This window comes from Shewanella cutis (assembly GCF_022410515.1).
GTDB classification, from domain to species: Bacteria; Pseudomonadota; Gammaproteobacteria; order Enterobacterales; family Shewanellaceae; genus Shewanella; species Shewanella cutis.
Window position 1 is genome coordinate 1 of sequence record NZ_JACSDI010000020.1, and the last position, 57,671, is coordinate 57,671.

The 57,671-nt window shown below is 45.3% G+C and carries 52 protein-coding genes (1 of these 52 running past the window's edge); 31 read left to right on the forward strand and 21 right to left on the reverse strand.

All coding sequences use genetic code 11. The annotated features are described in order from the left end of the window. The 3 genes from H9J30_RS18165 to dbpA form a co-directional block, all read left to right on the forward strand. A partial coding sequence (locus H9J30_RS18165) for a hypothetical protein (RefSeq protein ID WP_240132292.1) occupies positions 1-963 on the forward strand: 963 nt, incomplete at its 5' end. A 473-nt stretch (positions 964-1,436) separates the two neighbouring features. Continuing rightward, positions 1,437-2,294: a pirin family protein gene (locus tag H9J30_RS18170; RefSeq protein ID WP_240132293.1), complete on the forward strand. Its 858-nt coding sequence runs from the start codon at positions 1,437-1,439 to the stop codon at positions 2,292-2,294. Positions 2,295-2,578: 284 nt separating this feature from the next. Continuing rightward, entirely contained in the window at positions 2,579-3,988 is a 1,410-nt protein-coding gene (gene dbpA, locus H9J30_RS18175) for an ATP-dependent RNA helicase DbpA (protein WP_240132294.1), read from the forward strand. A gap of 93 nt (positions 3,989-4,081) precedes the next feature. Here the strand turns inward: dbpA and H9J30_RS18180 are convergent, their stop codons facing one another. From H9J30_RS18180 to H9J30_RS18190, 3 genes are all read right to left on the reverse strand, one after another. Further along, positions 4,082-4,609 (reverse strand): CbrC family protein, encoded by a 528-nt coding sequence (locus H9J30_RS18180; RefSeq protein WP_240132295.1) that lies wholly within the window; start codon positions 4,607-4,609, stop codon positions 4,082-4,084. A 58-nt stretch (positions 4,610-4,667) separates the two neighbouring features. Then, positions 4,668-5,090, reverse strand: coding sequence for a VOC family protein (locus tag H9J30_RS18185; protein WP_240132296.1), 423 nt, complete (start codon positions 5,088-5,090; stop codon positions 4,668-4,670). A 124-nt stretch (positions 5,091-5,214) separates the two neighbouring features. Beyond that, on the reverse strand, positions 5,215-6,255 hold the full coding sequence (locus H9J30_RS18190) for an NADP(H)-dependent aldo-keto reductase (RefSeq protein ID WP_240132297.1): 1,041 nt from the start codon (positions 6,253-6,255) through the stop codon (positions 5,215-5,217). Positions 6,256-6,709: 454 nt separating this feature from the next. On the opposite strand from H9J30_RS18190, the gene H9J30_RS18195 reads away from it, so the two are divergent. The 6 genes from H9J30_RS18195 to nqrF are packed head-to-tail and all read left to right on the forward strand — an operon-like array spanning position 6,710 to position 12,582. Further along, entirely contained in the window at positions 6,710-8,080 is a 1,371-nt protein-coding gene (locus H9J30_RS18195; RefSeq protein WP_240132298.1) for a Na(+)-translocating NADH-quinone reductase subunit A, read from the forward strand. Then, positions 8,080-9,294, forward strand: a complete 1,215-nt coding sequence (locus tag H9J30_RS18200) for an NADH:ubiquinone reductase (Na(+)-transporting) subunit B (RefSeq protein ID WP_240132299.1) — start codon at positions 8,080-8,082, stop codon at positions 9,292-9,294. The genes H9J30_RS18195 and H9J30_RS18200 overlap by 1 nt, the downstream gene beginning before the upstream one ends. Next, on the forward strand, positions 9,284-10,078 hold the full coding sequence (locus H9J30_RS18205; RefSeq protein WP_240132300.1) for a Na(+)-translocating NADH-quinone reductase subunit C: 795 nt from the start codon (positions 9,284-9,286) through the stop codon (positions 10,076-10,078). Before H9J30_RS18200 ends, H9J30_RS18205 begins: the two co-directional genes overlap by 11 nt. After that, complete coding sequence (locus H9J30_RS18210) at positions 10,075-10,695, forward strand: NADH:ubiquinone reductase (Na(+)-transporting) subunit D (protein WP_011071186.1); 621 nt, start codon at positions 10,075-10,077, stop codon at positions 10,693-10,695. Before H9J30_RS18205 ends, H9J30_RS18210 begins: the two co-directional genes overlap by 4 nt. Positions 10,696-10,704: 9 nt before the next feature. Then, positions 10,705-11,313, forward strand: a complete 609-nt coding sequence (nqrE, locus tag H9J30_RS18215) for an NADH:ubiquinone reductase (Na(+)-transporting) subunit E (protein WP_240132301.1) — start codon at positions 10,705-10,707, stop codon at positions 11,311-11,313. Between the two features lie 51 nt (positions 11,314-11,364). Further along, positions 11,365-12,582, forward strand: coding sequence for an NADH:ubiquinone reductase (Na(+)-transporting) subunit F (gene nqrF / locus H9J30_RS18220; protein WP_240132302.1), 1,218 nt, complete (start codon positions 11,365-11,367; stop codon positions 12,580-12,582). 82 nt (positions 12,583-12,664) lie between these two features. On the opposite strand, the gene H9J30_RS18225 is transcribed toward nqrF, so the two are convergent. The 3 genes from H9J30_RS18225 to H9J30_RS18235 form a co-directional block, all read right to left on the reverse strand. Then, positions 12,665-12,982, reverse strand: a complete 318-nt coding sequence (locus H9J30_RS18225) for an ankyrin repeat domain-containing protein (protein WP_240132303.1) — start codon at positions 12,980-12,982, stop codon at positions 12,665-12,667. A 42-nt stretch (positions 12,983-13,024) separates the two neighbouring features. Then, the gene (locus tag H9J30_RS18230) at positions 13,025-13,531 is read right to left on the reverse strand and encodes a hypothetical protein (RefSeq protein WP_240132304.1); all 507 of its coding nucleotides are present in this window, start codon (positions 13,529-13,531) and stop codon (positions 13,025-13,027) included. Between the two features lie 810 nt (positions 13,532-14,341). Continuing rightward, entirely contained in the window at positions 14,342-15,004 is a 663-nt protein-coding gene (locus tag H9J30_RS18235) for a hypothetical protein (protein ID WP_240132305.1), read from the reverse strand. Positions 15,005-16,083: 1,079 nt separating this feature from the next. Here H9J30_RS18235 and H9J30_RS18240 point away from each other — a divergent pair. Both H9J30_RS18240 and H9J30_RS18245 read left to right on the forward strand, forming a co-directional pair. Further along, positions 16,084-16,677 (forward strand): Fic/DOC family protein, encoded by a 594-nt coding sequence (locus H9J30_RS18240; protein WP_240132306.1) that lies wholly within the window; start codon positions 16,084-16,086, stop codon positions 16,675-16,677. 58 nt (positions 16,678-16,735) lie between these two features. Further along, positions 16,736-17,932 (forward strand): serine hydrolase domain-containing protein, encoded by a 1,197-nt coding sequence (locus H9J30_RS18245; RefSeq protein WP_240132307.1) that lies wholly within the window; start codon positions 16,736-16,738, stop codon positions 17,930-17,932. Positions 17,933-18,082: 150 nt separating this feature from the next. On the opposite strand, the gene H9J30_RS18250 is transcribed toward H9J30_RS18245, so the two are convergent. The 3 genes from H9J30_RS18250 to yjjX all read right to left on the reverse strand — a co-directional run bounded on the left by H9J30_RS18250 (position 18,083) and on the right by yjjX (position 22,425). Further along, the gene (locus H9J30_RS18250; RefSeq protein ID WP_240132308.1) at positions 18,083-20,533 is read right to left on the reverse strand and encodes an ankyrin repeat domain-containing protein; all 2,451 of its coding nucleotides are present in this window, start codon (positions 20,531-20,533) and stop codon (positions 18,083-18,085) included. Between the two features lie 268 nt (positions 20,534-20,801). Next, positions 20,802-21,731, reverse strand: a complete 930-nt coding sequence (locus tag H9J30_RS18255; RefSeq protein WP_240132309.1) for a bifunctional helix-turn-helix transcriptional regulator/GNAT family N-acetyltransferase — start codon at positions 21,729-21,731, stop codon at positions 20,802-20,804. Positions 21,732-21,885: 154 nt separating this feature from the next. After that, the gene (yjjX, locus tag H9J30_RS18260; protein ID WP_240132310.1) at positions 21,886-22,425 is read right to left on the reverse strand and encodes an inosine/xanthosine triphosphatase; all 540 of its coding nucleotides are present in this window, start codon (positions 22,423-22,425) and stop codon (positions 21,886-21,888) included. A 282-nt stretch (positions 22,426-22,707) separates the two neighbouring features. Here yjjX and H9J30_RS18265 point away from each other — a divergent pair, with 282 nt between their 5' ends. Together H9J30_RS18265 and H9J30_RS18270 are read left to right on the forward strand one after the other, a co-directional pair. Continuing rightward, positions 22,708-25,275: an acylase gene (locus H9J30_RS18265; protein ID WP_240132311.1), complete on the forward strand. Its 2,568-nt coding sequence runs from the start codon at positions 22,708-22,710 to the stop codon at positions 25,273-25,275. A 430-nt stretch (positions 25,276-25,705) separates the two neighbouring features. Beyond that, positions 25,706-26,998: an SLC5/6 family protein gene (locus H9J30_RS18270; RefSeq protein ID WP_240132312.1), complete on the forward strand. Its 1,293-nt coding sequence runs from the start codon at positions 25,706-25,708 to the stop codon at positions 26,996-26,998. Between the two features lie 59 nt (positions 26,999-27,057). Here H9J30_RS18270 and H9J30_RS18275 read toward each other — a convergent pair whose 3' ends face one another. Next, entirely contained in the window at positions 27,058-27,501 is a 444-nt protein-coding gene (locus H9J30_RS18275; RefSeq protein WP_240132313.1) for a GNAT family N-acetyltransferase, read from the reverse strand. A gap of 223 nt (positions 27,502-27,724) precedes the next feature. On the opposite strand from H9J30_RS18275, the gene H9J30_RS18280 reads away from it, so the two are divergent. Further along, positions 27,725-28,021, forward strand: coding sequence for a hypothetical protein (locus tag H9J30_RS18280; protein WP_240132314.1), 297 nt, complete (start codon positions 27,725-27,727; stop codon positions 28,019-28,021). Positions 28,022-28,192: 171 nt separating this feature from the next. On the opposite strand, the gene H9J30_RS18285 is transcribed toward H9J30_RS18280, so the two are convergent. Next, on the reverse strand, positions 28,193-28,348 hold the full coding sequence (locus H9J30_RS18285; protein ID WP_240132315.1) for a hypothetical protein: 156 nt from the start codon (positions 28,346-28,348) through the stop codon (positions 28,193-28,195). Positions 28,349-28,448: 100 nt separating this feature from the next. Here H9J30_RS18285 and H9J30_RS18290 point away from each other — a divergent pair, with 100 nt between their 5' ends. Then, entirely contained in the window at positions 28,449-29,771 is a 1,323-nt protein-coding gene (locus H9J30_RS18290) for a dicarboxylate/amino acid:cation symporter (protein ID WP_240132316.1), read from the forward strand. Between the two features lie 55 nt (positions 29,772-29,826). On the opposite strand, the gene H9J30_RS18295 is transcribed toward H9J30_RS18290, so the two are convergent. Then, positions 29,827-30,243 (reverse strand): META domain-containing protein, encoded by a 417-nt coding sequence (locus tag H9J30_RS18295; protein WP_240132317.1) that lies wholly within the window; start codon positions 30,241-30,243, stop codon positions 29,827-29,829. Between the two features lie 70 nt (positions 30,244-30,313). On the opposite strand from H9J30_RS18295, the gene H9J30_RS18300 reads away from it, so the two are divergent. Next, positions 30,314-30,547 carry a hypothetical protein gene (locus H9J30_RS18300; protein WP_240132318.1) on the forward strand — a complete coding sequence of 78 codons (234 nt, stop codon included), beginning with the start codon at positions 30,314-30,316 and terminating at the stop codon, positions 30,545-30,547. Between the two features lie 13 nt (positions 30,548-30,560). Here the strand turns inward: H9J30_RS18300 and H9J30_RS18305 are convergent, their stop codons facing one another. Beyond that, positions 30,561-31,574 carry a GGDEF domain-containing protein gene (locus H9J30_RS18305; protein ID WP_240132319.1) on the reverse strand — a complete coding sequence of 338 codons (1,014 nt, stop codon included), beginning with the start codon at positions 31,572-31,574 and terminating at the stop codon, positions 30,561-30,563. A 154-nt stretch (positions 31,575-31,728) separates the two neighbouring features. Here H9J30_RS18305 and H9J30_RS18310 point away from each other — a divergent pair, with 154 nt between their 5' ends. After that, positions 31,729-32,271: a GNAT family N-acetyltransferase gene (locus tag H9J30_RS18310; protein WP_427915931.1), complete on the forward strand. Its 543-nt coding sequence runs from the start codon at positions 31,729-31,731 to the stop codon at positions 32,269-32,271. A 67-nt stretch (positions 32,272-32,338) separates the two neighbouring features. Here H9J30_RS18310 and H9J30_RS18315 read toward each other — a convergent pair whose 3' ends face one another. Together H9J30_RS18315 and H9J30_RS18320 are read right to left on the reverse strand one after the other, a co-directional pair. Beyond that, positions 32,339-33,262 carry an IS5 family transposase gene (locus H9J30_RS18315; protein WP_240132321.1) on the reverse strand — a complete coding sequence of 308 codons (924 nt, stop codon included), beginning with the start codon at positions 33,260-33,262 and terminating at the stop codon, positions 32,339-32,341. Between the two features lie 65 nt (positions 33,263-33,327). After that, positions 33,328-33,486, reverse strand: a complete 159-nt coding sequence (locus H9J30_RS18320; protein WP_240132322.1) for a hypothetical protein — start codon at positions 33,484-33,486, stop codon at positions 33,328-33,330. A gap of 302 nt (positions 33,487-33,788) precedes the next feature. On the opposite strand from H9J30_RS18320, the gene H9J30_RS18325 reads away from it, so the two are divergent. The 3 genes from H9J30_RS18325 (at position 33,789) to H9J30_RS18335 (ending at position 37,660) form a co-directional block, all read left to right on the forward strand. After that, on the forward strand, positions 33,789-35,801 hold the full coding sequence (locus H9J30_RS18325) for an EAL domain-containing protein (protein ID WP_240132323.1): 2,013 nt from the start codon (positions 33,789-33,791) through the stop codon (positions 35,799-35,801). After that, entirely contained in the window at positions 35,794-36,135 is a 342-nt protein-coding gene (locus H9J30_RS18330; protein WP_240132324.1) for a hypothetical protein, read from the forward strand. The genes H9J30_RS18325 and H9J30_RS18330 overlap by 8 nt, the downstream gene beginning before the upstream one ends. 571 nt (positions 36,136-36,706) lie before the next feature. Continuing rightward, positions 36,707-37,660: a sensor domain-containing diguanylate cyclase gene (locus H9J30_RS18335; RefSeq protein ID WP_240132325.1), complete on the forward strand. Its 954-nt coding sequence runs from the start codon at positions 36,707-36,709 to the stop codon at positions 37,658-37,660. 145 nt (positions 37,661-37,805) lie between these two features. Here the strand turns inward: H9J30_RS18335 and metK are convergent, their stop codons facing one another. Next, a complete protein-coding gene (gene metK, locus H9J30_RS18340; protein WP_240132326.1) occupies positions 37,806-38,957 on the reverse strand; it encodes a methionine adenosyltransferase in 1,152 nt (383 codons plus the stop codon). Between the two features lie 475 nt (positions 38,958-39,432). Between metK and tkt the strand changes: the two genes are divergently transcribed. The 8 genes from tkt to H9J30_RS18380 all read left to right on the forward strand — a co-directional run bounded on the left by tkt (position 39,433) and on the right by H9J30_RS18380 (position 49,215). After that, positions 39,433-41,427 carry a transketolase gene (tkt, locus tag H9J30_RS18345; protein ID WP_240132327.1) on the forward strand — a complete coding sequence of 665 codons (1,995 nt, stop codon included), beginning with the start codon at positions 39,433-39,435 and terminating at the stop codon, positions 41,425-41,427. 128 nt (positions 41,428-41,555) lie between these two features. Next, positions 41,556-42,572 carry an erythrose-4-phosphate dehydrogenase gene (gene epd, locus H9J30_RS18350; RefSeq protein ID WP_240132328.1) on the forward strand — a complete coding sequence of 339 codons (1,017 nt, stop codon included), beginning with the start codon at positions 41,556-41,558 and terminating at the stop codon, positions 42,570-42,572. Between the two features lie 132 nt (positions 42,573-42,704). After that, positions 42,705-43,880: a phosphoglycerate kinase gene (locus H9J30_RS18355; RefSeq protein WP_240132329.1), complete on the forward strand. Its 1,176-nt coding sequence runs from the start codon at positions 42,705-42,707 to the stop codon at positions 43,878-43,880. A gap of 198 nt (positions 43,881-44,078) precedes the next feature. Next, positions 44,079-45,146, forward strand: a complete 1,068-nt coding sequence (fba, locus tag H9J30_RS18360) for a class II fructose-bisphosphate aldolase (protein WP_011071213.1) — start codon at positions 44,079-44,081, stop codon at positions 45,144-45,146. Between the two features lie 136 nt (positions 45,147-45,282). Beyond that, positions 45,283-46,020, forward strand: coding sequence for a DUF481 domain-containing protein (locus H9J30_RS18365; RefSeq protein WP_011071214.1), 738 nt, complete (start codon positions 45,283-45,285; stop codon positions 46,018-46,020). 240 nt (positions 46,021-46,260) lie between these two features. Further along, positions 46,261-47,730: a sodium:proton antiporter NhaD gene (nhaD, locus tag H9J30_RS18370; RefSeq protein WP_240132330.1), complete on the forward strand. Its 1,470-nt coding sequence runs from the start codon at positions 46,261-46,263 to the stop codon at positions 47,728-47,730. Positions 47,731-47,894: 164 nt separating this feature from the next. After that, on the forward strand, positions 47,895-48,644 hold the full coding sequence (locus tag H9J30_RS18375) for a winged helix-turn-helix domain-containing protein (RefSeq protein WP_240132331.1): 750 nt from the start codon (positions 47,895-47,897) through the stop codon (positions 48,642-48,644). Then, entirely contained in the window at positions 48,631-49,215 is a 585-nt protein-coding gene (locus tag H9J30_RS18380) for a hypothetical protein (RefSeq protein ID WP_240132332.1), read from the forward strand. Before H9J30_RS18375 ends, H9J30_RS18380 begins: the two co-directional genes overlap by 14 nt. Positions 49,216-49,294: 79 nt before the next feature. Here H9J30_RS18380 and H9J30_RS18385 read toward each other — a convergent pair whose 3' ends face one another. Continuing rightward, positions 49,295-49,813 carry a hypothetical protein gene (locus H9J30_RS18385; RefSeq protein WP_240132333.1) on the reverse strand — a complete coding sequence of 173 codons (519 nt, stop codon included), beginning with the start codon at positions 49,811-49,813 and terminating at the stop codon, positions 49,295-49,297. A gap of 10 nt (positions 49,814-49,823) precedes the next feature. Then, positions 49,824-50,645 (reverse strand): cytochrome c3 family protein, encoded by an 822-nt coding sequence (locus H9J30_RS18390; protein WP_240132350.1) that lies wholly within the window; start codon positions 50,643-50,645, stop codon positions 49,824-49,826. Positions 50,646-51,089: 444 nt separating this feature from the next. Here H9J30_RS18390 and H9J30_RS18395 point away from each other — a divergent pair, with 444 nt between their 5' ends. From H9J30_RS18395 to H9J30_RS18405, 3 genes are all read left to right on the forward strand, one after another. Then, entirely contained in the window at positions 51,090-51,833 is a 744-nt protein-coding gene (locus H9J30_RS18395; protein WP_240132334.1) for a winged helix-turn-helix domain-containing protein, read from the forward strand. Continuing rightward, on the forward strand, positions 51,826-52,356 hold the full coding sequence (locus tag H9J30_RS18400) for a hypothetical protein (protein ID WP_240132335.1): 531 nt from the start codon (positions 51,826-51,828) through the stop codon (positions 52,354-52,356). Before H9J30_RS18395 ends, H9J30_RS18400 begins: the two co-directional genes overlap by 8 nt. An 84-nt stretch (positions 52,357-52,440) precedes the next feature. Continuing rightward, positions 52,441-53,841 (forward strand): hypothetical protein, encoded by a 1,401-nt coding sequence (locus H9J30_RS18405; protein ID WP_240132336.1) that lies wholly within the window; start codon positions 52,441-52,443, stop codon positions 53,839-53,841. Here H9J30_RS18405 and H9J30_RS18410 read toward each other — a convergent pair. From H9J30_RS18410 to H9J30_RS18420, 3 genes are all read right to left on the reverse strand, one after another. After that, entirely contained in the window at positions 53,822-56,059 is a 2,238-nt protein-coding gene (locus H9J30_RS18410; protein WP_240132337.1) for a PAS domain-containing protein, read from the reverse strand. The genes H9J30_RS18405 and H9J30_RS18410 overlap by 20 nt on opposite strands. Positions 56,060-56,222: 163 nt before the next feature. Continuing rightward, positions 56,223-56,927 carry a TatD family nuclease-associated radical SAM protein gene (locus tag H9J30_RS18415; RefSeq protein ID WP_240132338.1) on the reverse strand — a complete coding sequence of 235 codons (705 nt, stop codon included), beginning with the start codon at positions 56,925-56,927 and terminating at the stop codon, positions 56,223-56,225. A gap of 167 nt (positions 56,928-57,094) precedes the next feature. Beyond that, positions 57,095-57,671 carry the end of an efflux RND transporter permease subunit gene (locus H9J30_RS18420; protein WP_240132339.1) on the reverse strand. 2,627 nt of this gene lie beyond the right edge of the window, so only the last 577 of its 3,204 coding nucleotides appear in the window; its start codon lies off the right edge, out of view; it ends in the stop codon at positions 57,095-57,097.

Genomic DNA, 57,671 nt, shown 5'->3' on the forward strand with positions numbered 1-57,671 from the left:
TGTCCAGATGCTATGTTTGTCAATTCTTGTAGGCAGCTTGTTCATTGGATCAAAAATCATCCATTATTAAGTTATGTGGTTGCAGACTTGTCCAAAGTTGAGGGCGAGCACGTAGCGAGAATTAAACAAACGTTAGATGAAGCGCCTAGCTGCATTGGGTCTTATGACCCTGGATTTTACACTGCTGAAACCAATCTAAAACACTCATCAGTGTGCTGGTTAATAGTTCAAGGAATCTCAGAGTTAGAATGCTTAGAGCCTAGTAAACAGAAATTTGTAATATCATGTCTCGGTGAATACTTAAACAATGATGCTTATATTAAATTTGATGATGCCGTGTCCGTTTTAAGAGATGTGGCAATAGATGGACTATATGAGTATTTAGATGAACACCTAGATGAAAGAAATTCTATCTATTCAATCCTGATAAAGTATAAACAACGTTCTGAGTGGTTTCGAAAGAATCGCCTGCGTGAGTTCGCTGAAAATGGGTTAGAAGGTAAAAAAGGTGAAGTTGCCTTAGCGATTGACGTTCAAGAGTATGTATTGGATCAAGGTGTTGAATTCTTTGTTGAACCCGCATCTGCTAGTGGAGAGGTCGACCTTGTTTTAAAATCCTCCGAAGGCCGTTACATAATAGTTGATGCAAAGTATGTTAAGAACGAATCGAATAGGTCTAGTGTTCTCTCCAAACTTGCCTCAGGGTTTCATCAAGTAGCAAGGTACTGCAACGATTTTGATGTTAGTGAGGGGTTTTTAGTAAATTTTGTAGCCAATACAACTAGAATTAGACTTGGGCTTGATACTCTTGATAATTTTCCATATCTAAATGTCGGGAATAAAATAATCTATTACATAGAAGTAAATATTGCTGAAGAGCCATCAGCGAGCAAATCTGGAAAAGCGACTGAGATTGAATTGAGCAAAGAAGAGCTTATCTCAACTTTAGAAGAAGAGAGTTAACAAGTTGCTGCACTCGGAAAAATTACTCGCTATGCTCGCAATTTTCCGGTGAGCAAAGCGTTACCCATAGATATTTTTATCTGAAACAAACGCGTTTGAGTTAAGGCTTTAACTCGAAAATGTCCCAAAGCGTGCTGCGTAAGGCTTTTAAATCTTCAGGTTACGCTAATGTCAAAAAGGTGAGCCATGGTGATTAGCGAGACGACCGTCCGCCCCATGGACGGGGCGGTCGAGCATCCACGGACGGACTCGCTGCGTGTCGGTGAGTGAACATCATGGCAAGCCTGTATTCATGGGTATCAGCAGCCTACCGTTTCATTTTTTCGAATGTTTAGGCCGTGATTTCGCGTTATTCTTTTGCAAATTTCCTTGTTATTCTGCCTCCATCAGCATTGCCACTGTTTCACGCAGTCACTTCTAACTCAAGCGATCGTGAGTACACAGGCTAATGCCTTACGAGTTAGGAGCATAAAATGAAAGTCTTAGGTCAGTTTTCTGCTAAACCTGCGATGGACGGCGACGGGGTGAATATTCGCCGTGTGGCGGACTTTGTCACTACCCAGTTTGACCCTTTCTTGATGATGGATGAGATCAAATCCGATGATAAACAGGATTTTATTGGTGGCTTTCCACCGCATCCGCACCGTGGAATGGAGACCTTTACTTACATCCGCAAGGGCGGGTTTGAGCATCGCGATCAGATGGGCAATGTCAAAGCGATTCGTGCAGGCGATGTGCAGTGGATGAGCACGGGTTACGGCGTGGTGCATTCCGAAATGCCGCTGGCCGATGCGCTTAATGGTCTGCATGGCTTCCAAATTTGGGTCAATATGCCTGCCAAGGACAAACTGCGCCCCGCGACGTATCAAGATACGGCTTCAATCCCTAGTGTTGAAACCTCGAACGACACAGGCGCAACCCTTAAAGGCTTGGCGGGGGATTGGGCATTTGCGGGTAAGAGTGCGATCAGTGCCACCATTCAAGGATTAGCGGGCGAAGCGGCGATTGCCGACTTGATGATTAACGCCAATGGTGAAGCGCAGCTCGATTTATCCAAGCATGAGTTTGCCTCCCTCTATCTTTACCAAGGTGGCTTGAGTAAAGGCGAAGGCTCGCAGTTTTCATTCAATCAGGGCGAGTTTTTAGTGCTCGATAGCCAAACGCCATTGCAGCTTAAGGCCGATGAACGCGGTGCGGGCATGCTACTGTTTGTGGGTAAACCTATTCGCGAAAAAATTGTCCAAATGGGCCCCTTTGTGATGAACACCCAAGCGGAAATTCAGCAGGCGATTCGCGATTATCAAGAAGGGCGTTTTGGCCAAATCGCTTAATCGGTTAAGTCTGCCGAGCTGATCAAAACCAAAGCCTTGTATCCCAGCAGGGCTTTTTATTACTGTTTACGCAGGCGATTTCGATTGTTTAAGGACTTGAGTTTAAGGACTTGAGGTAAAAGCTGCCCGTTGTTGCTACAATAGCCGTACTTTTGGGTTGAGCGAGCGCAGAACTGAATTCTTGCCTTGCGTAAACCCGAATCTTGATAAACCCGTTTAATCGATAAGTAACGCAATTTTAGTAACCTAGCAGCCGCTTCGTTACCCACCACAGGATATTCGCCTTGAGCAATTCAGATACTAAGCCTACTCCATCACTGGCTTTCTCGACCCTTAAGCTAAAAACCGAACTGCTTGAGAACCTTTCTTCTATGGGCTACAACGAGATGACGCCCATTCAAGCACAAAGCTTGCCAGCCATTTTAGCGGGCGAGGATGTGATAGGTCAGGGTAAAACGGGGTCAGGTAAAACGGCGGCCTTTGGTCTAGGTTTACTAAATAAATTAGACGTTAAGCGTTTTCGCATTCAAACCTTAGTGCTGTGTCCAACCCGCGAGTTGGCCGACCAAGTGGCGCAGGAGATCCGTACTCTCGCCCGTGGTATACACAACGTGAAGGTATTAACCCTGTGTGGTGGTGTGCCAATGGGGCCGCAAATTGGCTCTTTAGAGCATGGTGCCCATATTATTGTGGGAACCCCGGGTCGGATTGTCGATCACTTAGAGCGCAATCGTTTAGATTTAAGCAATCTAAGTATGTTAGTGCTTGATGAAGCCGACCGCATGCTCGAAATGGGGTTCCAACCACAGCTCGATGCCATTATTGAACAGTCACCACGTGAGCGCCAAACGCTGCTGTTTAGTGCGACATTCCCTGAGCAAATTCAATCGATTGCTAAACAAATCATGTATAACCCTGTGATGGTTAAGGCCGCGGTTACCCATGAAAAAAATACCATCGAACAGCATTTTTATCAGTTAGATGACGATAAGTCGCGCATGCAAGCGCTGCAATTATTACTGTTAGAACATAAGCCAGAAAGCGCCGTGGTGTTTTGTAATACTAAGCGTGAAACGCAAAAAGTGGCCGACGAACTCGAGGGGTTAGGCTTTAGTGTCTTAGCCTTGCACGGCGATTTAGAACAGCGTGATAGGGATGAAACCCTGCTGCAATTTGCCAACAAGAGCGCCTGCGTGCTGGCGGCTACCGACGTCGCCGCCCGTGGTTTAGATATCGATGCGCTAGATGCGGTATTTAACTACCATGTGGCCTACGACACCGAAGTGCACATTCACCGCATCGGCCGTACTGGCCGTGCGGGCAGTAAAGGCGCTGCTTATACCTTTTACAACGATCAAGACGGTTACAAGATTGCCTTGCTAGAAGAGTACTTGGAGCGCGATATTCAGAGTGAAGCCTTGCCATCATTAAGTTTGCTGGGCACTGCGCCTAATGCGCCAACCATGATCACTCTGCAAATCGATGGTGGTAAAAAAGAGAAACTTCGCCCTGGCGATATTCTTGGCGCCCTGACGGGGGATAATGGCATTGAAGGTACGCAGGTGGGCAAGATCCTCGTGACAGACTACCGCGCTTATGTGGCGGTAAACCGTAAAGTGGCTAAAAAGGCACTGAGCAAGATCACCAGCGGCCGCATTAAGGGGAAGTCTTACCGCGCGTGGTTGATGAAATAAACTGTTTATTGCGAGCTAATTGACTCGAATGATAAATGCCACTGACCTAGTGTCAGTGGCATTTTTTATGGCGTTGCATACTAAGTGCTGTAATCAATTGCAATCCATAGTGAAAATCACTTTATGGCAGTGGCGACACTGAAATTTGTAAATGGCCAGATCGCCACCTTTTCGATAACTACTCAAGATTTTTTGCCAAAAGCCCGAGTCGAGCATGTGCTCTGATAAAAATCCTTCCAATGCTTCGCCCTGTAAGGCTTGTAATTCAGCGAGTTCGGCATCGCCATGAAATTCGCAGGCATCGTTACAATGGGACTGCCAGACTTCCTGTTGCCATGAGATATAGCCTGGCGTTCTTTCGGCTACTTCTTTAACAATTGCAATATCAAGCCCAGCTTCGAGCAGGGGATAATCGTCAACAAAATGGCCATTAAATTTATCTGCAGCGCTGCCATCGGCAACGCACCATGGGCAGATAGCATCAATATTTTCAACGCAATACATCCCAGCTATACAGATAAATCCTCGGGCTTTACCGCAGCATTGACAGCTTGCATCACTTGCAACGACTGCGCCTGTCGCGAGCGGGTTGGGATGATAGGTAAACAGAGGGAAATCCATATCGACTCCTGTTATAAATTTAAACACTGTTAATGACTTAATCGCTGTGGTGTATGAGCTAAAGACATCTTTTCGCCATGGGATGATTCGGGCTGAGCTGCAATAAATCCCAACGGTTGCCATAGAGGTCCTCGAACACAGCAACGGTGCCGTAATCTTGCTGCTGCGGCTCGCGAATAAAGTGAATGCCTATTGATCGCATATACTCATAATCGCGCCAAAAATCATCGGTATTTAAGAATAAAAACACCCGCCCTCCAGCTTGATTGCCGATAAAAGATTCCTGTTCGGGTTTGGAGGCTTTGGCTAATAGTAAGGCCGTACCATGGGAATTAGGCGGCGCTACTACGACCCAACGTTTATCTTGCTCGGGTTGATAGGAGTCTTCAATCAGCTCGAAGTTGAGTTGATTGACATAAAAATCAATCGCTTCGTCATAATCTCTTACCACAAGTGCGATATGGACAATAGCTTGTTTCATCTCAGTATCTCGGTTTTGATCGCGATTACAGCAGCTATTGTAATCGTTATCGCAACGGTCGGGATACCGCTGCGATAGCATAAAACATCAATCAGTAGCGTAAGTCAGTCACTGACTCAAGAGACTAAGGGCAAGGTAATCTAAATTGATCTGATAGTTCATTTATACGGCTGAGTAACTCAGGGGAGAGGCTGACTTTTAAGCTGTCGATATTTTCTTTCAGCTGGTATAAGTCCGTGGCGCCAATTATGTTTGATCCAACAAATTTACGCGAGTTAACAAAGGCTAACGCCATTTGCGCGGGGGATAGATTAAACTCGCGGGCTAAGTCTACGTAGGCCGCTGTGGCATCGAGTGCCAGTTGCGAGCCGGTATAACGGGCGAAGCGTTTAAACAGGGTTAAGCGCGCGCCTTCAGGCCATTGGTTATTGCAATATTTACCGCTCAGGGCGCCAAAGGCTAAGGGCGAGTAGGCTAGCAGCGGTAACTCTTCGCGGTGACTGATTTCACTCATGCCCACCTCAAAGCTGCGGTTAAGCAGGTTATAGGGATTTTGCACGGTAACTATGCGCGGCAGGCCGTGTTTTTCAGCCAGTTGCAGATATTTCATCAGCCCCCAAGGGGTTTCATTCGATACGCCGATATAGCGTACTTTACCTTGGCGAATGACTTCAGCGAGGGCTTCGAGGGTTTCAAGGATTGGCGTTTGCTGCTCAATCTCTTGTTCGTCGTAAAATAATTCCCCGAAGAAGTTGGTATTGCGGTCTGGCCAATGCACTTGATAGAGATCGATAGTATCGATTTGCAGGCGCTCGAGCGAGGCATCGACCGCTTGGTGAATGTTGTTCCAGTCCAGTGCCATATTCTTGCGGATATAGTCACTCTTGCCACCCGGCGCGGCAATCTTAGTGGCGATCACTAAGTCATCACGATTGCCACGGGCCTTGATATATTGGCCTAAAATGCGCTCGGTTTCGCCTTGGGTTTCCGGCTTTGGCGGCACAGGGTACATTTCCGCAGTATCAATAAAGTTGATGCCACTGCCTATGGCGTAGTCTAGCTGTGCAAAGGCCTCGGCTTGGGTATTTTGCTCGCCCCAAGTCATAGTACCTAAACAGATTTTGCTCACCTCGAGATTAGAATGCGGTATGCGTCTGTATTCCATCTATTTCTCCTACGGAAACTATCTTAGTCCGAGGCTACCAAGCTTTTGCTGTAAAGCAAAGGTTAATGCGGTGATATGGATGTTGGTGGGTTAAAAATAACCAATTTTTTGTGCGGAGTTTACTGGGTTTATTACATCATACTGTGCACTAAATCGCCGCTGACTTTGGTTTTTGCACCTTTGCATTAATTCGAGGCCGAAGAGGGGGATTTTTGTCTATTTTTATGTAGTTAAGTTATCACTAAATCACTTATGACGTAATTATGAAATATTTGTTATAAAATTACATTTGAGGTTTTTGCACTGAATTCATGTCGATCTGTATCACGAAATAGTGCTTTTTTATGTATATTACTTACGAAAAAAGTGGCGGAATGTGACGCCTCTATCGGATTGTCTGTTAACAAACATGTACCCTAAATTTATCTAAAAATTTTCATGGTTGATATTTGTGATGGCAGATTTTTCAAACCAAGTTATAACGATCAAAAAAGGTCTCGACTTACCGATTTCGGGTGAGCCTAGGCAGATCATCGAACCCGGTAATAGGCCATCGCAAGTGGCTCTGCTGGGAGAAGAGTACGTTGGCCTAAAACCAACGATGCTGGTTGAAGTCGGCGATAAGGTCAAAAAAGGCCAACCTTTGTTTGAAGATAAAAAAACACCAGGTGTATTCTTTACTGCTCCCGCCAGTGGTGAGATTATCGCGATTAACCGTGGTGAGCGCCGAGTATTGCAATCCGTGGTGATCCGCTGCAATGGCTTAGACGCCGATGAGCAAATCCGTTTCGATATTCACGCTGATTTGCAGTCACTTTCTGCACAAGTGGTACAGGCACAATTAGTTAATAGTGGCCTGTGGACTGCACTGCGTACCCGTCCTTTCTCCCGTGTCCCCGCGTTAGATAGTAAACCTGCAGGTATTTTTGTCACTGCAATGGATACCAATCCCTTAGCCGCTGATCCACGGTTAATTATTGCCGAGCAGAGCGATGCCTTTAAGGCGGGTTTAGCGGTGCTAAGTCATTTAACTGATGGCAAAGTTTACCTCTGCCAAGACAAAGGTGAAGCCTTAGCCGGTGCTGATTTACCTAAGGTTGAAGTGCGCCGTTTTACCGGGGTGCATCCCGCTGGTTTAGTCGGTACCCATATCCACTTTACCTTGCCCGTGAGCATTGAGCGTCAGGTGTGGCACATCGGCTATCAAGACGTAATTGCCTACGGCAAGCTGTTCCAAACCGGTGAACTCTATACCGACCGCGTGGTGGCTTTAGGTGGCCCAAGTGTGCTTAATCCACGTTTACTGCGCACTCAGTTAGGGGCAGAGCTTAGTGCGTTGGTGGCAGATGAAGTTAAACCCGGCCATAACCGCGTGGTGTCAGGCTCAGTATTATCGGGTCATACCGCCCAAGGTGTACATGACTATTTAGGTCGTTTCCACAATCAAATATCAGTGCTCGCCGAGGATGCACAGCACCAAGTATTGCCTTGGGTGCGCGGTGGCTCGGATAAGTTTTCTATCACTCGCGCAGTGACTTCCCGTTTATTTGGCCTGACTAAATCCTTCGAATTTACCACCCATCAGGGCGGCTCTCAGCGCGCCATGATGGCTTTTGGTCAGCTCGATCGCGTAATGCCGTTGGATATTTTACCCACGCTGCTCGTTCGTGACTTAGTAGTGCGAGATACCGACGAGGCACAGGCATTAGGCGCATTGGAGTTAGATGAAGAAGATTTAGCCCTGTGTACCTTTGTGTGCCCTGGCAAGTATGACTTTGGTAAAGAGTTACGTGCCTGTCTAGATGTTATCGAGAGGGAAGGTTAATGACGACACAACCTAAAAAACCTGATTTACAGGACGATTACTACGCCACAGGCAAATCGATGAAGGGCTTTGTGCGCTCATTGGTGATTGCCAGTGGTCGCAGTACTAAGGGACAAGTACACGTACGCGACGCAATTGATGTTAAACGTACCATGACCTTAGTGGGCCTATGCTTATTGCCAGCCATTCTATTTGGCTTATATAACGTGGGGTTACAGGCACAACTTGCACTCGCAAGCGGCTTAAGCACTCCAGATACGTGGAAGCTTGCGCTGTTTAACGCCTTAAGCGGTGGCTTAACGGCAGAGACGAGTGTGATTGGCTTGTTCCTTTATGGCTTAAGTTTTTATCTGCCGATTTACCTCACGGCATTACTGACCAGCCTTTTCTGGGAAGTGGTGTTTGCTAAGGTTCGTCACCAAGAATTACACGAAGGCTTTTTCGTTACCGCCCTGCTATTTACGCTGATTTTACCCGTTTCGATTCCGCTCTGGCTGGTGGTGATGGGCATTAGCTTTGGGGTGGTGATCGCCAAAGAGCTGTTTGGTGGCATGGGATATAACTTCCTTAACCCCGCCTTGGCTGGCTTGGCATTTATCTATTTTGCCTATCCGTCAGAAGTCACAACCGTTAAGCAATTAGTCGCCGTTGATGGTTTTTCTGGCGCGACTGCATTAGCGCAGGCCGCAGCCGGACAATTACAATTTGCCGATTACGCTTGGTACAGCGCCTTTAGCGACCCTAACTGGTGGAATAACTTCTTTGGCTTTACCGTGGGGGCGATTGGTGAAACCAGCACGCTAGCGGTATTGCTCGGTGGTATGTTACTGCTTATCACTCGTTTAGCTGATTGGCGTATCGTGGTGGGCGTGATGTTAGGCATGATTGCAACCGCAACCTTGTTCAATCTGATCGGTTCGAGCACTAACCAGATGATGGCAATGCCGTGGACATGGCATTTAGTCACCGGTGGTTTTGCTATCGCGATGATGTTTATGGCGACCGATCCAGTGACCACCTCTTACACCCGCCCTGGCAAATTTGCCTACGGCGCGTTGATTGGTTTTATGACAGTCCTTATCCGTGTTGCTAACCCTAAAATGCCTGAAGGCGTGATGTTAGCGATTCTGTTCGCCAACCTGTGGGCACCGCTGTTCGATTATTTGGTGGCCCGTGCCAACATCAAACGGAGATTAAAACGTCATGGTATTTAAGAAAGATACTGTGGTGGGGACCATGATCTTCACCATTACGCTCTGCCTTTTGTGCTCCTTTATGATCACCGGCACCGCAGGCGTATTAAAAGAACGCAAACTTGCGAAAAAACGCGATGAGTTACAACGTTATGTGTTGATGGCGGCCGATGTCAATTTAGGCCAAGGTAATGAGTTTAGAGATATTTTTGCTAAATCCGTTAAACCATTACTGATTAATCTCGACACAGGTAAAGTGGACTCGGATGCTAACGTACTCGACTTTGACGAGCGTATGGCGGCGATTAACCCAGAAACCTCAAGCGCACCTAAAAAGGATATCGCTAAGATTAAAACCCGTGCTAACGATGCCCGTGTGTTTAAAGTGTTCGATGATAGCGGCAAATTATCCAGCGTGGTCGTGCCTTTCTATGGTAAAGGACTGTGGTCGATGATCTACGGTTACGTGGCCGTCGAGCCTGACTTTAATACCATCAAAGGTTTAGTGGTGTATGAACACGGTGAAACCCCAGGTATTGGTGACTTTGTGACTGATCCACATTGGTTATCCCTGTGGAAGGGTAAACAACTCTTTGACGATAAAGGCAAGTTTTCAATACGTCTCGTGAAAGGTGGCGCCAAAGAGGGCGATGTGCACGGTGTAGATGCAGTGAGTGGCGCGACCATGACAGGCCGTGGCGTGCAACGCGCAATGGAGTTTTGGTTTGGCGTCGAGGGTTTCCAAACCTTCTTCAACCAGTTAAAAGCATCGGCTGATCAAGGTGAGTTGGGAGGTGCAAAATGAGCAACAGTCTATCCATGCGGGACATGCTAGCAGGCCCTGTATTTGCCAATAACCCCGTTGCGATGCAAGTGCTGGGCGTATGTTCGGCGCTGGCGGTGAGTAACTCCATGCAGACGGCAGTGGTGATGACACTGGCGGTGACCTTCGTACTGGTGTTCTCCAACTTGATTATCTCTGCTATTCGCAACTTTATCCCTAACAGTGTGCGGATTATTGCCCAGATGACAGTGATTGCCTCCTTGGTAATTATTGTTGATATGGTATTGCAGGATGTGGCTTACGAGCTGTCTAAGCAACTGTCTGTATTCGTTGGGTTAATTATCACTAACTGTATCATCATGGGCCGCGCAGAAGCCTTTGCGATGAAGTATCCACCGCACTTAGCTGTGGTCGATGCCGTGGGGAACGCAGCGGGTTACGGTTTAGTGCTGATCAGTGTGGCCTTTGTGCGTGAGTTGTTAGGCACGGGTAATCTGTTCGGCCATAGCGTGTTGACTACGGTTGAAAACGGCGGCTGGTACTTACCTAACGAGATGTTTAAGTTGCCACCAAGCGCCTTCTTCCTGATTGGCCTGCTGATCTGGAGCATTAACGTGATCCAGCGTAAACGCGGTTAAGGAGCGGATATGGAACACTATATTAATCTGTTTATACAGGCCACTTTCTTAGACAACATGGCGTTGTCGTTTTTCCTAGGTATGTGTACCTTCTTAGCGGTGTCTAAAAAGGTGTCTACCGCCTTCGGCTTAGGCATTGCGGTTATCGTGGTGATGACCTTAGCCGTGCCCTTAAACCAACTGATCTATGTGAAGGTGTTAGCACCTGGTGCTCTGGCTTGGGCGGGGATGCCTGGCATCGATTTAAGCTATCTGCAACTGATCACCTTTATCGGTGTGATTGCAGCCTTAGTGCAAATTTTGGAAATGTTTTTAGATAAATACATTCCAAGCCTGTATGACTCACTTGGGATCTTCCTGCCACTGCTCACTGTAAACTGCGCGATTTTTGCTGGGGTGATCTTTATGGCTAACCGCGATTACAACTTTGCCGAATCGGCGGTGTTTGCCATGGGTTCGGGCACGGGTTGGGCGCTGGCGATTGTGATGCTGGCTGGACTTCGTGAACGTATGAAGTTCCATGCGATTCCCGAAGGCTTACAAGGTATTGGTATCACCTTTATTACCACAGGGTTGATGGCGCTAGGCTTTATGTCTTTCTCGGGCATCTCGCTGTAACGCGTGGCTGAGAAAGTGCAACCGTATTCTGTTTAGAAAAAGGGTTATCGAATGGAAATGGCAATAGGCATAGGCATGTTCACCTTGGTGGTGTGCCTACTGGTGATAGTAATCCTTATCGCCAAAAAGAAATTAGTGACTACTGGTGAGATCACTATCGGGATTAACGACGATGCCGAAAAAAGCATAAAAGTTGCCGCGGGCGACAAACTGCTTGGCGCTTTAGCGAGCAAGAATATTTTTATTCCCTCGGCCTGTGGTGGCGGCGGTACTTGTGGCCAGTGCCGCGTAAAAGTCAAATCGGGCGGTGGTGATATTCTGCCAACCGAACAAGGGCATATCACCAAGAAAGAAGCCAAAGAAGGTTGTCGTCTCGCCTGCCAAGTAGCGGTGAAAACCGATATGGAACTTGAGCTAGAAGAAGAAATCTTCGGCGTGAAGAAGTGGCAATGTGAGGTGATCTCAAACGATAACAAGGCCACTTTTATCAAAGAGTTACTGCTGAAACTGCCCGAAGGTGAAGACGTGCACTTCAAGGCGGGTGGCTATATCCAAATTGAAGCGCCAGCCCATGTGGTCAAATACGCTGACTTTGATATTCCGGCTAAGTACCGCGACGATTGGGAAAAATACGGCCTGTTCGACTTGGTTTCAACCGTGAACGAAGACGTGCTGCGCGCCTATTCGATGGCGAACTATCCCGATGAAAAGGGTCGCATTATGCTTAACGTGCGGATTGCGACGCCACCTTCAGCCAATGTGCCACCGGGTAAGATGTCTTCTTACATCTTTAACCTGAAGGCAGGGGATAAGGTGACCATTTCTGGCCCATTCGGTGAGTTCTTTGTGAAGGAAACCGATGCAGAAATGGTGTTTATCGGCGGCGGTGCGGGTATGGCACCGATGCGCTCGCATATTTTCGATCAGCTAAAGAGTAAAAAGACCAAGCGTAAGATGAGCTTCTGGTATGGCGCCCGCTCAACCCGTGAGGTGTTTTACCAACAGGATTTCGATACCTTAGCGGCTGAGAATGACAACTTTGTCTGGCATGTGGCGCTGTCGGAGCCGTTACCAGAAGATAACTGGACTGGCTACACCGGCTTTATCCATAACGTGCTGTATGAGAATTATCTTAAACATCATAAGGCACCAGAGGATTGCGAGTTCTATATGTGTGGTCCTCCAATCATGAACTCCTCGGTGATCCGTATGCTCGAAAGCCTAGGGGTTGAGCCTGAAAATATCCTGCTTGATGACTTTGGTGATTAAGCGGTAAGTGGAATAAAAAATCGCGTTAGGCAGAGCTAGTACAGCTGAGTCCAACGCGATTTTGTTTATAGGGCTTTTATATCTAGCTAAAGGATTTACCGCCATGGCGGCTTAAATAGCTCACCATACGCTGACTCTCAGCGGTATAGCATCCCATGCGAAACTCTCCTTGCCAGTAAGCAATATCGAGCGGACGATACCCTAGCGCATTTGGATGATTCACATCGGCCCCTGCATCCACAAGTAGTTTGAGTATTTCAAAAGACTGTAGCTCACAGGCATGCAACAGTGCCGTCATCCCATTCTCGTCAACGCCTTCAAGATCAGCGCCATTGGCAATAATGCGCTTAACCGCAAGTGTATCCTTGGCCTTTACCGCATCGATAAGTTCAGTGCTCATAGGGATATTTAACCTGATCCTGTGAAGCAAATTTAAAGGAGGTTAATCAGAAACGCCCAAGTGAATAAATACAACTCCTTTCTTGCCCTCGATAGCAAAATCAACCCATTCCATCTCGTACCATTCATCCGTTATCAATGAAACAGCTAAAACCCTTTTGACCTCTACCAACGCATCAAGTTGATCGCTTATCTGTTTGATAAATTCGTCTCTAAAGCTTTTTATGGACATTGAAAAGGCGTTATCGACATCCTTAAGAGAAGTAAAAGCTGAGCCGCAACCGCCCTGTGTTGTAGGTAGGATATAGGAAAAAAGCCAATCATGAAGTGCTGCGTTGATCTCACTACGCCAGTCTATGACTTCACTAAAGCGAACCGTGGCATCCTTATAAAAACCCTTAAGATAATTTTCCGTTGCAATCTCTAATGGTTTTGATGCATCAATTTTAGTGATTTCAAACGTATAGCCGTGATTCGCTTTATTGTTTACATAGGATAGCCCTGTGAGTATCCCGTTTAACGTACCCAATTTATAGTCAAAGTTGTCCATTTCAGTTACTACACGCCTTTAGCCATTGAAAACGGCAATCAATAATCCTGACAGCCATTTTAAATCAACAACATAATCTGCTTTCGGCTTCCCCTCAAGCGAATAGTGATTGAGATTGCTTTAAAGACGTGGCAAAAGTGGCTGTTAACATTAGTCAATGTGAATAGGCTCGCCATGGTATTGACTCACCGACACGCAGCAAGTCCGTCCTTGGATGCTCGACCGCCCCGTCCATGGGGCGGACGGTCGTCTCGCCCATCACCATGGCTCTCCTGTTGAGCATCGATGCATTTTTAGGTTCAATAGACAATAGAATTGCCGCGAATAATCATTTTTATGGCAATACCTTGTTACTCTAAGTCACTTATAAAATTGAATTTTTACTATATGCAATTGAAAATCTAGAAAATTTAACAGTGGGTGTCACAATAAATTACCTCCGCGGTCACATGGATATGAAAGAGTAGCCATGTTACCAATGGTCACTTCCATTTCAGTGCTTAATCCTGCTAACCACTGCGTATCCTGTTAGCTTGAACACGGCTCAATTTTGTCTTTTCGTTGCAGAATTTATCAACGGAGTATCAATAAATTTATCAAATCAATGATTAAGCACTGCTATTTCAGTGACACGCAGCAAGTACATCCTTGTATGCTCGACCGCGACATCCATGTCACGGACGGTCACTTCCATATCTGTGCTTAATCCTGCTGACCACTGCGTATCCTGTTAGCTTGAATATGCCTCAAATTTGTCTTTTCGTTGCAAAATTTAACAATGGGTGTCTCAGTTAATTTACAATAAACCACTTAACTTCTAAATAAATTTTGACTATATGTATGTTTATCAAACACTTTTATCCAGCGAACAACATTAATTGCATGCTCTGGCACTTTTATATCTTCAAAAGAGCTTTCTTCTATTCGTTTCAAATAATAGATAATTGTCATCCATGCCTTCATATGCCTATCACTCAAAAATGAACTTGTGGACGCTAATGACATCAGAATTGGTAGTTCAAACTTGGCTGAACTGATTAAGCTTTCATTAATCGCAGATGTTCCAACATCTTCGTCTAATCCTCGTTCAATTTCTGTCAGAATCTGTTGATTAAATTCATTTTTTTCAGCATGGAAAAGAAATTCTTTAAGCTGGTAACCGCTATCTAACTCTACTTCATTGAAAATACTTCGGGTAAGAAGCCTTAGCTGAGATCTCAGCCGTCTCTCTACATCAATCCTTCTATTTAAATCATCTGCCTTTATAGCCAGCTCTTTATTGATCTGTTCACGTTTCCTGATTGCATCGATAAATAGCAGAACAACAATGAGCTCAATCATCATACCCGTTAGTTCTGGCAGTAGGTTTCCTCTAAAGTACTCAACTAGATCTTGTTCAGCACCGTAAAACTCCAATGTAATCTTTAAGATAAACGTGAGTACAATAAAAATACAGACGAATGCATTCTGCATTTCTTCCGATGAGTTGCGAAACACATTGATAAGGAATTTCATCGTGATGCAATAGTCCTATGTACATTGAGACCCTCTGTTACAAACATTCGCTACAATACCTTATCAACGTATCTGTGAGCTTAAGCTGGGTCTGCTGGTTGGTTTGCAGTGGTAAAATTTAACGAGAAATTTAACGCGATTTAACGAGCCACCCATTGTTAAATTTTAAAAAAGTGATAGTAAGCGTTACTTGGTTTCTTTTGCATTAAAATTTTTAAAAAACTTATTGAGACACCCATTGTTAAATTTTCTAAAAGTGTTGTTAGGGATCAGTCTGTTTTTGGGTAACAGATGGGACATTCGTAACTCTTTTGGGATTAACAGCCAACACAGAGACTACAGAAGTTCCCCCTCCCCTCGGAGTTGCCGCAGGGCATTTGCGTTCGTTGCGTGAGCGAGGCATGGTCGTTCTCGTGCATCTGATCCATAGGGAAATGGAAAATGTCAGTATGATGTATGGAACATCATTGACCGACATTCAGGCATCCTGCCTATCAGATGACCAGCTAGTTTTCGGACTCTCTGTTTAACGTCAAGGGGATGTACCATCGGAAGTGATAGCCATTTATCCATAAGACCAAGGCCAGTCTCTAATGCATGTAACTTAGCTAGGGGCGTCTTGGCTGATGTGCAAACAATAGGCAAGGAGAATAGGGCTAGCAGTCCTCATTGGTCGAATCTTGATTAAACTCTTGATTAAAAATCAGGAGGTGAAGCCCCACGACTTTGGTTTTGCTTTTAACAAAAGAGTTGCGCATGTCCTATCTTTTGCCTGCTCAGGCTGAGTTTTTTATCAGCTTGTTTACTGACTTCTCTTGCTGGGATTGTAGAAGATAACTGGCTTTTGAGTTATTCTAGCTACATCAAATTAAGCGGAGTTCTAGCCATGAAAAAAGTGAAAACTACCAATGAATCTTGTAAAACTCGAGGCAATTTCGTGCCTAACATAAAGAACTTTGAAGTTAGCCTGTCTTATGAAGGTATTACCGCTAGAGACAAGCGTGTTGCTGTATCTTTAGAGTCATTGAAACTCAAATATGCAAGGTAAGTACGGTGTAAATCAGGATCACTACTGTTATGAAGATTCTGATGTACTTATTAATCTGCTCAATATTCGAGATCCAGACGAGTTAACTCAGGCTGAGGCTGAGTTTACCTTAATGCGATATTCAGAATACTGTAGCGATTTAGATGAGTTAGAGGATTTCGATAGTAATCATTTTCTGAGTTTACACAGGTTATTGTTTCAAGATATTTACGAATGGGCAGGTACCATTCGTGATGTTGATATCAGTAAAGCAAATACTCGATTTTGTACCTGTAGCCGTGTAGAGCCTGAGCTTAAAAATGCCATATCACGTATTCCCCTCATCCGATTCTGTCATAACAAGCATGAACTAGTTGTTTTGATAGCAGATATTTTTTCTGACTTGAACGTCGTCCACCCTTTTAGGGAAGGTAACGGTCGTACAACACGCTTTTTCTTTGAAGAGCTGCTTCATGTAGCGGGTTATCGAATTGAATGGCCATTAATCACAAAAGAAGAGTGGGTCGATGCAAACATTCATGGATACTTCGGACAAATGCATAAGTTAGAAGTTATCTTTGATGCTGCCATCATAGAACCCTAGGATTTCGTTTGTTGTGCGTGAGCCACTTTGTTTGTTCCAATGATGTTAAGGATAACCTATGCGTTTGAGTGTCATCAGTACCCTGTTGACTGGTTTGTTATTACTCCCAAGTGCTTGTAGTTATGGTCTTTTATTCGCGGCTGATAGTGGGCTGGCGGAGGGGGCACAAGGCGGCAATTCGATTGTCGTTGAAAGCCAAATCGCATCCTCTGCCTCAAAGACTGCGGAGATTAAGAGCTTAATCCAAGCCGCGATCAAGGATTCGCCGCAGCCATTTAGTGGCAGTGTTATCCTGCTTGAGCGGGGCAAGCCACTGCTTGAATTGCAAAAGGGTGAAGGTATTAGTAAAGATTCGCGCTTTGTGATGGCATCGCTCTCTAAACAAATCACTGCAACCTTGATATTACAGGCGGTTGATGCGGGGAAACTCGATTTAACTCAAACGCTTAATCATTACCTTTTTGGTGTTGCGAAGGGAGATAACAAGGCACTCCAAGGCGCTGTGGCGGGTACAAATTCAAGTGCAAACGCTTTAAATCCCAGTCGATATGATGAGCGGATTACGCTGCATCAATTACTGACGCATACATCGGGTGTCGATAAACTGGGTAAGGCGAATCGATTTGAGCCTGGTAGTCAGTTTGAATACTCCAACTTTGGTTATTCACTGCTTGGGCAAGTGCTTGAGAAGGTCAATCACCAATCCTTTGCCGAGCAAGTGGCGCAGTTTGCAACGCGATACCAGCTTAAGGGCCTAAGTGCTGAGCTTGGCAGTATTGCGGCTATTCACGCCAAAGTACCTTCACTCGCCGTTGGTTTACAGGAAAGTGAGGTGATTGCCCCCTCTGATTTAGTGCTTGATGAAGCTTTGTTGCCCGCAGGCGGACTTATTGCCTCCGCGCCAACTTATGCCGCCTTTCAGGATTTATTACATGCTGGCAAGTTGATGAGCGCAGAGAGTTATCAGAGGATGACTACGGCGCATACCGAGATCCAATTTTTATGGCCGAATATGCACTATGGCTATGGGGTGAGGATCAATCAGGACGATGGCCTCGTCGAATACAGTCATACGGGCTATTTAACTGGTTATATGTCGATGACGCTGCATTATCCTGAATTTAATTTGGATTTAGTTATGCTGGAAAATCTATCGCTAAATCTTAATGATCGCGCTCGAGTATTTGAACTGCATAATCAGATCCGCCAAATTATCCGTAGCCAGTTGCTGCTTGCTAAAGCCTCTAATGTTTAAGCCTTTGATGTTTAAGCTTTAGCTTTCGCCATTATGTTGGCGAATAGACTGCTAAGTCTGCTGATGCGCGGTTAGGCTTAACCTTGAAAGCATAAAGCCCCAGCGTTGGGGCTTTATACTTGGTCTCGTTGGTTGCCAAAGTGCTAACTGCTACCAAAAGCGCTTTCTTAGCGCGGTCTCGATATCAATCTCAACCCTAAAGTATTGCAAAATCGTCCAAACGGAATCGACTAAGGCTTCGGTAAGCGCGGGGTAATCATCCTCGATAACCTTGTTGATTTCATCAACTACTTCATCGAGATAGTCCTGAATCCCTTCCTCAAATTCGGCCTTTGTCGCTTGATTGCGGAAAAAGCTAAAGTTGTCGAGCTTTTCAATCAATAGTTCCACCTGTTCTTTAACCGAGTTTAACTGTTGAGCCGTGATGCTTGGATCGCTGGCTATCGGCTTAAAGAATTGCTGTACTTTGCTTTTGAGATCAAACAGCGTCGGGATTTGGCTTCTATCCACCGCCGCATCACTGACCTCTAATCTGGCTTTATGAGTATGTGCAGGTTTTGGCGCCTCCAGATGAGTTGTGCCACATTCAAGAGTAAGCGATGCGACTTCTGACTTCGCTGCGTTAAGGCCGATAACTGTGGGGGAGGGGGGGATTTCACGCCCTAACTTCTGTAATAGCCGACGTTGGAAATAACTTTGTGGCTGGGCTTTGCTCAGGGCTTGCTCAAGTTGAGTTTCACTGTAGGGGACAATTTGCAGTAGTACTTCGAAAATCTCTTTGTATTCCTGCACCATCGTTACACTCAGCGGGGTATTTCCTAAGCTGTTGGTTACGGTTAAGTCGGCGCCATATTGCTGCAACAGTCTTAAGATCCGCACCGCTGTTGATTCAAAGCGTGGAAACTCATTCGAGCTGCCGCCCATCACGGCGCAAAGGGCTGGAGTGGTGTCTTCGGCATTGATGGCATTGGGGTTAGCACCATGTTCGAGTAACACTTCAACGCAGGACTGCGCGCCGTAATAGCAGGCGCACATCAGTGGCGTAAATTGTTCATCTACTGAGAATTCTTCAATTTTGGCTCCGTGGCGTAGTAATAGTTCCACAGTATTACGCCGCATCGGGCCTGTGATTTGGTCCCACCAGTAGGTCGAAATCGCCTTGTGCAATATGGGCGAATTATCATGGCCGCAATGGGTGAAAATATCCCCGCCTTGGTTAATTAGCCATTCAAGTACTTGGGTTCGACAGGCGATGGCCGCAGCGGACACATAGTTAGTGTTGTAAATATTGGTAAGGCTTAAATCGAGTCCCTTGGTGAGCAGATATTCCATCACTTGGATAAGTGTGGCTTGATCTTCCTTACCCGAACCACGTTGGCAGATAGTCAGCAAGCTTGGTTCATCCACCGCACCAAACTTTTTATTGATATCCATGCCATATTTTATGAAGAGGTCGAGAAGCTCCGGCAGAAAGGTTTTCTTCTCGACCATCGGATAAACCAATAGTCGCAAGTTCGACCAAGCTAACATTTCATAGGGTTTACCCGCATTCATAAATACGGAATTTGGATTGGCACCATATTTGAGCAACAGCTCTAGAGCTTGATAGATATACTCCCGTTTATTCACATCGGTAAATTGGGCGTTATCAATAAATTGGTTGAGCAGAGGGGAATGGTCTGCGTCAGGCGGTGTCATCCTATAGATGCGATTGATATCGACGGTCGCCATAATCAATTTTTCGATAATTCTGAGGTCAAATTCTGAGGTCAATGCCGCATAGAGCAAACTTTTAGCGTGGGAGTCGGCTTTGAGCTGCGGATAATGGTCTAGCAGATATTCAGTGTATTCTTGTGATTTAGCGTAGACACAGAGTTCGAGTAAATTGGCGTCATCCCAAAAGCTGCTATCGTTGGCCATAATATAACGGGGCTTTTTAAATTCTGGATAGCGTTTTACTAATGGCGCGAAAGCTTCTATTCCCCAAAAGTCACTGGAGAAAATAATCTCTTCTATCAGACTTAATTGACCAATATCTAAATAAAGGTCTTTGTTAATAATATGTAGGAATAGCTCTTTACTGCGGTCAGCATAAAGAATTTCTAAGGGATGATTTAACTCGCCATTGGTCCAAAAACTCACCGAATGATTGATATCCAGCCCCAGTTCAAGCAAGAGATCGAGCATGATAATCCGCTGACGGTCTTGGTAGATATACTGAGGATTTGGATGAAATAAGTAGTTTAACCAGCAGTTATTAAATTGATTTTGGTAGTAAAGATTCGCGCCAGCCTTGAGGTAGAGCTTTACCAACTCAGGATTATTAAACTCGATTGCCGAGTGCAAGGCACTAAAGCCATTACATTCAATCTGTGCGCCCTTGTTGATTAAATAATCTACCAGTTCGAGGTCGGACTCTGGGCTACGGGATAGGGGGACTAACACATTACAGGGGGAAATATCGGGATCAATAAAATTAATATCACCGCCATTGGCGAGGTACTTATTAATCTTTTGAATTTTCTTGGCTGTAGACAGCTCGTTATCGACACATATTTCCCGCAGGGTGAGATTATTATCACCAAAAATCCAATTTAGCATATGCTTCCCTATTTAATGCCTTAACAATAATGCAGCAAAATTATTTCAAATACACATCATTTAACTGAATGATTTTATGTGTATTTTAATATGATTAGCCACTAAAACTCTATGCTAATAAGGAGAATTAAAGACTGATTTCAGCTGAATAAGTGATCAACTGTGTTGGTTGGCATTGATTGCCGCTTATTATCAGGCAGGATGTTTAGCGAAGAATATAGCGGGGATTTACACGGTTGGCAGACCATCCGTGGCCTGCTAAATGGAATCATTTAGGTTGTAATGGTAATAACATCGGGATCTCACAGGCATCGTGGCCAGTATTTCCCAGTGGTGCGCTCAGAGGGTAAAAGCCTAAGTGTTCATAGAGCTTGAGTGCTTCTTTTAATATCGCAGTCGTTTCTAAGTAGCAGCTTTGGTAACCCGTTTGACGGGCAAAGTCGAGAGCGAGTAGTGCTAAACGTTTAGCTAAGCCTTTACCGCGGATTTCGGGCATAAAGTACATTTTTTGTAGTTCACAAATGCCTGCATTGTTGGCAAGTGGGGCAATGCCTGCACCGCCAACGACTCTACCTTCATATTCAACAACCCAATATTGAGCACCCACTTGCGAATAAATCTGACTTAAACAATCTAAGATCGGGTCGGCCACGCTATAGCCTTTATCTGCGGTCAAACCATATTCGGCAGAAACATCACGGATCACTTGGGCAATGGCGGCATCATCGGTGGCTGAGGCTACACGAATAATACAACCCGATTGCTGTTTGGCTTTATGTATTGCTTGGTTGTACTGCATCAGCGCCTGCTCAATATGTTGAATTTGATCAGGGGTGAGTTGCGCTAAGATTTCTTGAAACAGCTGATTTTGTTGGTTATCGAGTTTTGCTAGTAGCTTTTTACCCGCGCTCGTCAGTTGCACGACAAGGCAACGACTATCCTTTGGATGCATTTGACTCTGGGCGAGATGCTTATCGATCAAGTGTTTGATCGCTCGGCTGGCATTGGATTTATCTATGCTCAGCTTACAGGCGAGTTCCTTAATGGTTTGCGGTTGTTTACCTAGCTCAAGTAAGGCATGTGCCTGCACGGGGGAGAGGGGTAAATCACCTACCGCTGCGTTAAGCATGCCTAAATGTCTCACCATATAGCGGGAGAGCTGCCTGAGTTGGCTAGAAGAGCCTAAATCATTTGCCATAGTCGAATTTTATGCCTTTAAGTTACGCCAACGTTAAGCCTAGCGAGCACCGATATCTAATGGATAAGCATAGGAGCCACACCAAAGAATTTAGTTGCAAGTTACAACTAAACTAGCGGGCCCTGAATGGTTTTGCAATATTTTATTAACAAATTTACGCGTAAATCTCGGGATTTAAAAATGGTGCCATGGCGAGGATGATCGCTTGGGTATAATTGCTTTCACGGGTGGCATGGCCATGGGTGAGTAAGCCAATTGCGCCGCCTTTTTGCTTAATGTTGACCGTATTAAATAGTCTATCCATCACATGGCCTAATTCTTCACCCGCTTCTAGTGCCTGATAAACCTGCATCGGCAGAGGTAAGAGTGCGCCGCGGCCAATGCTTAAGCGTTGCTGGTGAGCAATTGCAATATAAGCAAAGGTTGCTGGACCAAACTCGAAATGGTCGACGCCGCCTTCCATAGCAAAATAATAATCAGCTTCAGCATATTGTTGGCAATAGTTAACGCGATTGATTGCACCTTGGCGGGTCTCGTTATCCGTCATGGGTTGTGCGGGCACGTCAGAGGGGGCATCTATTCCAGTTGTTTGGATTTGGTATCCCGGAAAAAGCAGTGTCATCGCATTTGCTGCCGCATTGACTTTGACGGGATTTTTCGACCCGACGATTACCTTGATAATGTTTTGTTGCATATTAGTTGGCTATTTGGTTTTTTAAGGTGGACGCTCGTTTGAATCATTGCTTAAATGGTCTGAGGTGTCTCGTCTATGGGTTTTCTATTCTGCCATATTCGTTGCTAGGACTCAGTAAAAAGAGTTTGGTGAAAAAGCTTAGTAAAAAGCGAATGTATTGGGAGCAAATAGCCACAGCCGAGCATCAGGAAACGACATACGATTATTGCTCCTTCAGTAAGTTAGCTGATTCAAGCAGTGAAGTGATGTCATTGAAGGACCCCAAATTAAGAGATAATAATAATGAAATTCAACAAACTCATGATCGCGATGGGGATGGCCTGCGGCGTTATGCTAACAGGCTGTAACGACAGCGAAGATAGCACTCCACCTACCGAACCTGAAACTAAGCTGCAAACCTTTGCCCCTAACGGCTTACTCAAAGCCAATATCCGACGAACTACCTACGGTGTACCGCATATTCAAGCCGATAACCTAGAAAGCTTAGGTTTTGGTAGTGGCTATGCGCAGGCACAGGACAATCTCTGTGTACTCGCCGATGGCTTTATTAAAGCCAATTCCCAGCGCTCAATGTACTTTGGTCCCCATGCGTCGATTGATTTCACCACGGGCCAACCCACTGCAGAGGATAATGGCAACTTAATCTCGGACTTTGCCTATAAAGCCTTAAAGATCCGTCAGCAAGCTGAAGCCAAATGGCCACAGTTTAGCGAACGTTCTCGCGCATTAATCCAAGGCTTTACCGCGGGTTATAACCAATATCTCGCCGATGTGGAAGCGGGTAAGCAAACCGCAGAACCTTTCTGTGGCGGCCAACCTTGGGTGAAGCCCATTGTGCCAGAAGATGTGGTCACTTATCTGTTTTCCATCGCCCTATTACCCGGTGCGGCTAACTTCCTCGATTTAATTTTCTACGCTAACCCTGGGGATGGCCAAGAATATATGCCGCGTATCGTGGGACCTGCGCCGAGCCAAGAGCAGACCGCGTTTGTTAGCGATATGCAGTCTAAATTGATAGCCCGTGCTGCCAGCATCACTACGCCGGAGACCAATCCACGGGATTTAGGTTCTAACGGCTGGGGACTCGGTAAAGACAAGACCGAAAATGGCCGCGGTATGGTGCTCGGCAACCCGCATTTCCCGCACACGGGTAACCTGCGTTTCTGGCAATCCCATATCACTATTCCTGGGCATTTAGATATGATGGGCGGTTCGCTGGTGGGGATGCCTGGTCCAATCAATATTGGCTTTAACAAAGACTTAGCTTGGACTCATACCTTCTCTACCGCTGAGCATTTTGTGATGTATAACTTAGAGCTGGTCTCGGGTGACAGATTGCAATATTTGTTTGATGGTAAGCCCATGCCGATCAACAAAGAGACCGTTTCTATCATAGTGAACGCTGGTCCTGCGGGCATGTTAGTGGCTGAAAAGGATATTTACACCACGGCGAAAGGTCCTATGGTCGAAGCGCCACCTACGCTTGCGCCTTTTGGTTGGGATGATGGCAGTGCCTTTATGCTCCAAGATGCCAATATGGCGACAATGGATCCTGTCGATCACTGGCTCGCCATGAACCTAGCGACCAATAAAGACGAATTCCAACAAGCCTTTAAAGACTATGACGGGGTTATTTTCAACAACACCATGTATGCCGATAAAGAGGGGAATGCCTTTTATATCGACGACTCGACAGTACCCGGTTTATCCGAGTCTGCCGTTGTGCTGTTAAAGACTTCACCCGATATTAAGGCGGCAAAAGAGAAAGCGGGCTTTACTATTTTGCCCGGTAATACCTCTTTGTTTAGCTTTAGTGGCCCAAACCCCTATGAGCGGGCGCCTAAGCTTGAGCGCAGCGACTTTGTGCAAAACTCTAATGATTCCTTCTGGTCTACTAACCTGAATGAACCATTGACTTACTTCTCGCCCATGTATGGCAAAGAAGCTAGTCAGTTATCACTGCGTACCCGAATGGGATTAACCTTAATGCAGGATGCAGCAGGGAGCGATGGTAAGTTCAATCTCCAAGAGTTGGAGGCTGCGGTATTATCAAATCGTAGTTACTTGGCTGAATTGGTTCTGCCAGCGTTAATTGCGCAATGTGAGGCACAGGGCAGTACGCCTGTGGTGGTGTCTGCGAGTTTATCAAAAGATCTGACCTCAGCCTGCGCCGCCTTGAAAGCGTGGAATGGTAAGCAAGATAACGACAGTAAAGGCGGCGCCTTACTGCGTGAATTTGCCCATCTATTTAACCAAAAGACGATGCTGACCAAAGGGTTTGATCCCGCTAATGCGGCGACAACACCGAATACACTGGCTACCGACGGTAGTGCGTTAGTGGCGCTTGCCCATGCGGCGCTGAACTTAGAATCCGCGGGTTTTGCAGTAGATGCGCCGCTGGGAGAGGTGCAATTTGTGGAGAAATCGCTCCCCGATGGCACTGCCAGCGGTGTGCGTTTACCTTGGCCGGGGACGCATAATGCCGAAGGTGGCTTTAACGTGTTTTCAACCAGCTTATCGGGTGATGATACGCTCATTCCGCAACATAAATATTCGCCACTCAAGGATGTGGTTACAGGTAAAGCGATGGGCTCTGGCATGACGGCCAAGGGTTACCAAATACGTTACGGTTCCAGTTGGATGATGGCGGTGAGCTTTACCGATGAAGGACCGGTCGCACGTGGCATACTCACTTATTCTCAGTCGAGCAATATACTCTCTCCTTCCTTTACCGATCAAAGCGATCTGTATTCCAGCAGTAAGAGTTTCCGTCCTTTACTGTTTAAGGAGGCCGATATTGCGCCTGCCGTAGTCTCAACCACAGAGTTGATGCTGCAAAAAGCTCAATAATGCGCTAGTCGAATGGTGAGTTATTGGCCCACTTAGGTGGGCCTTTTTATGGGCTGAATCACCGTTACAAAATGTAAAAATTTAACAATGCAGCCTGTGATCTACTTCAAGCTTCCATATGGGGTGGTTGATCCCGGTCTTGTTTTGCTCTTTTTTGTGAGTTGTCGCATTTTTGTGGCTTTTATCGACGACAGGACGATGTCGCTACTTAGGCTTGTGGGTAAATTGACTGTACTTTCTTGGTTATATGTTGTGATCATTTTGATGTTAAATTGAAAATTTATTACACAAAATAATCGATCCAGATCCCAATCCTAGCTTTATTTGAAATTCCCTTACTTAAAATGGTTTTAGATCAACTTTTGCTTAAGCTTTTTCGCTATCCTTACATCGAATTTTTTATGCGGTTTCACCGTAAGGTAGTTTAAATATGCAAAAAGATGCGATCAGTGTTCTCGAAACACCTCAAAGCACGCAAGAAAGCACAACAAGACGCTTACCTTGGACGCGCCAAGATACTACTTGGATGCTAAGTTTATTTGGTACCGCTGTGGGGGCTGGTATCTTATTTCTCCCCATCAATGCGGGCATGGGCGGTTTTTGGCCCTTAGTCTTGATGGCCATTATCATTGGACCTATGACCTATTTGGCTCACCGTGGTCTTTCGCGCTTTGTGTGCTCATCTAGCATTCCCGGCAGTGATATTACCCAAGTAGTGGAAGAGCACTTTGGGATTGGCGCAGGTAAAGCAATTACTTTGCTTTATTTCTTAGCGATTTATCCTATCGTGTTGATCTATGGCGTTGGGATCACCAATACCGTCGATAGCTTTATTGTAAACCAACTGGGTATGGCCTCTCCGCCACGTTTCCTGCTGTCAGGTGTGTTGATTTTCGGCATGATGGCCGTGATGGTGGCGGGTGAGCAATTTATGCTGAAGGTGACTCAACTGCTAGTCTATCCACTGGTGGGGATTTTGGCTTTTATGTCTATCTATCTGATCCCTGAGTGGAAAATGGATGCACTGCAAGTCGTGCCAGAAACCGGTGCTTTTTTAGGGACTGTGTGGTTAACCATTCCTGTATTGGTGTTCGCCTTTAACCATTCTCCAGCGATTTCACAATTTTCGGTTTCTTTAAAACGTGACCATGGCGCGAATGCCGCACGTAAGGCCGATGTGATCCTGCGTAATACTTCGATGATGTTAGTCGGCTTTGTGATGTTATTTGTGTTCTCCTGCGTCTTGTCGCTGTCGCCTGAACAATTGGCTGAAGCGAAGGCAAAGAACCTGCCGATTTTGTCTTATCTAGCAAACGTGCATGACAGCGGTTTTGTCAGCTATTTTGGTCCTTTCATTGCCTTTATCGCGATTGTGTCTTCCTTCTTTGGTCACTATATGGGTGCTACTGAAGGTATGAAGGGCATTATTGTTAAGCAATTACGCTCAAGCAAAAAGCAAGTCAGCGAGGATAAGCTGAACAAGTTTATCTTAGTGTTTATGTTTGCCACGATTTGGGGCGTTGCGATTAAAAACCCAAGTATTCTGGGGATGATTGAGGCGCTGGGCGGCCCGGTGATTGCGGCAATTTTGTACTTAATGCCAATGTATGCGGTGTATAAAGTGCCGGCACTTAAAGCATACCGTCACCGTATCAGCAATGTGTTTGTGGTGATTGCTGGTTTACTGGCGATGACGGCGATTCTATTTGGTCTACTCAGTTAAGACTGAGATACATAAGCGTTTTAAAAGAAAGGATCGAGCATTGCTCGATCTTTTTTTTACTACTTTTCTTCGTACATTAGATAGTAACTTTGCTTCATCCCTAATGCCTGATAGGTTTGTTGCGCGGTTGTATTTTCCTGCTCCACATATAAGCGGAAGCTCGCGGCGCCGCCATTAGCTTCGGCTAGTTGTTTCACTTCGGCATAAAGTCTGCCATAAATCCCCTGACGGCGATTTTGCGGGCGAATATACACGCTTTGGATCCAGTAGTAATCTTTGGCTCGCCAGTCGCTCCACTCGAAGGTGACCATTAGCGAGCCGACAATTTCCCCTTCTATTTCAGCCACCAGGTAAAAGCCTTTTTCAGGGTGATTCAGTAGGGTATTGACGCCTTTAATAAGGGTTGTTTCATCTAAGACAAGACCTTCGGTTTCCTGCGCCATCGCTTGATTAAATTGGACTAATGCGCTGAGATCTTGCACTTTGGCTTTACGGATCAACATATTACAATTCCTCGGCGGTTAATGGGATTTACCGCTCTTGTGTTTGGGGATAACGCTGATGTATCGGAATGAGTTAGGCGGCACACTGTAGCACAGAAGCCTTTATCAGGACGAGTTTGCTTATGCTCAATAACCCCTATTTTTTTGCGCCTAAATTTTGTACGACTAAAGTCTAGTCTGCTAGGCTTGAATAAGGTTTTCACCAGCCCAGAGTGTCGCGATTATGGGATTCGTTAAATCAACTCGTCGCTTTAAACCCAAGTTTTTACAAGCCCATGATGTTCGAAAAGAGCTTCAAATTAATCATGTGATGCACTTTATGCTCACCTTAACTACCTTTGGGTTATGGGGCTTAGTTTGGTGGTATTTAATCCTAAAATCTCAGGGGGATAATCAGTCACTCTTTAGCGGTTTTGATGATGATTATTGGAGTTATCTAATCGAGTGTGAGCAGCCGCCCGCATCCTTATATCGGCAACGTTTTGCCGTCTCCGTCCGTTCGGCACAATTTGAGGCTTAATACCAATCGTATTAAATATCTGTTCATTCAGCGGGAGTTAAACGCGCTTTAGACAAGGCGAAGGCTTGAAGGCATAGTGGCGCTCTGCCTAAGCCTTAAACGCAGTATAAAGCCAGTTCAACCCCGCCCTTCGGGAGCCTCACAGGCATCTCACTCCCGTGTTACATTGACTTAAAAGGGAATAACCATTTCTTCGTCAATGCGCCTTGGATTGAGATGCCTGTGAGGCTCTGAACTGATTAGATATTTAATGTGATTGGTATAAGCTCCGCCTTCGGAGGATTTTGCAGCGGTTGATGTCAACGTGACATAGATCATCCTTAGCATTTTACTCCTTATGTTAGACTCCGCGGCTGGCTAATTGAAGGTTAGTCCCGCCAAGGATAAGGCTTCGCCCTATCATCATTTCAAATTCAAGGTTATAAACATGTCAAAACAAAGGTCATCAGCCTTAGGCCGGATCTGGTCTTCCTGGATGTCAGTGCCCCTGTGGCTGCAAATTTTCGTTGGTATGGTGCTCGGGATTCTGGTGGGGGTCACTTTAGGCGAGCAGGCTTCCTACCTAAAACCTATCGGCACGCTGTTTGTGAATACCATCAAGATGCTGATTGTGCCTTTAGTATTTTGTTCTTTAATTGTCGGTGTCACCTCTATGGAAGACACGGCCAAAATGGGGCGGATTGGTTTTAAATCCTTTTCGTTTTATCTCTGTACAACTGCGATTGCGATAAGCCTAGGCTTGGGTGTGGGCTATGTGATTCAGCCAGGTGCTGGCGTACCGTTACTACAGCATGAGGCGGTTAATACCGCCAAAGAAGTGCCCTCGGTGATGCAAACGCTGATCGATATAGTGCCAACAAACCCCGTTGCTGCATTGGCCAGTGGTCAAATCCTGCAAGTGATTGTCTTTGCCGTGGCACTCGGGATTGCATTGGTATTGATTGGCGACCATGGCAAACCTGCGATTAAAGTATTTGAGAGTCTTGCTGAGGCCATGTACAAGCTGACCGATATGGTGATGAAGCTTGCGCCCTATGGTGTGTTTGGCTTGATGGCATGGGTGGCGGGGGAATACGGTATTGATATGCTGTGGCCGCTGATCAAAGTCATTATCGCCGTTTATATTGGCTGTATTATCCATGTGTTAGGTTTCTACAGCATAGTATTGCGCTTGTTTGCCAAGCTTAATCCCTTGCACTTTTTCAAGGGGATCAGCAATGCGATGGCGGTGGCGTTTACCACTTCAAGTTCAGCAGGCACTTTACCCGCAAGTATGAAGTGTGCGAGTGAATACCTCGGGGTTAACAAGAAGATCTCTAGCTTTGTCTTGCCCTTAGGCACGACCATCAATATGGATGGCACCGCCTTATATCAAGGCGTAACCGCACTATTTGTGGCGCAGGCCTTTGGTATCGATTTAACTTGGGTTGATTATTTAACCATTATTTTAACGGCAACCTTAGCTTCTATCGGTACGGCGGGTGTCCCTGGTGCGGGGTTAGTCATGTTGACCTTAGTACTCTCGACTGTGGGCTTGCCCTTGGAAGGTGTGGCCTTGATTGCCGGTATTGACCGTATTTTGGATATGGCACGTACCGTAGTGAACGTTTCTGGCGACTTAGTCGCGACGACTGTGATTGCTAAGTCAGAAGATGAACTCGATGTGGAGCATTACAATGCCGATATGGTGCAGAGCGCTATGATTGCCGAGCAAAATGCCGCGAGTGAAAACACCGCGATGAACAGTTAATTCATCGAATAATAAAAAACCGCCAAGTAGGCGGTTTTTTATTACCTTAGCCAGCTTATTTAAGCTGACTTAAGACTAAAACGGGCTTATCGTCGCTGCTAAGCAGTGTTAAACGCCCTTGCACTAGCTTGGCCTTAGCCACCAATGGCAGGGCTTGCATCACTTTATGCTCCTGTTGCATCAGCGCATCGACACAGGCTTTCATGGTGCTGCCGCCAGGGATGATTTTTAACTCCTGCCCTTGCTGGCTGTATTGACCAAAAAAGTTATTACAGCTGTTATTGCCTGAAATCTTACCTTCGGCATCAAAGGTGATTTGAGCAGGGCTGTAATCCACAGTTGGTTGACCTTGGATTGCTTCAATATGCCATCTTCCCTGTAATGGGACTGTGTCCTGCTTGGCGACGTCTGTGCTCTGACATGCACTTAAGCCAAAAAGTAATGCGCTTAATAGAAATGTTTGTTTTAACATTGTCTCGGTTCCTTCTTCCATATTCATGGCAATAGTGTACAACTTTAGCGAGAGATAAAAAGAGGTTTATATGACAGATGCCATTAAAAGTACTATGAATTTGTTGAAGTTTTTACATTGGTTAGGCGTTTTAATGTTAGTTTGTGGACTTGGGTTTTATATGTTGACCCAATGGAGTCTAGAAATCAGTGGTATGTTGCTGATAGCGAGCCTAATTGGTTTAGGATTAGTGTTGATGTCACCTTATCCCGTGGTGTTATTTATTCAATGGGCGAAACGTCACGATGAGCTTTCTAAAGATTAATTGCGCGTAAAAGCTAGAGCTCGGCCGAGTCGGCGGCGGGATTATCATACTGCTCGGCATCGAACTTAGTCGCTTGATTCGTCGGCGTTGGTTCAGGTTCTGGCTGCATGGATTTCAGTTTGCAGCGCGCATCTTCCATCATGGGCGCTAACTTGGCTGTCGATTCTGGGGTAAAAAAACTATAGCTAGCATCGAGTTTTAGATGGGGATTCTGTTGCTCTAATTGTTTTTCGACCCGTTTCATAATGTGCAAAATATCGCGCTCATTATCAACAAAGGCTAACACCACAAATTGAGTCGCACTGTAATGGGCGGCGACATCGGCGGTGCGAATAGTATCTTGAACCAAATTACCCAGCAGCCTGTGGTGTTTTTCTTCTAAAGTGACTTCCGGTGGCTTTGCTTCAGTTAACTCAAAAAAGATTATCCCCGCGTGGGCACCAAAACGTCGCCCCAGATTGAGCTGCCTTGGTGCCATCATCATAAAGCCATAATGGTTGAGCATGCCGGTTTCTTGATCGCGCATCGACAGCGATTCGATTCGATGGTTTTGACATAGCAGGGATAATTCCTGCTGCAGCAGAATTTGGAAAGGCTCGAGCATGGCGCTGTTGCTTAAAGGAGCGGTCATATGGGGATTTAATACACATAACGAACCAAACTGACAGCCGTCAGGCCAAGCGATAGGACGAGATAAGATGAATTGAATGCCGTCAAAATTCCTCGGGAGTTCATCAAGCATAAAGCGGCTTAAATTCAGATAGTCACCATCTAAAGGGCTATTTTTTAAGGCTTCAAAGAGCGGAAAGTTACTTGGAAAAAGTGTGCCAGAGGTAAAAAGTGGCGCTTGACTGGCGGAACTAACGATGACTTCAAAACCGGATTGCGTTATCTGCAATACAAACACATGAGTAGCGTTGTAGTAACTTTTAATTAATTCGCATTGTTGCATCCAACGACCTAAATTGACTTGAAGTAGATCGTTGTCTAGCAAACTGATTTTTGGGTTGATTGTATCTGGTAGCATAGAGTGATAATTGGATGGCTTACAATACAATAAGTGTGGGAAACAATGACACTATTAGCAAATTTTTTCCCAAAGCTTAAAGTCTTTAGTATTAATTTAAGTATACTTATGCACCCAAAATCTGGCCCATTAGCTCACTCTGGAATAATGTATGTTGCAAACGCGATTAGCCACCAAACAAGATATTGATACATTGGCCACTTTAGAGCGCCAACATCTCAATGATGAGTTAATGTCTAATGGTGTCAATTTGGAAGGGCAAGCATTTAATCGTAACGAATTAACTCAGCTAATCGATAAGCATTGGATTGTTGTTGCTGAAATTCACGGACGCATTATAGGTTATGTGATTGCGGGACGTTGGTCGTTTTTTGATACCTGGCCAATTTATCGCAATTTGTTGAAAAGATTGAACCGAATCAATGGCGATGGTCCTCAATTAACTGTGCAAAACAGCTGCCAATACGGTCCAATCTGGATTGATAACGCTCACCGTGGCCAAGGGGTTTTTGAGGCACTTGTCGCTGGGATTTATCGAGAAGTTGCACCTAGCTTTGATTATATGGTGACCTTTATCGCCGATGAAAACGAACGTTCTTTAGCGGCGCATACTCGCAAAGCAAAGATGCAAGTTATAGATTTTTTTACTTTTTCAGATAGGGATTATTATATTATGTCTGTTGATATTCGCTCATAGTCAATGTTTTTAGCGGCTTGGTTTCCTAAATCGAGTCAGCGAACAAACTCTCATCATTGTTCAAATATCAAGCTACATAGTGGGTTTCTGGCATACCTAGCCCAGTCAGTTTGTTCAAAGCCCTAATCATCGCGTAAGCTTCTCCCACCTGAGCGTTATAATTCCGCATGCTCAACGTGCCTCCTAGCAGTTGTTTTATCCTGTACATGGCTGTTTCTGAGATTTCGCGGCGATGATAACCATACCGTTGTTTCCATTGCTTATTTGAGCCATGAAGCAGTTGCCAACTGACGGCTAAGTTTCGTGGATGCCTTTGTTCCCATCGCGCAGCACCTTCCCTAGGTGGAATGAGCACTAAAGCGCGTTTTCGACAAACGGCTTCGTGACAGGCTTTCGTGTAGTAAGCACCATCAGCCGAGATATTGCGGATTTTTCGATGGGTTTGCTTAAGTAAATTGGGCATCACTTCAGCGTCTGTTACACCTGATAAACTGAGTTCTGCGGCAATAATTTCATGGCTATGTGTATCTACGGCAATATACAGTTTACGCCACACTTGGCGCTTTCCATCTGTGCCATGCTTCTTCACTTTCCACTCACCTTCGCCATAGACCTTCAAGCCTGTTGAGTCGATAGGTAAGTGCTCAATGGCACCGCGAGTCTTCGTTTTAAAAGCAATATTGACCGTTTTCGCGCGTTTACTGATACAGGTGTAATGCGGGCAAGATAATGGGATGTCACCCAGTTTAAACACCGAATTGATAAAGCCCTGTAAGGCTCTCAGTGGCATAGAGAAAATACGCTTAACCATCAACGCAGTGGTAATGGCTAAGTCGCTAAACAATTGAGGGCGACCTTTCTTGGGCTGCTCGACCTTGGCTTTCCACTTAGCAATTGCCTCCTCATCAATCCAGAAGGTAAGTGAACCGCGGTTGATTAAGGCTTGGTTGTATTGCTTCCAGTTGGTTGTTTTATAGCGAGGCTTTGACACGGTTGATGGGTACGTTGATAGGCGATGCCGATCAGATCTGCGGTCACGGTTTTAGTTCAACTTATTTAGGAGATAAAGCCTTTTCCTTTTTCAAGGGCGTGTAGACATTTCGAAATTTGATATTGTGTGTTGGCTAGGGCGTGTGGACGTTTCAGGGGGATTTTTGCAGCCAAATGCTGCCCGAAGGGGTCGTCTGGCAAGCCCTTGCGCTTACTTTCTGTCATAAGAGTCGCTCGTCATTTGAGTAGAATAACGACACATCATTCCTCGTTTCGCGAGCACTAGCTTGCCAGAACGAACAAAATTTAATCTCTAAATGTCAACATGCCCTAGTCAGGGGGCGTGAAACGACGAAAGACAAAGAGAGCTGGCTATCAGATGTACTAGCTCAGCCCCTTTTCTCGTCTCCAATACTGCTAGGTAGTGGTTCTGCTTTTTAAAATCTGTATTTTTGACTTGGGTTGCGCGCTAACCGGTTGAGCGGCTATGTTTTACTAACCTACTAGCTGAGAGTAACCTTTTTAATATGTATGAGCTTCGTAAGTTTCTTGATAGAAGTTTTCTTATCTCAGTTCGTGAATCTTTTATCGCGTTACTACCATTTATTCTTATAAATTCACTACTGTCACTGATCATTGCCCTGTTAAGTGTCTGGACTCCTGAATGGCAGACTAGTGCCATTTTCAATGGCTTAACTTTTTTTTCGGTGCAGCTTGCAAAAATATTCCCGTTACTTGCGTTGATATCGCTCTCCTTTCATTTTGCTAAGTATCTCCAGCTTTCAGCCATTGTTATATGTTCAATATCCTTAAGTGTCTTACTGGCTTTGCATGTACCTACTACAGGAGAGGCTGCCAGTATTGATTTTGTTAATGCGGTTTTAAGTGATCCTCGTTTAGTATTATTGCCGATTTTAACAGCATATTTATTACGTTTATTGATTGCTTGGAAGTGGTTAGACTTAGTGAAAGTAAAATCATTAAGTCGTTATTTAAAACTGCATCTAAATATATTTTTTCCGGTGGTCATTTGTTTTGTTGCGATATTGGTACTTGTTACTGAGGCGTCGACGTTACTTAGTTGGTTTTTCTCACCACTGATTGATACTTTGCAAACTGCAAGTATTGGAATTCAATTGTTTATTCGTATTCTGCTAACCCATGCACTTTGGATCTTTGGGGTGCATGGTGATAATGCTTACTTACTCTTAATTGGGGTCGATAATGGTTTAACAGAGGTTGTTTCTAATCTAACCTCAAGCCAATTTATGGATTTGTTTATTCTTTATGGCGGAAGTGGTGCGACTTTATCGTTAATTATTGCAATTTTAATAGGTTCAAAAGATAGTGCAACTAGGCATATTGCTAAAATTGCAATACCATTTTCAGTATTTAACATAAATGAAATTCTTATTTATGGTTTGCCGATTATTTTTAATCCAAGATTGTTGTTGCCATTTATTATTTCTCCAGCACTCAATTTTCTATTGGCGTACAGTGCAATTAGTATAGGAATTCTTGAGTTTGATACCCATAGTTTTCCTTGGATCACGCCACCACTGATTAATGCATATATAGCAAGTGGCCATCTGAGTACAGTGTTTTTTCAGTGCTTTCTTATCTTCGTTGGTGTTTTAATTTATTTACCTTTTGTGAGACGTTTTTCGTTGACGAGTGAACACTATGAGTTTGACCACGAATTGATAAAACGTGTTCAGTTTCAAGATGATATTGAAAAAATTAACGAAGTACATTATCTCAAGAAACAATCTGAATCTTTAAAGGCTGAAATTAATTTAGAAAAAACGATTAAAGAAGTATTAGCCGGAGAATTGCAGCTTCATTATCAGCCTAAAATTGCCTTGGTTGACGGTAAAGTCGTCGGGTTTGAGGCCCTCATTCGCTTGAAGGATGAGAATGGGCGTTTAAAAGGACCCTATTTTATCGATGCGTTTCAGCGAGCAGGATATTCGCATATTATTGACCGCTTTGTGATTAACACTGTTGCGGAAGACCTTGCTCGATGGGCGTTAGAAGATTTCTATCCCAAGGTGAGTATTAATATTGATCCTAATAATATTACGGATACACAATTATTGGCCGTAATGATAGAAAGGCTTGGTAGTGTTGCTGACCAAGTTGAAATTGAGATGTTAGAATCTGCTTTTATGTTGGATTTAAGCAGAATTGATAGCAGTATTCGACAGCTTAAACAGAGAGGGTTTAGATTTTGGTTAGATGATTTTGGCACTGGATTTTCGAGTTTAAGCCTATTGAGTAGAATTAACGTCGATGGTATTAAGTTAGACCGTAGTATCCTTGCCAATACTAGCGAACCCCAAGGCCGTATTTTATATCTACAAATTTGTGAACTTTGTAGCAGTTTAGGTTTTTGCTTAACTGCAGAAGGTGTAGAAACCGGTATTGAAGCCAAATTTGTAAAAGAAGCAGGTGTTACTTATGTGCAGGGCTGGCTATACGCTAAGGCTATGCTTGGGTCTGAAGCTAAAGCTTTTTGGTTGGAGAGGAATAGTGAGTAAGATTTTGGTTGATTTCTTGTTAACTAATTATGCGCAAACCAATTTATCTGCATGGGACACTCTGCGAGTGTTGTTATCCGAGTGTTCATTGCAACAATTTCAGGCCAAGGGATTTGAGGTCGATTGTGGTGATATTCGCAGCCATTATTGGGTTCAACTTGATGATTGTTGGCTCGATTGTGGCAGGACAAATGCCTACAATGCCGACATTATTCGCGTGACCGATGATGACGTTCGGCGCGCGAAGATTATCGGTTTACAGGAGTGTGCCTTGTTATCTTCTGCTCAGATAAATCTGCTGTGTATGCAAAACGCCCATTTTGATCATTGCTAAGGGGTAAGTGTTTACCCAATATCCATTGCAGTAACTAAATTCATTTAAGTGTACCGTCATGTTATATGGCTCGTGGAATTCATCTGGCTAGGGCGTGTTGACATTTTAGGGTTATTTTTGCAGCAATTTGGCTGGCTTTTATGCAAGGCAAAGTCCGTGTCGTGTAGTTATTCTACATAAACGGACGATAACGCGGCAGAAAAGCCATCTAAATGCCGCCCGAAGGGTTCGTCTGGCAAGCCCTTGCTGTTACTTTCCATAAGAGCCGCTCGTCATTTTGAGTAGAATAACGACACATCATTCCTCGTTTCGCGAGCACGTGCTTGCAAGAACAAACAAAATCTAATCTCGAAACGTCAACACGCCCTAATTAAATACTTCAATCTCGAAGCATAAAATTTTCCTCTTACAGTGCATAGGCTCGAACTTTTTTAGGCGTTAGCTTGCGTATGTCATTGTGTACCTCTTTGAAGGTATGTGTGGCCTTGGCTAACTTGGATTTAGCTGCTTTACTTAATCCGATTATCTATGGATAGAGTATGTTACTTCTAGCTGCAGGATGGATGCTGCCATGGCAAATGATGAGTGGAGTGATGGTTCGTATTTTGTAGAGCATGCAAAACTACTCGCTGCCCTATTAGACTCATTGGAGGATCAAATTTCAGTCATTGACCGGAATGGTGTCATTCAATTTACCAATCTTTCATGGAATCGGTTTGCGGAACAAAATGGCATGCCGAAGGGCCACAACTGGATAGGGACTAATTATATCAATGTTTGTGCAAGCTCTGATGAGCCGCTTGCACTGACGGCAATGGAGGGCATTCGCCGTGTCATTCAACATGAGCAAGAACGTTTTTATATGGAATATCCCTGCCATAGTCCTGATATATGTCGATATTTCATGATGCGAGTCGTTGCTGTTAAAGGACTCGAGCCGGAGTTTTATGCCATTTCCCATATCAATATTACTGAGCGTAAGTTGCTAGAGTTAGAAATCGCGGATCTTTCGGAGCATGATCCATTAACGGGATTAGCCAATCGACGCTTATTTAGCCGTTTTTTGCACAATGAGTGGCGTCGAAGTCAGCGAGAACAGACACCGCTTTCCCTTATTATGCTGGATTTGGATAACTTTAAAACCTGTAATGATCATCTCGGCCATCAGGCGGGAGACGATTCACTACAGATGGTGGGACGGATATTGAAGTCTTTTTGTCAGCGCCCAGCTGACTTACCTTGTCGGTTTGGGGGAGACGAGTTTGCGTTAATCCTTGGGAATACTGATAGAGAAAATGCACTGCATATTGCTGGAGAGATTTGCCGAGCGATCAAAGCGTTGGATTTTGTTATTCAGGGGGATATTCGATTGAGCGCGAGTATCGGTGTAGCAACGCTCTATGCCAATCTTGGCGAGTCAGAAACTCAGTTGCTTACTGCCGCCGATGCCGCGTTATATGTCGCTAAACGATCGGGTAAAAATTGTTGCCATGGAGTGCATAGTGAGCCTAGTTTTACGGAGTAATTGGCACAGAATCAGATGTGTATCTGATGTGTAAGCGCGATGGTCGCGGCATGGTTTGAAACGCGAGACGTAGCAGCTTGAACATAGAGCAAAAAAACCGCCGTTAGGCGGTTTTTTATGCTTAAGTTTACAAGCTTAATGCAGTTTACAGACCTGCATCAGCGCGTAGTGCTTCGGCTTTATCTGTCGCTTCCCATGGGAATTCACTGCGACCAAAGTGACCATAAGCGGCAGTCGCTTGGTAAATTGGACGAGCTAAGTTCAACATTTCAGTCAGGCCGTATGGGCGCAGGTCGAAGTGTTGACGGACTAATTTGATTAAGACTTCTTCAGATACTTTACCTGTACCGAAGGTCTCAACGCTGATAGACGTTGGTTCAGCCACACCGATAGCGTAAGACACTTGGATCTCACAACGGTCCGCTAAGCCTGCTGCTACGATGTTTTTCGCAACGTAACGGGCAGCATAGGCCGCACTACGGTCAACTTTTGACGGGTCTTTACCCGAGAAAGCTCCACCGCCGTGACGCGCCATACCACCGTAGGTATCCACGATGATCTTACGACCGGTTAAACCACAGTCACCCATTGGACCACCGATAACGAAGCGGCCAGTTGGGTTGATGAAGTATTTAGTGTCCTTGTTCAGCCATTGTGCTGGCAGAACTGGCTTGATGATGGTTTCCATCACGCCTTCAATCAAATCCGCTTGGGCGATATCAGGGCTGTGTTGGGTAGACAACACGATCGCATCGATACCAACAATCTTGTTGTCTTCGTAGGCGAAGGTGACTTGGCTTTTCGCATCTGGGCGTAACCATGGCAGGGTGCCATCTTTACGCACTTCTGATTGACGCTTCACTAATGCGTGGGCATAAGTGATAGGCGCTGGCATCAGAATGTCAGTTTCGTTGCTGGCATAACCAAACATTAAACCTTGGTCGCCGGCACCTTGCTCTTTTGGATCGGCGCGGTCAACACCCTGGTTGATGTCTGGGGACTGTTTACCAATCGCGTTTAATACTGCGCAAGAATCGGCATCGAAGCCCATATCTGAGTGGACATAACCAATTTCACGAACCGTTTTACGGGTCAGCTCTTCAATATCAACCCAGGCAGAGGTGGTCACTTCGCCACCTACTAATACCATGCCAGTTTTGACATACGTTTCGCACGCGACACGTGCTTTAGGATCTTGGGCCAGAATCGCGTCTAGCACAGCATCAGAAATCTGATCTGCAATTTTATCGGGATGACCTTCTGAGACCGACTCAGAAGTAAACAAGTGCTTTGCCATAGTAGGAAAATCTCGTTGTTAGCAATCAAACGTGTAGAAGCATCTACATCTAGACGGCTATTTTAGTGGAATTTCATCGCCATGACACCCCCAAAGCTAAATATTTCTGTACTTAGTGAGGTAAATCTCAGCTTTAAAATTTGAACTAAAAAGCATTTTTGTCATTTAACTGATTGAAAATAATTAATTAAAAGTGTTTAAAATCCATCTTATTCCGCTAAGGATGCGCGGCGGCATTTCCTCTTTTCCACCCAGATGAACTTTGGGAAAAATCGTACAGAGTATTGTCATAGCAACATAAAGTACGAAGCCTTAGCTTGAATAGTTCATCCTTAAGCTATTTTTATCGTAAAAAGTCCTATTGCGGGCGGGAAGGCGAGATTGTGATGAATTTTCGTTTGCGTCGCTTCGCTATGTAGGGGAAAATATGCGTCCAAATTGCCCGCTAGACCCCACAAATTAAGCAGGAGAGAGCATGTCTTCCCGTAAAGTACTCGCCAACGCAATCCGTGCGTTAAGTATGGATGCAGTTCAAAAAGCAAACTCAGGCCACCCTGGCGCCCCAATGGGCATGGCAGATATTGCTGAAGTGCTGTGGAATGATTTCCTTAAGCACAACCCGAACAATCCGAAATGGGTAGATAGAGATCGCTTTATCCTCTCTAACGGTCACGGCTCTATGCTGATCTACTCTTTATTACACCTCACTGGCTACGATCTGCCAATGGATGAACTGAAGCAATTCCGTCAGTTACATTCTAAAACCCCAGGTCACCCAGAATATGGTTACACCCCAGGTGTTGAAACCACCACGGGTCCATTAGGTGCGGGGATCAGCAACGCTGTGGGTATGGCGATTGCAGAAAAAACCTTAGCGGCACAGTTTAACCGTGAAGGTCATGAGATTGTTGACCACTACACTTACTGCTTCCTCGGCGATGGCTGCTTGATGGAAGGTATTTCCCACGAAGCGTGTTCTTTGGCTGGTACTTTAGGTCTAGGCAAACTGATCGCATTTTGGGATGACAATGGCATCTCTATCGACGGCCATGTTGAAGGCTGGTTTACCGATGACACGCCAAAACGTTTTGAATCATACGGCTGGCACGTAATTGCTAACGTCGATGGTCACGACAGCGATGCGATCCGCGCAGCTATCGAAGCGGCAAAAGCTGTGACCGACAAACCAACCATGATCTGCTGCAAAACCATTATCGGTTTTGGTTCGCCAAACAAATCTGGCAGCCACGATTGCCACGGCGCACCATTAGGTGATGCAGAAATCGCTGCAGCCCGTGAATTCTTAGGCTGGCCACATGCGCCATTCGAAATTCCTGCCGACGTATACGCTGGTTGGGATGCGAAAGAAGTGGGTGCTGAGCGTGAAGCTGCATGGAACGACAAGTTTGCCGCTTACGCTGCTGCATACCCAGAACTGGCAAGCGAATACGAGCGCCGCGTTCTGAAAGGTGAATTACCAGCTGATTTCGAAGCCAAAGCACAAGCCTTTATCCACGAATGCCAAGCCAAAGGCGAAGGCATTGCGAGCCGTAAAGCGTCACAAAACGCGATTGCAGCCTTTGGCGCTATGCTGCCAGAACTGTTAGGCGGCAGTGCTGACTTAGCGGGTTCTAACCTGACCCTGTGGGCAGGTTCTAAAGGGATTCAAGACGATCCAGCGGGTAACTACGTGTACTACGGTGTGCGTGAATTCGGTATGAGCGGTATTATGAACGGTGTGTCTCTGCACGGTGGTTTCATCAACTACGGCGCGACTTTCATGATGTTCATGGAATACGCCCGTAACGCTGTACGTATGTCTGCACTGATGGGTATTCAAAATATCTTCGTTTACACCCATGACTCTATCGGTCAAGGTGAAGATGGTCCAACTCACCAACCGGTTGAGCAATTGGCTAACCTGCGTATGACGCCAAACATGGCGGTATGGCGCCCCTGTGACGCGGCCGAAACTGCCGTGGCATGGAAAGCGGCTATCGAACGTCGCCATGCTCCAACATCGCTAGTCTTCAGCCGTCAAAACCTGAAGGCTCAAGCACGCACTGCTGAGCAATTAGCGAATGTGGCAAAAGGCGCTTACGTACTGCAAGACTGTGCAGGTACGCCTGAGTACATTCTGATCGCTACCGGTAGTGAAGTGCAATTGGCGGTCGAAGCTGCTGCGGCTCTGACTGAACAAGGCAAACAAGTTCGCGTGGTTTCTATGCCATCAAACACTGAGTTTGATAAGCAAGATGCTGCTTACAAAGAATCTGTACTGCCAAAAGCCGTGACTAAACGTATCGCTATCGAAGCGGCCCATACTGACTTCTGGTACAAGTATGTTGGTTTTGAAGGCACAGTTGTCGGCATGACTACCTTTGGTGAGTCTGCGCCAGGCAACGTGCTGCTGAAGCACTTCGGTTTCACCGTTGAAAATGTGCTGAACGCTGCAAAATCACTAGGCTAATTGTTTAGGTGATGGGATTACCGACAAAAGGTTAAACTTTTGAAAGGTTAATCTGTATAATGCGGCCTGCAATCGTTTGCAGGCCGTTTTTGTATATGCAGTATTGTTAAGAGGAAATAAAGACCTCAATGATCCGAGTCGCAATCAATGGTTATGGTCGTATTGGCCGCTCAATCCTTCGCGCTTTATATGAGTCCGGAAAACGCCAGCAAATCCAAATTGTCGCGATAAACGAGTTGGCTAAGCCCGAAGCCATTGTTCATCTGACCCAGTACGATACTACCCACGGGCGGTTTCAGCCCAGAGTCAAATTAGTCGATGGGCAGATGCAGATCGGCGACGATGCTATCAAGATTTTTCACGAGCCGGATCCGGCAAAACTTCCTTGGCGTGAGTTGGATATTGATATCGTCTATGAAGCCACAGGTGCCATCTTAGATCGCCAAAGCTGCGAAGCCCATATTCAAGCGGGTGCCAAACAAGTCTTAATTAGTCATCCTTCATCGGCCGATGTCGATGCCACAATCGTTTATGGCGTGAATCAGGATTTACTGCGCGCCGAGCATACTGTGGTCTCGAATGCCTCATGCACCACCAACTGTATCGTGCCTGTGATTGATGTACTCGATAAACACTTTGGCGTGAAAAGCGGCGCGATTACCACCATTCATTCGGCGATGAACGATCAGCAAGTGATTGATGCCTATCATGATGACTTACGCCGCACCCGAGCTGCGGGTCAGTCAATCATCCCCGTCGACACTAAACTTGCCCGCGGTATCGAGCGGATTTTGCCGCATATGAAGGACAAGTTTGAGGCGATTTCGGTGCGCGTTCCCACGATCAACGTTACCGCTATCGATCTTTCGGTAACATTAGATAAAACAGTGGATATTGCGACCGTCAATCAAGTGTTAGAATTGGCAGCCAATGGACGATTTAACGGCATCTTAGGCTATACTGACGAGCCGCTGGTATCCTGTGATTTTAACCATGATCCACGCTCCAGTATTGTCGATGGCACCCAGACTCGAGTGAGCGCAGGGCAGTTGGTTAAACTGTTGCTGTGGTGCGATAACGAGTGGGGCTTTGCCAATCGTATGCTGGATACCAGTTTGGCGATGATTGCAGCTAAACAAAGCTGAAGATAAGAATTGATACCAATGGGTTAAGCCTAGTGGCCAATTCGACGGGATGTCGAGTGCCGAGTTGCTAACTACACTAACCGATTGATGAAAAACCAGTTTGTTTTTTTGATTATAAAAGGAAGCGTTACCATGGCAATTATCAATATGTCAGATTTAGATCTCCAAGGTAAGCGAGTGCTTATTCGTGAAGATCTCAATGTGCCAGTCAGCAACGGCGTCGTCACCAGTGATGCACGCCTTAGAGCCTCTCTCCCCACTATCGAGTTAGCCCTTGCCAAAGGCGCGGCTGTGATGGTGATGTCTCACTTGGGGCGTCCAACCGAAGGTGAATACAACAGCGAATTCTCCATGCAACCTGTGGTCGATTACTTGGCCAAAGCCCTGTCTTGCTCTGTGCGCTTAGCGACCGACTATTTAGACGGCGTTGAAGTCGCGGTAGGCGAAGTGGTTGTGTTTGAAAACGTTCGCTTTAACAAAGGCGAGAAGAAAAACGACGAAGCACTCTCTCAGAAGATGGCGGCGTTATGTGATGTGTATGTGATGGATGCTTTCGGCACGGCTCACCGCGCAGAAGCCTCAACCAATGGCGTTGGTTTATACGCGCCAATTGCTTGTGCAGGCCCATTATTAGCACAAGAATTAGATGCTTTAGGTAAGGCGTTAGATAATCCAGCGCGCCCATTAGTGGCGATTGTTGGTGGCTCTAAAGTGTCAACTAAGCTGACTGTACTAGAAAGTTTATCCGGCATTGTGGATCAATTAGTGGTTGGCGGTGGTATCGCCAACACCTTTATCGCTGCGGCGGGTCACAATGTAGGTAAATCCTTATACGAAGCGGATTTAATTGATGAAGCTAAGCGCTTAGTGGCGAACGCCCAAAGCCGCGGTGGCGACATTCCTGTGCCTACCGATGTGGTTGTGGCGGGTGAGTTTAGCCCAACTGCCGCAGCGACCCTAAAAGCGGTGAGTGAGGTTGGCGATAGCGATATGATTTTTGACATCGGCCCCGACAGTGCCGAAGCCTTAGCGAAAATCATTGAATCTGCTGGTACTATCGTATGGAACGGCCCTGTGGGTGTGTTCGAATTCGACCAATTTGGTGAAGGCACTAAGCGTATCGCACAAGCTATCGCTGATTCTAAAGCTTTCTCTATCGCTGGCGGTGGTGACACCTTAGCGGCAGTCGATAAATACGGTATCGCTGATAAAGTTTCTTATATCTCTACGGGCGGTGGTGCTTTCCTCGAGTTCCTCGAAGGTAAAGAGTTACCCGCTGTAGCTATGCTGAAAAAACGCGGTGCCTAACATTGAGTTAGGTATTGCGCTGTCGCGGCACTGCGCCGCGACAGCACAAAAAATGATAAAAAAATTATAAAAAAACCGCTCATTCTCTAAAGGGATTTAAACATCACTAGAGCGATTGAGCATAAAAATCCATCCAAACGATAGCGACCTCGGTGACCCAGCGTGAATGTGAAGTCACCCTATTATTGGAGTTAAAAAATGGCGTTAATTTCCCTACGACAACTACTCGATCACGCGGCAGAACATGGATACGGTGTGCCAGCGTTCAACGTAAACAACCTTGAGCAAATGCGCGCCATCATGCAGGCCGCAGAAGCCACAGACAGCCCTGTTATCGTGCAAGCCTCTGCGGGTGCGCGTAAATATGCGCGTCCTCAGTTCTTAAAATACCTGATGACGGCTGCACTTGAGCAGTATCCCGATATCCCAGTCTGTATCCACCAGGACCATGGTACTGATCCTGATATTTGTCAGCGTTCTATCCAATTAGGTATGTCATCAGTCATGATGGACGGTTCATTAATGGCCGACGGTAAAACCCCAGCTTCTTACGAGTACAACGTTGATGTGACTCGTAGAACCGTTGCTTTCGCCCACGCTTGTGGTGTGTCTGTCGAGGGTGAAATCGGTTGTTTAGGCAGCTTAGAAACCGGTACTGCTGGTGAAGAAGACGGTGTGGGCGCTGAAGGCGTATTAAGCCACGACCAACTGCTGACCAGCCCAGAAGAAGCGGCACGCTTTGTTGCTGATACCCATGTTGACGCGCTGGCGATTGCAATTGGTACCAGCCACGGTGCATACAAGTTCAGCCGTAAACCAACGGGTGATGTACTGCGAATTGATCGCATCAAAGAAATCCATGCCCGCATTCCTAACACTCACTTGGTTATGCACGGTTCATCTTCAGTGCCACAAGAATGGCTTAAGATCATCAACCAATACGGTGGTCAAATTCCTGAAACTTACGGCGTGCCATTAGAAGAAATCGTTGAAGGTATCAAACACGGTGTGCGTAAAGTGAACATCGATACTGACCTGCGTTTAGCCTCTACCGGTGCGGTACGTAAATACTTGGCCGAACACCCAAGCGAGTTCGACCCACGTAAATTCCTAAAAGCCTCTATGGAAGCGATGGCAGACATCTGTACCGTTCGCTACGAAGCCTTTGGTTGTGCGGGTCAAGCTTCTAAGATTAAGCCTTTGTCTCTACAGGCAATGTACAAAGCTTATCAATCAGGTGCCTTAGATCCTAAGATCAATCTGTAAGCCTTAAATCACTTTTCAGAGCCCGCTGATTAGCGGGCTTTTTTATGCAAAAAATCGGTGAATTTTTATTTTTCAATTGTAAATGTTAGTATTGCGCAGATTTTTAGGGGATTAAACGGAACAGGAACGGATAAACATGAAGAAAGTACTGACCGCGGCACTATTGATGACGGCGCCATTTATGGCGAATGCGGGAGCTGATTTTGTTAAAGGTGATAAGACATTTGCAGGCGAAGCCGAGCTAGGTGCTACCTTAACCACAGGCAATACTGACACCTCATCTTACAAAGGTCGCTTAAACTTCAAACACGAATTAGGTGACTGGGAAAACCAATATCTTTTAGAAGGTTTATATAAAGAAGATACGGGTGCTGTGACTGCTAAGCGTTATTTAGCCGGTGCGCAGGGCAACTATAAGATGAATGACCGCAGTTATTGGTTTGCCAATGCTAATTACGAAGTTGATCCCTTTACCGGTTATGACTACACCTTATCGGGTGCAACGGGTTATGGTCATAGACTCTTGGACACCAGCAAGACTTTCTTAGATGTTGAAATCGGTCCCGGTTATATCTATCAACGCCTTGATTCAGAACAGGCCCTGCTAGAAGGCACTGATTCTAATGACAGCGTTGTTGCCCACGGCGTGATTAACTTCGAAACTGAAATCACTGAAACCTCAAAATTCCAGCAACGTTTTGTGGCTGACTATGGTGAAAAATTAGACGCGCGCTCAGAAACCTCACTCACTGCCAATATTATTGGTGCCTTGGCGATGAAGTTTGCCATTATCGTACGTTATAACAGTGAGCCGCTGGACGATAAAAAGAGCACCGATACTGAAACGAATATGACTTTGCTCTATTCGTTCTAATCAATGTGATTGCTATCAACATAAAAGCACCGAAAGGTGCTTTTTTATTGGCTATTTTTAGACTAACTTGAAACAAAGTTAGTAAGGTCTTTATTAGGTATGTCTGTAGTTATACAAAAATTAATGTTGTAAGAGCCTTTGGTTATCAGGAAATGCATAGAAAGTTGCGTTTTGTCAAAATTTACAGAACACGAGCTATGGTAATTTGCGAACTAATTTCCCTTGCAGAGATCAACTTTGATGAAATTACAGCGGTGGTTTAGAAACAGTGGCGTGGCGATGTTGAGCCTATGCTGTGTTGCAATATTGAGCGGATTCTCACCCGCAGTTTGGGCGATGACCGCAGGAGGTGAACGGCTCGATTTAACCGCTGCAACAGTGGGTTATATTGCCGTGTGTGTCTTCGTGCTCGCTTATTTATTGGTGATGGCCGAAGAGACACTGCATCTGCGTAAATCCAAACCCGTGTTGGTCGCAGCTGGCATTATTTGGGGCATGATAGGTTTTGTGTATGTGCAAAATGGTATGTCAGAGGTTTCTGAGACGGCCTTTAAGCACAATTTATTAGAATATGCCGAGTTATTACTCTTCTTATTGGTGGCGATGACGTATATCAATGCCATGGAAGAACGTAATTTATTCGATGCCATTCGTGGCTGGTTAGTGGGACGTGGTTTTAGCCTGCGAACTGTTTTTTGGCTAACGGGTTTTATGGCTTTCTTTATTTCGCCCGTGGCTGATAACTTAACTACGGCGTTATTAATGTGCGCTGTGGTAATGAAAGTTGGGGCTGGACAGCGAAAATTCATTACACTCGCTTGTATTAATATTGTGGTGGCGGCCAATGCGGGCGGTGCATTTAGTCCCTTTGGAGATATCACTACCTTGATGGTGTGGCAAAAGGGCTTAGTGCATTTTGCGGATTTCTTCCATCTGTTTATTCCTGCACTAGTCAATTTTGCCTTACCTGCTGCGATCATGAGTATATTCATTCCGCACTATATACCTCAACCTGAAAAAGAGCAGGTTTACACTAAACCTGGCGCTAAACGTATCGTCGCCCTCTTCTTGCTGACAATTGCTACCGCGGTGTGTGCTCACTCCTTCCTTGGTATGCCGCCTGTGCTTGGGATGATGACAGGTCTTGGTTTCTTACAATTCTTTGGTTATTACCTGCGTAAGACCTTTGATCGCTCCGTTGCCCGTGAACGTGCCAAAGCGGAATTGCGTCAGGACGAGCAGCGTCTTCAGCAGCTTGGTAGTGTGGTGCCCTTCGATGTGTTTAGCCGTATCTCCCGCGCTGAATGGGATACCTTACTGTTCTTCTACGGTGTGGTTTTGTGTGTTGGCGGCCTAGGCTTCATGGGTTACTTGAGCTTAGTGTCTGAGGCCTTATATTCCAATTGGGATGCGACCTATGCCAACGTAGCCATCGGTCTGTTGTCTTCGGTTGTTGATAATATTCCGGTGATGTTTGCAGTGTTGACGATGAACCCCGAGATGGCCTTAGGCCAATGGTTACTGGTAACGTTAACCGCTGGGGTTGGGGGCAGTTTATTGTCAATTGGCAGTGCTGCAGGGGTTGCACTAATGGGACAAGCGAGGGGGATTTACACCTTCGGCGCTCACTTACGTTGGACACCTGTCATTGCGCTGGGTTATGTCGCGAGCATTTTAGTACATATGTGGCTCAATGCTGCAATGTTTTAAGAACAAATGAATCATGTTGTATCAATGTGCTCTTTTAGCATTTAATTTTTTATTGATGTAATTCACAGATTATTTCACTATGAATTGTGACTTAGTCTAGATCACAGTGAAATCGATTTGTTACAGGTATACTTAGCCCATCATTTTTTGACGTGAGGGCTAAGATGCAAATTGGGTGTTGTTGGTTTTGTGTACGTAAACAGCAGCTGCATAATCAAATTTCTGATCGTTGCTGGGATCTTGAGCCGGATGAGTTTCTCGTTATTCAGTATTTAATTGAGTATCAAGGTAAGGTTGTTTCGCGATTTGAGTTGATGCAAATAGTCTCTCAACATTATCGAGGGAGTCGTCCTTATGAGCGTCTTGAACAAATCATCCAGCAATTAAAGCGCTTTTTAGGTGATGATAATTTATCTTACATAGGTAAAATGTCTGATCAAGGTTATGTGCTATATAAAGCACCAGTAAAAAAGGTCTCAGGGATATTAGGTACGCCCTTTATTAAAATTGAGGCCTTGCCGTTCTTTTTATTATTGTCTTTGGGATTTATCACTTTTTGCGTATTTTTTAATCGTATAGGTAATCCTACCTCTATCAGCCCTAATTATAGTCAGCAATTAACTTTAGCTGATGACAGGGTGGCAGAAGTTTCTTTTTATACAGGTAAGCAAAAAATGAAAACGATAAAACCTTTTGTTAATCAATTTATATCGCAGGTGTCTGCATGTGCAGTATTTCCTTGGCAATCCATATCTGTTTCAGTATCTAATGGCCAGCAAATGCTTACGATTTTTCTCGATGATAAAACCAAAAGTACGAATTACAAGATCATTAAGCTTTTCTCAAATGATTTTAATTCCGATGATTTTGATTTGAATTGGTTAAAGCAGGTAGGTATTTGTGACGAAGTTTGATTTAATTAAAAGTATATGGAAACGTATTCGATTATGGCATTATTTAGCAATTTTATTTATCGGTACGATTTTATTTCTATTGATAAATGATGATATTGGTGGCAAAGAGACTCTGGATTTAAGTTGTTATGCTGAGTTGTATGCTTCTCCCTTCGTGGTAAATCAATCCTCAAAATTAAACAAAAACTTAACGCTTAATATTAATCTTGAGGGGGATGCCATTAAGCTGTCTTACCATTATGGAGTGGGGGGGAGGAATATCGCTTCGATCGTTTACCACGGTGAGTCATTAGCATTTGAAGTTGGCAGCATGACCTATAAATTGAGAGTTGACACTGCAAGCGTTGAAATGGATTTGCTCCAAACTGAGTTGCCAGGACCGATTCACGATGCGGTAGATAAATCTCGGGGCGTGCTAGTTAAAGAGGGTGTGATTGATTTTGATATGCAAATTGTTGATTTTGATACGGTAAATGATTTCACCTTAGTGAAGTTTCGGCCTAGTGGTTCTTTGTGGGCTTGTCGCTCTAATAGTACACCGTTAATTAAAGGATTAGCTTCGGTTTTTTAATATGAGTTTTATTGAACAACCCGGCTGTATGGCGCTACTACCGGGTTGAGTGCTTGCGTGAGGCAATGTTGCTCGTTTGTCAGAGCGTCGCCACCGAGATTAATTTAAGAGTGTTATGCGTTTGAGTGCCATAGATCTGAATCGCGACTTTAATTTGGGACACTGCGCCACTCGGATCCTTTGACTGCCAATCGAGTCCTGCTATTTCAAACTGATATTGACCATTTTTTACCTCAGTCAACTTGCCACTGCACTCACCTTTGCTTTGGCAACGATAGTTTTGAGTGACATGCCAACGCTTCCATGCTTTAGGATTTGGCGAAGATTTATGTTTATCTGGAAAGCCAAAATAATAAATATCGTAGTTTTTTGCTGTGATAATTGCCGCTTGATTAGCATCTGTCAGCGAAAATACCAAAGTACCTGTATCGGGATCAAATTGCTCTACAGCCAGATTTATCTGTGTCGCTTCGTCAATGCTCACTGTTTTCTCAACGGGTGGCGGTGGAGGCGTGATTGCCTCTGATTTGTTATCTTCACTACCACAGCCAGTAAGGACCAGCGTGCCGAGGGTTAACGCAAGTAATGGGTATTTCATCACTGCCTCCTTAATTGAAATGTCCAGTGTGGCAAGTGGTACATTCCATATCGGTTTTAACGCTTGCCGCAGATCCAAAAGTATCAGCACTTCCGTGGCAGGATTGGCAAGTTTGCGCTTCTGTTGACGGCTTGCTACTCGGTAAGGCACCGATATTCTCTCCTTGGTGGGCACGGTTTAGCAGTTCGACTAAGTAATACGCCATTGAAGCGGATAGGCGATAACAACGCTCACCTTTTTTAGAAAAGGGCAGTCCTGAGGCTCTAGACCAGTTGCTGATAGAAGAGTGGCATAACACACTCATGGCCTTTGATGAGCTCCCCACTAGGGCGGTTTTTTCTGTGGTTGAGCCTATGCCTGCGATAAATTCTGGCGAAGATAAGGGTAAGGTGGTGTTTTCATAGTAGCGGAAAGTATTGGCAATTACGGCGTTATTTTGACCATTAATATCATCTAAGATATTGACTAACATACCAATAGCATTAAGGTTGCCACAAAGCGTGCCTTGGCCTGTCACGCCCGCAAAGCCATAACCCGCGAGCGCGGTGGGAATGCTCTTAAACTTGTCGGCATCGGCACTATTCGATTGGGCTAGCATAGTGACCACAGAATGAAACACTTGGTGCATACAGCCGCCACCTGTTTGGTAAGCGAGTTTGGCCGTGGCCATTGGATCAAGCGGTACATATTTGAGTTTTTCCCCGAGTGCTAATTGATATTGACCGTCGGCATTGGTCGCCGCAAATGCTGACGTACCCATTAATGTTGCGCCCGCTGCCGCTGTGCTGATGCCGATAATACGAGTTAATGCTTGGCGTCGATTAATGCTCATCATGAATATCCTCTTTTAGTAATTGCTTTTATTTATCAATCAGAAAACTTGGTTGATGAAAGCAATTTTAAGGAGGTAGAAGATAAATAATGTGATTTGAGAGAGAGGATATTCGACTTATTTTTGAGGGAGACGACCTTGTGTTTTTAATCGTTTTTGAAGATGAAGTGAGTGAGATTGTTCGGTGTTGATCGATTGTGATGTGAGGTAAAATACGATATTTGTAGCATTTATGTAAATTTTGGCGAATTTATCAGCCAAAACTGATGCTGTAAATGTCATTTACCTCTGTGAACTAAAGCAGATTTTCATTGCATCGCTGCAACCTAGGGCTTATCTCACGAAATGTAATTATTTGCCCCCTTGGGTTAACGGGATCACAGTAATCATTAGCAGTATTGCATAGACTTAATTCCATGATTTTATAGGCTCGGGGTTTTCGATATGCAAGTGGGGAGCTGTTGGTTTGACAAAGAGCGTGGCTTGCTTGTCGAACAGGCTCGGAACGAATCTTGGCACCTTCCCCGTGCTGAGTTGCAAGTGTTGAGCCTATTGGTTGAACATCAAGGTAAACTGGTCTCAAAGCATGATCTTAAGACTGGTGATGGCGAGCATCCACCGCTAACGGATACTTCACTCGCCCGTGCGGTATTTATGATCCGCTCTTTTTTGGGGCCGCAATATGAAGGGTTGATTGAAACCGTCAAGGGTCAAGGTTATTTGCTGCACAATACCCAAGGGCAGCGGTTAAAAAGTTTTCACTACCACAGATTACAGTCTTTACCCTGGTGGAGTGTGCTGCTCGTGTTTGGCTTTATGTTGGCTATTTCAGGTTTTTATCTGAGTCGAATTGACCACAGTGTTCCCACTGAACCTCTATTATCAACCGAATTCCCCTTAGCCTCAGGGCAGCATATACGCTTGCACCTTTATGCCAATTCTAAGACCAATAATACCTTGTTATTTGAGTTAGGAGACCGCTTAGGGCAGGGCTTGAGCCTTTGTGAACACAGTGATTGGTCTGAGGTTTACTCTTCACTTTCCCATGATAAACAAGTGTTTAATATTACTTTACGTGGTTATAAGCTCGGGCAGTCGGTTATTCGGAATTTAAAGATTAGCGATTTTAGACGCCCTAAAGAGTTTATTGATACGCAGTGGCTACAGGAGGTTGGGATCTGTGGCTAAGTGGCTAAAGTGGACCATCAATCTAACCATTCTCACGGCGCTAATTGTAGCTTGTGGGGTGATTTATCTACAATCGGTCTCAAATAAAGCGGTGATCCTCAACTGCAGCTCTGAACTTTTTGATCGCCACGCTCAGCGAGCTGACGACGGTAAATACTATCTACTGGTCGATGTACTGATCTCCTCTGGTAATGCGCAGATTAATTACCGTTACTTCAACCTTGATGGTTCCAGTGCTGGCACCATTCTGATGCAGGGCGAAGTGCAAAATATGGAGCTTAATCGGATGGCCTACAACGTGTCGGTTAAGACCAAGACAGAATCAGAGGAGGTCGATAAAAAACATTGGCCTGAGCATATGAAGTATCTCTCCTACATCAGCAGCTTACATTTTAGTGAGTCAGGCAGACATAACCTCAGCATTGAAGTACTCGATAGCGATGCTAGCCAAGACTATGCGGTGGTCTTGTTTCAACCCAGCAACACGGTTTGTGGTTGCCGAATCGTCAATAGCCGAATTTAATCAGTGAATTTGCTGCGCTTTCGGTTTAGATTATCTTTTCCATGGTGTTAATGCCGACCCTTGGTTCCAGTCATAAAGGTTTTTGTGTTTAAGATACGTGTCAAACAAGAAGAATCTCTGTCGATTAAGTTCAGCCATCAGATGGAAAAGGGCGATAATCGTCAACTCGACCTCTATTTCTTTTTGCCTAAAGAAATGGGCATAGGCGCGCACACCTTAAACGAAGAAGAGTACTACCATAGCAGCATTGTTGGCCGCCGCTCTTATTACTCCGAGGGTCTACATTTACCGCTGGTACAAGGGCGATTCGCCAGTATGAATCGCCGCACCGTGGAAGAGTTTAGGTTGTACTTAAACTTGTTTGCCTACCAATTTGCGGTGGCGGTTGAAAACGATGTTAAAGAACTCAATCGGATTGCCGATGTGGAGCACTTTTATCTCGCACTCGATGAGCTGTGTGAGCAGATAACCCAATTGCTGAAAAAGTTTCGCCGTAATGAACCGGGCGATCCTAAATGGAAATCCTATTTTGAAAATGCTGATAACTATCTGTCTTGGTTTTGTGAGCAGCAACTGTTAAAAGTGTTAGCCCATGCCACCCGTACCAGCGATTTTTCCGACATTCAGGAGCGCGTACTCACCCTGTGTCGCAATGAGTCTGCCTATCGCGATGCTAATAACTATAACTCGGCTCAGACTAAGCAAGATCCCAACCGAATTTCAAATAAGATGCTGTTATTAAGGCGTTTAATTCAGCAAGGGGTTGTTCTTAAAGAAGAATTAAAACCACTGGGCATTGGCCTTAAAAAGTTCACAACGGGGCTTGCCACGGCATTAGTCATGTTGGTGGTGTCGGCGCTGATTATTGAAGCCCAGGGGGTTTTTAGTGGTTTTACCATCGCCCTTGTGTTGACCTTAGCGGTGATTTACGGATTTCGGGAAATCTTTAAGGATGATGTGCGCAATGCCCTATGGCGTTTTATTCAGCGTGGTCGGCCGCGTTGGAGCCGTATCTTAAGGGATACCACCAGTCAGGCGGTTATTGCTAAACAATTAGTGTGGTTGGAGTTTATGCGTCAGCAGGACTTACCTGAAAAGGTGAGTGAAATCCTAAAACATAGGCATAGCCAAAATAAGGTTGATGCCGAGATCCTGCATTACAAGATTGCGACGCGGGTGAATCAAGGTGAGTTTCAGGCGGGTTACTCCACGATTCAAGAGCAAGTTAACTTTAGTTTTGTGCCGTTTGCCCGTTACTTAGAGCGGGGCAAGGCCAAGATTTACAAGGAGCTTGAGGGCAAAATTAGCCATGAGTCAGTCGAGCGCCGTTATCAAGTCAATCTGATTTTAGTGCTGCGTGATGGCCGTGACGCGCCAGAATACGCCCGCTATAAAATCACCATGAACCGCTCTGCGATTATCGAGATCACCCAAAGCCAGTTGCCCGATTCTTTCAATCTGCCCGTTAAGATGGATGACGAGTAAAGGCTTGACCAATATTCTGATCGTTATTCTGCTTTGCCCGTTTAAGCGCCACTTCGGCATTACTGAGGTATTGCTCTAAGCTTTGTCCTTCCTGATAGCTGGCGATGCCGATGCTGATCCCTTCACCTAAGCCGTTGCTATTGAGTTTTTCGATGGTATTGAGGGCAAAGTGATGCGCTGCGGTAGCATCGGTATCTGGCAATAACAACAATAGTTTACCCAGTTGCCAATGGAGTATTTGGTAATGGGTTGGGATCTCTAGTAATAGTTGAACTTCCACTTCCTGTTGGCGATTTTCAAGTTGATCGATATCGCTCATATGGCTCAGTAATCCTTCAGGATTGATGTCCATGACCAGTAGGCTTGAGTTACTGCGGCTTTGAGGGGACAGTGAGGCAAAATAACGTTCTAGATCTGACAGGTGTTGCAAAATCGTGCTGCGATGTGGCACAAAATTACGACCTTCAGCACCACGTTGGCCGTCGTTAGCTTGTTCTAAGGTACAGATGATGTAGTCTATTTCGCCGTCAGCGGCAACATGACCCTTCAGTGTTGCCTGTAAACAATTGGAATGGCGAAGATTAGGCGAACTGAGGATCTGCCCTTGCCATTGGCCTTGCATGTTGATTTGGGCGGTGATCCGCTGCCATTGATTGCCTATATCATTGGCGAGTAATGAGGCTAAATCATGGTTCAAATCGCCATTGAGTTGCATGAGTTGATCAAATACAGGGTTGATTTTTATCAACTTACCATTGGCATCCGTCAATGCTGTCGCCACTGTAGTATCGCAGAGTAGCTCGCTTAAGAATGCTTGATTATGACTGCTAATAATCTCACTGATATCCTCTAGTGTGACTAACATATTAGGCATACCGCGCCCTAATTTCGGTGCCTGTCGCACGTTGACTTTTAGTGTTGAGCCCTTGTCATTTTCGAGGGATATGTTGCCTGACCATTCGCCCAATCGATGCACTTGTTCGACAATTTGTGTGTGTGTCAGGTCATCGAGATTCAGTGCTCGTTGTAGACTTCGATCCGTCAGTTCGTCCTGTGGAACTTGAGTCGCCTCGGCCGCTTTGGGGTTGGCACTGATAATTCGCGCCTGCTCATTGGCTAAAATAAAGCCAACCTCACTGTTAAATAGTGTATTTGCAACGTCAATACTGTATTGGCGCGAACGATACTGTAACCGATACATATGGCTCAGTAGAATCACCCAAGCAGCCAGAAAGGTAAGCATTAAGGAGGCGACTATGACGATGTTCTGCCACTGGGAAAACTTTGAGGCGATATCATCGTTACGAATATAAGAGAGTAAAAAATAGTCGCGGCGTAGCTCAGGTTGATTGGTGAGTTCAATTTTGAGGTAAACGAAGGTTGCGTCTTCACCATGGAACTGGCCAAAGTTACTCATCGACATTTCTCGCCACAGTGCCGGATAACTCTGGCGTAAACTCGCTCCTAGAGTGTCGGGGATATGGGGTAGCGGTGCCAGCTCGCTCACACCAGCATAGAGTAATCCCTGAGTATCTAGCACTAACATGGGCGATTTATTGCTCGAAAAGGCAGGTTTTATCGCCTCTAACATCTGTACCATTGAATTGTAAGTGATGAGATAGCCCATGGAACTTTGATCGGGTTTTTCCAGCCAAGTCATTTGGTACATATAGGGTTCAAGTATGCCATTTAAGGGCACAAACTCTAAGGGCGAGGTAAATACTTCTTTTCCGCCTAAATTACGGCTCGAGCCTAGCAGTGCTGGGGGAAGGGCGTCCTGACTAAAGTTGGCTGGTGTTGCAAACTTATAATTTCCTTGGGGGTCGAAGAGGGCAATTCCAAGTAGTTCGGGAATATGCTGAACGAGTTCTTGCCAACTTTCCTGTAATTTTTGCTGTGAAGCTGGCGTCGGATTTTTAAGATACTGGTTAAGTAATTCATCCTTGGCAAACAACTGCGTGCGAAACTGCTGAAAAGCGACCTTATCGGTGATCAATGTACCTATAGTTTGCAATTCGCTATATCTTTGTGTTGCCCACTCTTCCTGCAACCTTCTTTCACCTAACGTTATGATTAAGAGAGTTAAAATAATCATACCTATCACTAGCATCGATAACTGGCTCGCAACGGCTAACATGCGTTGGTGAGACCAATGCAGTCCTTGAGTTAATGAAAGTAATGATGCGAGTGGTTGCAGGCTTGGATTATTCTTCAGCATGGGCCGATTTAGGGTTGATGATCTGTTAATTTGGCTATGTTAACACGAATGAATTGTTACGACAGTGGCAAGTTGCTCAGCGATAAATTTATCATTGAGCAACTGAGTTAATTCTTGGGTATCTATGAACCTGAATCTGGTTCTTGAGTTTTTTGTGGCGATATTACCCGAGCGTGCCTAATACTCTGTGTTTAAACTCGCAGCCAGCAGCCAGCACTTGCTCACGGCAAAGGTCGATATCTACCCCGTCTAATCCTTCAATCGCTGAGACTTGCACTCGCTCAATATAGTGGGGCGCGAGGGCGATAAAGGCATTTACCGCTGCGTAGGAGTCTGCAAGTTTGGGACGGCAATGCTGATTATAGGCAGCCTCATTATCGGCATTGAGGGAAATAGATAAACCATCAACACACTCCGCTAGTTCGGGCAGAATGTTACGTCTATGCACAAGATTGCCTAATCCATCAGTATTGACCCTAACTCGACCGCCGCGACGTTTGATTTCCTTGGCCACAGCAAGCAGCGTCGGAAGGTTCATGGTCGGCTCGCCATAGCCGCAAAACACATATTCCTCGAAGTCTTCCACATTGCCTAAGAGTGGAATAATTTCCTCGGGTTTGGGTTGATGGGTTAGTGCCAATTGATATTCATGGATTTGTTTGCTGCCATTGTGTTTCGGGCAGAATACACAACGCAGAGTGCAGCGGCCGGTGATGTTGAGGTAACGGCTTTTACGAATATCGTAGACCAAGGTTTCGGTGGCACAGGTCTCATTGGTACAGACTTCTGCGGTGGTATTGCCATTGGCTAAGGTCTCGGTGGCGATGAGCTGTTCGGGTTTTGTTCGAGAGGTGTGTGAGTTTGGCATACAGCGGCTTTGTTGGCTTTTGGCAATAACTTAAGCTGAGTGTAACCAAAGCGCCTAGGGATAACTGCCACGTAGATCGCACTACGCGCTTTAGGATGGCGCACTGCAAAAGCAAAAGAGAGCCTAAGCTCTCTTTTTATGGGGATAGCATGGATTACAGGTGATCACTAATCCCGCATATAGTCAGGTTCATTTACGGCATCCAAGGATACTCTATGGGCCTCATTGCTATGTAACGGCATCTCCTGCGTGTTTTTCGGACGCCACCACCAATGGTAGAGTCGGCTACCAAGGCGCTTGACATCATCGAGTATGATATACAACAGCGGCACTAGGATTAAGGTGACGACTGTTGAGAATAGGATACCGAAGGCAAGCGACGTCGCCATAGGGATCACCACTTGTGCTTGCAGGCTACGCTCAAGGATGATCGGTGCGAGGCCCACAAAGGTTGTGAGTGAGGTTAAGATAATCGCCCTAAAACGATAACAGCCCGAATCTACCGCTGCTTGTCTTATTGATTGGCCTTGCTCCCGCGCACGGTTAACAAAGTCGACCAAAATCAAGGAGTCATTTACGACGACCCCAGCTAGCGCCACAATCCCACAGAGGCTAAGCACGCTAATCGATAGGCCTTGGATTAGGTGGCCAAAAATGGCGCCAATAATGCCAAAGGGAATGACTGACATAATAATTAACGGTTGGCTATAGGATTTGAGCGGCACGGCCATCAAGGCATAAATA

Coding starts and splice junctions, on each gene's coding strand:
- H9J30_RS18170 (WP_240132293.1), top strand. CDS start 1,437: ATGAAAGTCTTAGGTCAGTTTTCTGCTAAACCTGCGATGGACGGCGAC.
- H9J30_RS18180 (WP_240132295.1), bottom strand. CDS start 4,609: ATGGATTTCCCTCTGTTTACCTATCATCCCAACCCGCTCGCGACAGGC.
- H9J30_RS18185 (WP_240132296.1), bottom strand. CDS start 5,090: ATGAAACAAGCTATTGTCCATATCGCACTTGTGGTAAGAGATTATGAC.
- H9J30_RS18190 (WP_240132297.1), bottom strand. CDS start 6,255: ATGGAATACAGACGCATACCGCATTCTAATCTCGAGGTGAGCAAAATC.
- H9J30_RS18195 (WP_240132298.1), top strand. CDS start 6,710: ATGGCAGATTTTTCAAACCAAGTTATAACGATCAAAAAAGGTCTCGAC.
- H9J30_RS18200 (WP_240132299.1), top strand. CDS start 8,080: ATGACGACACAACCTAAAAAACCTGATTTACAGGACGATTACTACGCC.
- H9J30_RS18205 (WP_240132300.1), top strand. CDS start 9,284: ATGGTATTTAAGAAAGATACTGTGGTGGGGACCATGATCTTCACCATT.
- H9J30_RS18210 (WP_011071186.1), top strand. CDS start 10,075: ATGAGCAACAGTCTATCCATGCGGGACATGCTAGCAGGCCCTGTATTT.
- nqrE (WP_240132301.1), top strand. CDS start 10,705: ATGGAACACTATATTAATCTGTTTATACAGGCCACTTTCTTAGACAAC.
- nqrF (WP_240132302.1), top strand. CDS start 11,365: ATGGAAATGGCAATAGGCATAGGCATGTTCACCTTGGTGGTGTGCCTA.
- H9J30_RS18225 (WP_240132303.1), bottom strand. CDS start 12,982: ATGAGCACTGAACTTATCGATGCGGTAAAGGCCAAGGATACACTTGCG.
- H9J30_RS18230 (WP_240132304.1), bottom strand. CDS start 13,531: ATGGACAACTTTGACTATAAATTGGGTACGTTAAACGGGATACTCACA.
- H9J30_RS18235 (WP_240132305.1), bottom strand. CDS start 15,004: ATGCAGAATGCATTCGTCTGTATTTTTATTGTACTCACGTTTATCTTA.
- H9J30_RS18240 (WP_240132306.1), top strand. CDS start 16,084: ATGCAAGGTAAGTACGGTGTAAATCAGGATCACTACTGTTATGAAGAT.
- H9J30_RS18245 (WP_240132307.1), top strand. CDS start 16,736: ATGCGTTTGAGTGTCATCAGTACCCTGTTGACTGGTTTGTTATTACTC.
- H9J30_RS18250 (WP_240132308.1), bottom strand. CDS start 20,533: ATGCTAAATTGGATTTTTGGTGATAATAATCTCACCCTGCGGGAAATA.
- H9J30_RS18255 (WP_240132309.1), bottom strand. CDS start 21,731: ATGGCAAATGATTTAGGCTCTTCTAGCCAACTCAGGCAGCTCTCCCGC.
- yjjX (WP_240132310.1), bottom strand. CDS start 22,425: ATGCAACAAAACATTATCAAGGTAATCGTCGGGTCGAAAAATCCCGTC.
- H9J30_RS18265 (WP_240132311.1), top strand. CDS start 22,708: ATGAAATTCAACAAACTCATGATCGCGATGGGGATGGCCTGCGGCGTT.
- H9J30_RS18270 (WP_240132312.1), top strand. CDS start 25,706: ATGCAAAAAGATGCGATCAGTGTTCTCGAAACACCTCAAAGCACGCAA.
- H9J30_RS18275 (WP_240132313.1), bottom strand. CDS start 27,501: ATGTTGATCCGTAAAGCCAAAGTGCAAGATCTCAGCGCATTAGTCCAA.
- H9J30_RS18280 (WP_240132314.1), top strand. CDS start 27,725: ATGGGATTCGTTAAATCAACTCGTCGCTTTAAACCCAAGTTTTTACAA.
- H9J30_RS18285 (WP_240132315.1), bottom strand. CDS start 28,348: ATGCTAAGGATGATCTATGTCACGTTGACATCAACCGCTGCAAAATCC.
- H9J30_RS18290 (WP_240132316.1), top strand. CDS start 28,449: ATGTCAAAACAAAGGTCATCAGCCTTAGGCCGGATCTGGTCTTCCTGG.
- H9J30_RS18295 (WP_240132317.1), bottom strand. CDS start 30,243: ATGTTAAAACAAACATTTCTATTAAGCGCATTACTTTTTGGCTTAAGT.
- H9J30_RS18300 (WP_240132318.1), top strand. CDS start 30,314: ATGACAGATGCCATTAAAAGTACTATGAATTTGTTGAAGTTTTTACAT.
- H9J30_RS18305 (WP_240132319.1), bottom strand. CDS start 31,574: ATGCTACCAGATACAATCAACCCAAAAATCAGTTTGCTAGACAACGAT.
- H9J30_RS18320 (WP_240132322.1), bottom strand. CDS start 33,486: ATGACAGAAAGTAAGCGCAAGGGCTTGCCAGACGACCCCTTCGGGCAG.
- H9J30_RS18325 (WP_240132323.1), top strand. CDS start 33,789: ATGTATGAGCTTCGTAAGTTTCTTGATAGAAGTTTTCTTATCTCAGTT.
- H9J30_RS18335 (WP_240132325.1), top strand. CDS start 36,707: ATGGCAAATGATGAGTGGAGTGATGGTTCGTATTTTGTAGAGCATGCA.
- metK (WP_240132326.1), bottom strand. CDS start 38,957: ATGGCAAAGCACTTGTTTACTTCTGAGTCGGTCTCAGAAGGTCATCCC.
- tkt (WP_240132327.1), top strand. CDS start 39,433: ATGTCTTCCCGTAAAGTACTCGCCAACGCAATCCGTGCGTTAAGTATG.
- epd (WP_240132328.1), top strand. CDS start 41,556: ATGATCCGAGTCGCAATCAATGGTTATGGTCGTATTGGCCGCTCAATC.
- H9J30_RS18355 (WP_240132329.1), top strand. CDS start 42,705: ATGGCAATTATCAATATGTCAGATTTAGATCTCCAAGGTAAGCGAGTG.
- fba (WP_011071213.1), top strand. CDS start 44,079: ATGGCGTTAATTTCCCTACGACAACTACTCGATCACGCGGCAGAACAT.
- H9J30_RS18365 (WP_011071214.1), top strand. CDS start 45,283: ATGAAGAAAGTACTGACCGCGGCACTATTGATGACGGCGCCATTTATG.
- nhaD (WP_240132330.1), top strand. CDS start 46,261: ATGAAATTACAGCGGTGGTTTAGAAACAGTGGCGTGGCGATGTTGAGC.
- H9J30_RS18375 (WP_240132331.1), top strand. CDS start 47,895: ATGCAAATTGGGTGTTGTTGGTTTTGTGTACGTAAACAGCAGCTGCAT.
- H9J30_RS18385 (WP_240132333.1), bottom strand. CDS start 49,813: ATGAAATACCCATTACTTGCGTTAACCCTCGGCACGCTGGTCCTTACT.
- H9J30_RS18390 (WP_240132350.1), bottom strand. CDS start 50,645: ATGAGCATTAATCGACGCCAAGCATTAACTCGTATTATCGGCATCAGC.
- H9J30_RS18395 (WP_240132334.1), top strand. CDS start 51,090: ATGCAAGTGGGGAGCTGTTGGTTTGACAAAGAGCGTGGCTTGCTTGTC.
- H9J30_RS18410 (WP_240132337.1), bottom strand. CDS start 56,059: ATGCTGAAGAATAATCCAAGCCTGCAACCACTCGCATCATTACTTTCA.
- H9J30_RS18415 (WP_240132338.1), bottom strand. CDS start 56,927: ATGCCAAACTCACACACCTCTCGAACAAAACCCGAACAGCTCATCGCC.